Origin of the sequence: Paenibacillus ehimensis NBRC 15659 (genome assembly GCF_004000785.1) — a bacterium.
GTDB lineage: Bacteria > Bacillota > Bacilli > Paenibacillales > NBRC-103111 > Paenibacillus_G > Paenibacillus_G ehimensis.
This window is the reverse complement of sequence record NZ_BILX01000014.1, coordinates 1-57,671: the sequence shown is the minus strand read 5'-3', so window position 1 is coordinate 57,671 and position 57,671 is coordinate 1. Positions and strand designations below refer to the sequence as shown.

Here is a 57,671-nt window from a genome sequence, read left to right as displayed (position 1 = left end):
GAACACCTTGTCGAGCGCATTGTGACGGCCGATGTCCGTGCGGCAGACAAGCAGGCGATCCGGGGAGCAGAGGGCGGCATTGTGCACCCCGCCCGTTTCGCGAAAGATGTCAGAGCCGTCCTGCAGCTGCCGGATCAAGCCGATGCATTGAGCCGGAGTGATCGTCCGGCGCGACATGATGGTCTTGGCCGTACGGACATCGCTGCGAAAATAAAATTGGCGGCCTTTGCCACAGCATGAGCCGATGAATCGCTTGGAATGGTCCAAGCTGCGGCTGCGCTCCGGGTGGAGCAGGCGAATGTGGGCTAGGCCCCGGCGGGGATCGACGGCAAGCCCGGCCACCTCGTCCGCCGTTCGGATGACGCCTTCGGAGGCGAGAAAGCCGAACGTCAAATCTTCCAGGTCGGTCGGGGTGCAGACGATGGTGGCAAACTCCTCTCCGTCGAGCTCCAATGTAAAAGGCTTCTCCGAAGCGATCCGATCGTTCCGGGCTTGAAGCCTTTCCCCGTCATAATGCCAGATGGTCCGGCTTGCAACCGGATGCTCCTTATCCATGGACCTCACCCGCTTTCCGTCTCCAGCTCTTCAATGCGCCGTTCCACGTACTTCGTATCCTTGAAGGCGTGGTAGGTTTCCGCTTTTTCCACGATAACCGTCGTATTGTATTCCGGAATGCCTGCGAACGGCTCATATACCCCTTTGGGGATCAGCACGTTCCCTTCCGGCCAATGGACTTCGATGTTGCCTTCCTTCACGCGCTCCCATTTGACCCGGCCGTGAAACGCGCCGTACCGATTATAGACGACAATGGCGTCGCCTTCCCGAAGCTGCAGCGTCCTCCCGTCCAGCTCGTTCATCAGCACATCGTACCGGTCTGCGCCGTTGAACGGATCGGTCTCGCTGTAGACCATCGAATTGAACTGCTTGCCCCGGCGGGTCGTGACGTAAAAATGCCCTTCGGACTTGCGCAGCTCGGGCAGCTCAATCGGCAGCAGCGTTCCCCGGCCATCCTCTGTCGGGCAAATACCGCCCTCGCAAAGCCAGGCGCCGCCCCATTGAAACACGTCGCCGCGATGGCGCAAATGCTGAATGCCGTCGTAATTGGGCGCGGCCAGAGCGATTTCCTCCCGGATCGCGAAGGCGTCTTCGCAGCCGATCAAGTGCTTTGCTTCCGGCTTGACGCGGGCGGCGAGGTCAACGTAGATGGCCCATTCCGCCCGGGCCTCCGGCATCCGGGGCCCTTCGATTTCCGGCGAAAAATACACCATTCGCTCCGTTGAGGTGGACGTCCCTCCGCCAGGCTGCTCATAACGGGTCATGGCGGGGAGGACGATGACCGTTTCTTTCGCATCGACCAGCGTCGACGTGTTGAGAATGATATCCTGATGCACGCGGAGCTCGACATTGGCGAGGCAGCGCTCCACAAACTCCGGGTCCGGCATCGTTTCCAGAAAGTTGCCTCCCGACGTATAGAATACCTTCAGCTTCCGCTCGTGATCTTCCGGCAGCAGCGCATTTTCAAGCGACACGCCCACGATGTCCCCCTGCCATTTGGGCAGCGGGAAGCCCCACAGCCGCTCGATCCGCTCGATGTCGCCGCCTTTGAATTCGCCGCCTGGCAGGCTGAACGGATCGGCTCCCATCTCGCCCGAGCCCTGCACGCCGCTGTGACCGCGGATCGGCATCAGGCCGCAATGCTCGCGGCCCAGAAACCCGCGCAGCAAGGCCAGATTGGCTACCTGCGAAATATTGTCCGTGCCGAAGCGGTGCTGCGTGAGCCCCATGCTCCATACGAACACCGCCGACTTCGCGGCAGCAAGTAGGCGGGCGAATTCCCCCATTTGCTCGCGGGACAGACCCGACGATGATTCCAGCAGCGTCCAGTCCTGACGCATCACGTGGGCCCGCAGCTCTTCGTAGCCGTTCGTATGCGTCCGGACGAAATCATGGTCGACGGCGGAGCCGGGATCGGCTTCCTCCATCTCGAACCAATGCTTCATGACGCCGTTCATAAAAGCGATATCCCCGCCGATGTTGACTTGATAGAAGTCGTTGGCCAGCTTGGTGCCGAACAAAGCCGATTCCGCAATCGACGGAATCCAATATTGGTCCATGGACGGCTCATAGTACGGGTTAATGACGACGATTTTCGTTCCTTTCCGCTTGGCCGCATACATGTACTTTGTCGACACCGGCTGGTTGTTGGCCGCCACACTGCCCCAGAACACGAGCACATCCGTGCCGATCCAGTCTTTATAGCTGCAGCTCGAAGCTCCGATGCCGACGGACCGTTTCAAGGCCGTTTTGGACGGGGAATGGCAGATGCGCGACGCATTGTCGATATGATTCGTCCCAAGAAAACGCGCCACCTTGGCTGCGGTGTAATACGATTCGTTCGTGATGCCCCGCGCCGTCAAATAGAAGGCGAGCTGCTTGGGATCGATGCTGCGGATTTTGGCGGCAATTTCGTTAAGGGCTTCCTCCCACGTGACCCGGCTGAACCGGCGTTCGCCTTTGCGTCGGATGAGCGGGTACGGCAGCCGGCCGAGCTTGCGCAGCGTGGTGCTGTCCATTCGGCGCAGCTCGTCGATATCCGCATGCAGCACCGTTTCGCGAATCGCCGGCATCGTGTTCAGCCGCAGCACGTTGAGCCGAGTTGTGCACAGATGCGGTCCGTTCAGCGTCTGATCGTACAGCCCGGAGACGCCGAGCGCGCAGCCGTCGCAGACGCCCTGAGTCAAGATACGGGCCGCGTAGGGGAGTTGGCCGCGGTTGTCCCAGACCGCTTTGAACGTATCGCGGATATGGCGCGGCTTGATCCGGTTCAGGCCGAAAGGCACCTTGCTGACCCACAGCGACGGATCGGGACGGGAAGGGAGCGAGATGCGCCCGGTATGCTTCGTAGTACCCATAGAAAGAAGACCACCTTTTCGTGAAAATGGGATAAAAAAAGCCGCACAGATGCAGCTCCCAATTTCCGAACGGTTGCGGAAGACGAGAGCGGATCTGTTGCGGCGGTTAGTCTTGAGCAGGTTCGCTGCCAAGTGCCAACGGCACATTATGCAATTGGAAGTGCGGAGGAAATCCGTCCCGTCCGCTTGCTGCACAAATTTGCTACATACTGAATTTCTTCTCGATATTTTCATCAAAAACAAAAATGCTCATGCCGATATCTTTATCGAGGTCGATATCCACGAACAGATCGACGAAGTTCGCGCCGAGCAGCTCTTCCATTTCTACCGGCCGGTGCAAGCGGTACATTTCCTTGACCATCTCGGTACGTGCCGAACGCAGCGCCTGCTTGCCGTCGGCGGCGGAAGCGATGAATTTTTCGACGGGGGACAGATTGCCCTCCATCTCGCAGATGGCCCAATGCTTGCAGAACGTCGTGCGTATCTCCCGAGGGCCTTTGCCCATATGGCGTTTGCGAAACGCTTTCACCAAATTGCCGAATTCGGCCTCTACTTTGTTCATTCGGAACAACTCCGTTTACGGCGACGTTTTTGCTTCATAAATTTTATCATGGGGGAAGCTTCAGTTCAAGATGGTCCGGGATAGACATACGCTTGCCTGTCATACCGGGTAAGATACGTTGGGGGAGCAATGTCTCGCACGGATGCGATGAAAACGCTTGGTTGCAGCAAACTTTTCCTCGGGCGGACAGTGGGCTCGGGCGCTGCATCAGGGAAAAATTTCGTTGAATTATTATGCTTCCGAATGTATAATAATACATAGTTTGCAAGTGGAGGGACGGAATATGACTACGAAATTAAGAGCGGCGATCGTCGGGTCAACCGGCTACGGCGGCGTGGAGCTGATCCGGCTGTTGCTGGCGCATCCGAATGTGGAGATTACCTCGGTAATTTCCTCCTCAAGCGCCGGAGCGCCGATTGCGGACGGTTATCCGCATTTGAACCAAATTTTGACGGACCGGCTGGATGCTGTCGATGTCGAGCTGATCCGAGGCAAAGCGGATGTCGTCTTCCTGGCAACGCCGCATGGGGTCAGCACCGAGCTGTCGCCGAAGCTGCTGGATGCCGGGCTGAAGGTCATCGATATTTCGGGCGATTTCCGCCTTCAATCGGGCGACGTATACGAGACGTGGTATAAACATAAACCGGCCGATCCGGAATATTTGAAGAGAGCCGTTTACGGGCTGTGCGAGGTGTTCGGGGAAGAAGTGCGGGGCAAGGATTTCATTTCCAACCCGGGCTGCTATCCGACGGCCACGCTGCTTGGTCTGGCGCCGCTTGCCGCAAGCGGTTGGATCGATCCGAAGTCGATCATCGCGGACGCCAAGTCGGGCGTATCGGGCGCGGGACGCGGTCTCAGCCTGCTCGTGCACTACTCGGAGATCAACGAAAACTTCTTGGCTTATAAAGTGAACAAGCACCAGCATACGCCGGAGATCGAGCAGGCGCTCAGCCGGCTTGCCGGGGAAGAAGTCGTGATGACGTTCACAACGCATTTGGTGCCGATGACGCGCGGCATATTATCCACGATTTATGTGAATCTCAAAAGCCCGCGAAGCGAGGACGATATTCGCGAGCTGTACCGTCAATATTATGAGGGACGCAAGTTCGTGCGCCTTCGGGAGAAGGGGAAATACCCGGCGACGAAGGAAGTCTGGGGCTCGAACTACTGCGATATCGGGCTGTCGCTTGATTCGCGCACGGGGCGTCTGACGATTGTGTCGGTTATTGATAATGTAGTTAAAGGTGCGGCCGGGCAAGCCGTTCAAAACTTGAATTTGATGATGGGCTGGGATGAAGCGACGGGTCTCGCTTTCACTCCGGTATATCCATAACGTAAGGGAACGGGTGAAGAAAGCGATGGCGATAAAAGTTAACGATGCGTTTACGGTAGTGCCGGAGGGCTCCGTGACGACGCCCAAAGGGTTTCGTGCGGGAGGACTGCACTGCGGATTGAAAAAAACGGAGCGCCACGATCTCGGCGCCATTGTGTGCGAGGTTCCCGCAGAAGCGGCAGGCGTCTATACGCTGAACCAGTTCCAGGCGGCTCCCCTAAAGGTGACGCAAGAGAGCATTGCGCAGGGCGGCAAGCTGCAGGCGATGCTGGTGAACAGCGGCAACGCCAATGCCTGCACGGGCAAGCAGGGCGAAGATGATGCGCGCGCGATGCGTGCGGCGGGAGCCAAAGCGTTCGGCGTAGCCGAGCATCTGGTTGGCGTGACGTCCACGGGCGTGATCGGCGAGCTGCTGCCGATGCCGAAGGTGCTCGGGGGCATCGAGAAGCTTCCGGCCGCTGTAAGCGCGGACGGCGGGGACGATTTCTGCCAGGCGATTTTAACGACCGATCTGGTCAAAAAAGAAATTTGCGTTCGCGTGACGGTCGGCGGGCGTACCGTGCACATTGCCGGGGCGGCGAAGGGATCGGGCATGATCCATCCGAACATGGCGACGATGCTCGGGTTTATGACGACCGACGCGAACATCGAGAGCGCCGAGCTGCAAAAGCTGCTGAACGACGTCACCGATTCGACCTTCAACATGATTACCGTCGACGGCGATACGAGCACGAACGACATGGTCGTCGTCATGGCAAGCGGACTGGCGGAGAATGAGCGCTTGACGCCGGAGCATGCGGATTGGGCTGCGTTTAAGGCCGCGTTCAATCATGTGGGCGAGTATTTGGCCAAGGCGATCGCGCGGGACGGCGAAGGGGCGACGAAGCTGATCGAGGTCACGGTGGCGAACGCGGAGTCGCGTGAAGCGGCACGGGCCATTGCGAAGACGGTCATCGGCTCGAGCCTGGTGAAATCGGCTTGCTTCGGCGCAGACGCTAACTGGGGGCGCATCATTGCGGCGGTCGGCCGCGCAGGGTATCCGGTGAAGACGGAAACCGTCGATATCCGCCTCGGCGATATCGTCGTGCTGGAGCAATCGCGTCCGGTGAAGTTCGATGAGGAGCGGGCTGCGGAATACCTGAAAGGCGATTTCGTGCTTATTCATGTCGACCTGCATATGGGCGAAGCGTCGGCGACGGCTTGGGGCTGCGATTTGACCTATGATTACGTGCGAATCAACGCGGCGTACCGGACGTAGCTTGAAGCTCGGGAATATAAGGTGAAAACAAACCACCCGCAACCCCCGTGTTGCAGACCGGTGAAACGATAAAGGGGAACGGTTCGGATGAGCAATTGTTTTGTGATGAAATGCGGCGGCAGTACGCTTGCGGCGCTGCCAAAGCTTTTTTTCGACGATTTGAGGCGGCTGCAGGCGGAAGGCATCATTCCCGTCATCGTGCACGGCGGCGGTCCGGCGATCTCGGATACGCTCGGCAAGCTGGGCATTGAATCCGAATTCGTGAACGGCCTTCGCAAAACGAACGAAGCCGTCCTCGATGTGGTCGAAATGGTGCTGGCTGGACAAATTAACAAAGAAATTGTCCGCAAGATCCAGCTTTCCGGGGCGAAAGCGCTCGGCTTGTCCGGTGTCGACGGACACCTGATCGAGGCAGCGCCGGTGGCGAACGCGCACGAGATCGGGCTTGTCGGCGACGTAACGCAGGTGAATGCGGAGCTCGTGCAGGGCATCGTAGCGATGGGCTACATCCCCGTCATCGCGCCGGTCGGCATCGGAGCCGATGGCGGTCAACGCTACAACATCAACGCCGATACGGCGGCCGGTGCCGTCGCATCGCATCTGGGCGTGGAGCGGATGATCGTCGTGACGGACGTGCCCGGTATTATGAAGACAGTGGACGGCGAGAAGCGGGTTCTGCCTTCAGTCACCGTTCGCCAGATCGACGAAATGATCGCCAGCGGCGAAATTTACGGCGGCATGATTCCGAAAGTACGTGCGGCGGTACAGTGTATTCAAGGCAAGGTGCGCGAAGTTGTCATCGTTAACGGCGCCGAGCCGGAAGTGCTCAGCCGGGCGCTGAAGAACGGCGGCATCGGTACCCGCATTGTGAAGGAATAAATCGTATTCATTCTAAAATTGATCCGAGACAAAGGAGTGAACGACATGGGAGAGGCTCAAAGCGCATTGTTTCCGAACTACGCACGGTATCCTTTTACGTTTGTGAAGGGGGACGGCAGCCGTCTGTGGGATGAGCATGGCAAGGAGTATCTGGATTTGATGTGCGGGCTGGCGGTGACGAACCTCGGGCATGCGCCCAAGCAGGTGACCGAACGGCTGAAGGAGCAGGTCGACACGCTCTGGCATACGAGCAACCTGTTTCACATTCCGAACCAGGAGAAGCTGGCTCAGCTTCTCGTGGACAACAGCTGCGCCGATGCGGTGTTTTTCTGCAACAGCGGAGCGGAGGCGAACGAAGCGGCGATCAAGCTGGCGCGGCGCTATTACAACAAGGTGCTCGGCCAGCCGCAGCGCTACGAGATCATTACCTTCGACATGTCGTTCCACGGCCGGACGCTGGCTACGCTGACGGCAACGGGACAGGATAAAGTGAAAGAGGGCTTCGCGCCGCTGCCGGAAGGCTTCGTGTACGCGCCGTACAACGATGCGGACGCTTTAGAGAAGCTGATCGGCGACCGGACGTGCGCGATTATGCTCGAGCTGGTGCAGGGCGAAGGCGGCGTCAATCCGGCGGACCCTGCGTTCGTGAAACGGGTGGCGGAGCTGTGCAAGCAGCACGGGCTGCTGCTTATCCTGGACGAGATCCAGACCGGTATGGGGCGTACGGGCAAGCTGTTTGCGTATGAGCATTACGGCATCGAGCCGGATTTGTTTACACTGGCCAAAGGGCTGGGCAGCGGCATGCCGATCGGCGCGCTGCTCGGTAAAGCGAAGCTGCGCGAAGCGTTCACGGCCGGAAGCCACGGCTCCACGTTCGGCGGGAACTATTTGTCTACCGCCGCGGGCATTGCGACCGTGGAGACGATGCTGGCGGAGAAGCTTCCGGAGCGCGCGGCGGAGCTGGGCGGCTACATTATGAGCGAGCTGAAAACGAAGCTGGCGGACAATCCGCTGGTAGGACAAATCCGCGGGCTCGGGCTGCTGATCGGCATCGGTTTGACCGTGCCGTCGGCGGAGCTGATCGCGGAAATTCACGCGCAGGGCGTGCTAGTCGTGCCGGCTGGTCCGAACGTGATCCGCTTGGCGCCGAGCTTGCTGATCTCGAAGGACGATTTGGATCGCGGGCTGGAGACGATTTGCAGCGTGCTCGCAAAGAAGGCCGCAGCCGCCGTATAGGCTGACAAAGAAACGCATACCGAAAGGAGAGACATCCATGGCGGGAACGGCACAACAAGATTTGGCGGTTCAGCTCAGAGGGCGGGATTTTATCGGCTTGGTCGACTATGCGCCGGAAGAGATTCAATATTTGATCGAGCTCGCGGTCGAGCTCAAAAGAAAAAATAAAGCAGGTGAAGCGTACCAGCCGCTCAAAGGGAAGACGCTGGGTATGATTTTCGAAAAATCGTCGACGCGGACGCGGGTATCGTTTGAGGTAGGGATGTATCAGCTTGGGGGGCATGCGCTGTTCCTCAGCAAGAACGATCTGCAAATCGGCCGCGGCGAATCGATTCATGATACGGCGCAGACGCTGTCGCGTTATTTGGACGGCATCATGATCCGCACCTTCGCGCACCGCACGGTCATCGAGCTGGCGCGGGCGGCAACGGTACCGGTGATCAACGGGCTGACGGATTTGTCCCATCCGTGCCAGGCGCTGGCGGATTACCAGACGATTTATGAGAAAAAAGGCCGTCTGCAAGGGCTGAAAGTGGCCTATATCGGCGACGGGAATAATATGGTACACTCCTTATTGATGGGCGCGGCCAAGCTCGGCGTCAATTTCGCCGTCGCGACGCCGGAGGGCTACGAGCCGGACGGCGAAGTGCTGCGTCAATGCAGTGAAAGTGCTGCCAAAACGGGGGCGACCATTCATGTGGGAGCCGACCCGAAAGAAGCGGTGGCGGATGCGGACGTCATTTATACGGACGTGTGGGCCAGCATGGGCTTCGAGGCGGAGCAGAAGGAACGGGAAATCGCGTTCAAAAACTATCAGGTCAACGACGAGCTCGTGAAATATGCGAAAAAAGATTTCTTGTTCATGCACTGTCTGCCGGCGCACCGCGGAGAAGAAGTGTCCGAAGGGGTCATCGACGGTCCCAATTCCGTCATCTTCGATCAGGCGGAAAACCGGCTGCATGCGCAAAAGGCAGTTATGGCAGCGATCTTGTAATATTCGGAAAGCTTACAATTAAAGGAGAGCGGGAACCACATGGCAAAGCAAAAAATCGTATTGGCCTATTCGGGCGGCCTCGATACGTCGATCATTCTGAAATGGCTGAAAGAAACGTACGATGCCGAGATCATCGCTTTTACCGCGGACATCGGACAAAAGGAAGAGCTGGACGGCTTGGAGGAGAAAGCGCTGAACACCGGCGCCTCCAAAGTATACATCGACGACCTGCGTGAAGAATTCGCCCGCGATTTCATTTATCCGATGTTCCAAGCAGGCGCGCTCTATGAAGGGCAGTACCTGCTCGGCACCAGTATCGCGCGGCCGCTGATCGCGAAGCGCATGGTCGAAATCGCCCGCGCTGAAGGCGCTACGGCGATCGCTCACGGCGCAACAGGCAAAGGCAACGACCAAATCCGCTTCGAGCTGACGGCTGCGGCGCTGACGCCGGAGATCGAGGTTATCGCGCCTTGGCGTCTGGAGCAGTTCCGCGAGCAGTTCCCGGGCCGGGCCGAGATGATTGCTTACGCCGAGAAGCACGGCATTCCGGTCACCGCTTCGGCGGCCAAGCCGTACTCGATGGACCGCAACCTGCTGCACATCAGCTATGAGAGCGGCGTGCTCGAAGATCCGTGGTTCGACGCGAGCGCACCGGAGAACAAAGACATGTATCTGCTGAGCGTGGACCCGGAGGATGCCCCGGACCAAGCGGAATATGTCGAACTGGAGTTTGAGCAGGGGAACTGCGTGGCCGTGAACGGCGAGCGTATGATTCCGCTGCAGGTGATGGAGAAGCTGAACGAGCTGGGCGGCAAGCACGGCATCGGCCGCGTCGACATGGTCGAGAACCGCTTCGTCGGCATGAAGAGCCGCGGCGTGTACGAAACCCCGGGCGGCGCCATTCTGTTCTCCGCTCACCGCAAGATGGAATCGCTCACGATGGACCGCGAAGTCATGCATCTGCGCGACTCGTTTATCTCGCGTTACAGCTCGCTTGTGTACAACGGCTTCTGGTTCGCTCCGGAGCGGCTTGCGCTGCAGGCGCTCGTGTCCGAGAGCCAGAAGAACGTGAGCGGCACGGTGCGTCTCAAGCTGTACAAAGGCAACGTGATCGCCGCCGGCGTGAAGAGCCCGGTCAGCTTGTACAACCCGCACATTGCGACGATGGAAGCCGATCCGACGCAAGCGTACAACCAAGGCGATGCGACAGGCTTCATCCGTTTGAACGCGCTGCGGTTGCGCGTCGCTTCCGGCGTCGAGCAGAACGCGGCGAAATAAATGCGGCAGGCGGGAAGCCAGCCATCTGTCAGCCTGTAACACTTCGAGCCTTAGGGTTTTCCGTCAGCGGGAAGCCCTAAGGCTGTGTATACCGGGCAGCACTCATTCGGTGCATACGATATAAGAAAAGGGGGACGCTGATATGTCCAAGCTGTGGGGCGGACGGTTTACGAAAAAGACGGACCAACTGGTCGAAGAATATACGGCGTCAATCCTGTTCGACAAGGAACTGGCCGAGGAGGACATTCAGGGCAGCTTGGCGCATGTGACCATGCTGGGCAAATGCGGCATCCTTCCGGCAGACGACGTGGAGAAAATCAAGGACGGTTTGCTGAAGGTGCAGAATGTGATTCGCCGGGGCGAAATGGAATTTTCCATCAGCGACGAAGACATTCATATGAACATCGAGAAGGCGCTGATCGACGAGGTGGGCCCGGTCGGAGGCAAGCTGCATACCGGACGCAGCCGCAACGATCAGGTGGCCACGGATATGCATTTGTGGCTGCGCAAGCGGGTCGTGGAATTTGTCGGTCTGCTGAACAAGGTGCAGGAAGCGCTGATCGGACAAGCGAAGGCCAACCTCGACACGATCGTGCCGGGCTACACGCATTTGCAGCGGGCGCAGCCGATTTTGTTCGCCCATCATTTGATGGCGTACGTGTCGATGTTTCAACGCGACATCGAGCGTCTGCAGGACAGCTACAAGCGCGTGAACGTGCTGCCGCTGGGCGCCGGGGCGCTGGCCGGGACGACGTTCCCGATCGACCGTCATTTCGTGGCGCAGCAGCTCGGCTTCGAGGGCGTGTACGAGAACTCGCTCGACGCGGTGAGCGACCGCGATTTCATTCTGGAGTTTCTGTCGAACGCGTCAATGATCATGATGCACCTCTCGCGCCTCAGCGAGGAGTTCGTGCTGTGGTCCAGCACGGAGTTCCGGTTCATCGAGCTGGATGACGCCTTCTGTACCGGCAGCAGCATTATGCCGCAGAAGAAAAATCCGGATGTCGCCGAGCTTGTGCGCGGGAAGACGGGCCGTGTCTACGGCAATCTGTTCGGTCTCCTGACCGTGCTGAAGTCGCTGCCGCTCGCTTATAACAAGGACATGCAGGAAGACAAAGAAGGCATGTTCGATACGGTCCGTACGCTGCAGGGCGCGCTGCAATTGTTCGCGCCGATGATTAGCACGATGAAGGTGAATAAGGATCGGATGCGCCAGGCCGTCAATCAGGACTTCTCCAATGCGACGGATATCGCGGACTACTTGGTGAATAAGGGAATGCCATTCCGCCAAGCGCACGAAGTCATCGGCAAAACCGTACTTTACTGTATCCAAAACCAAAAATATTTGCTCGACCTAAAATTGGAGGAATTCCACCAATTTTCCAAGCAGTTCGATCAGGACATTTACGAGGTGCTGCAGCCGGAGAGTGTCGTCAACGCCCGCAACGTCTACGGCGGCACCGCCGCGGCCCAGGTAAGTCAAGCGATCGAACGGGCGGAAACCGTTCTGGCCGGCTCGTCGGCTTGGTTCGAGGAATATTTCGCGAAAAGCAGATAAGTCCAGAACCCCCTCCCGAAGAAGGGCGGCTGCATCAGCCGCACGCCTTCAGACGGGCTGGGGGTTTCTCATGTCCGGGCCCGCTCAACGGAAGGCCGGCCCCCGGACGCCGTCCTCGATCAGCGGCGCAGGGGACTCCCCGGGCGGCGGCGCCGTGCGGTCAAGGGTTCCGGAGCCGCCGCCGGATGCGATCACGGTCGGCTGGGCGTGGTAGGTGTCGCGCGATATTTTTTCCTGCGAAAGGACGACGCCGTTCTGCTTCTTATATCGGAATGTCTCGACGACATACCCGGGCTTTCCTTGCATGACGATCTCCTGTTTGCCGCTCGGCAGCGTCGAATTCAGCACGTACTTGACCGGCGGCGGCAGCGTTTCGAGCGTCTTCGACTCGATTTCGTAGCTGATGTCCGGGGGCGTCTGGCCGAACAGCTTTACGGTGACGCTGCGCTCGTCCGAGGCGGTACGGATCAACAAATAATGGTCCGTCGAGTTGCGGAATTTGAAATTGATGTGGCCGGTGGCGAACGTGGCGTCCTGCCCCAGCGCGACATAGCTCACAGGGAGCGAATGATTCCGCCGCTCGACGACGGTCAGACCGGCCCGCAGGACGGCGTTGTACAGCGTCGACGAAACCTGGCAGATGCCGCCGCCGATGCCGGGAACGAGCTTGCCGTTTACGATGACGGGCGCTTCCTTGAAGCCGAACTGTCTCTCCGTCCGCTCGATGAACGGAGCATAGTCGAATACCTCGCCCGGCTTCAGCAGCACATCCTGCAGGGAAGCGGCCGTCGAACGGACGTTGTGCACTCGTCCTTCGATGCTGACGGCGGCGGAAGGGGCGGGTGGCGATACGGTCGTGAACTCGCCGATTTTGCGTATAATGCCCTGCGCGCGCAGCGCTTGTTCCGTCATGGCCGGCTCTTGCGTCCGCATCGGAACGTCGAGCGGGAGGGCGGCAGGCGACGGTAGCTGGTGGTCCGCGGCCTCCGGGCCTGCGGATTCGGGCACTGCGGCAATGGCTCCCCAGTCCGGCAGCGCCGTCTGGAGCCGGCCCAACAATTGGCCTTCGTCGATTCGTTCGACACGGACCTCGGGCACGTAACGGATGGCATCGTTCGCGTCGATCAGCCGTTTCGCATCGGTCGGCTTGCGGGCGTAAACCTGCGGGAACGCTTCGCTCAGCGCGGCGCGCAGCTTGTCTGCGGACAGCGCAGGCGTCAGCGCAAGCGAGGCTCCCCGAAGCCGCCAGCGGGCGGCTGCCCGCCTATACGGCGGTCCTTCCCGCACGGGCTGAAGCTGAGTCAGCAGCTCCTGGCTGTTAATTTCAAGCCCGAGCTGCCGGAGCGTCCGCTCGGCGCTGCCGCTGCCCGTCACGGTCAGGCGGACCTTTTGCTCCAGCAGCGCCGATGTTTTCGCAGCGAGCTGACGTTCGAGCTCGGGCCAGGAGAGGCCTCCGATCGGCCAGCCCGCGACCCGGACGCCTGCAGGAACCCGGGCGAGCGATCCGTAAGCGGCAATCGACACGAAAATAGCCAGCATCAGCGCCAGCGTGCCGATCCAGATCCAGTGAAAACGCAGATTCCATCGTGACATGACGGGCTCTCCTTTTGTTCCTCGATACACTTGTACCTCTACAATCTATATGCGGCCAAGCCCCCAAACTTTCCATTCGCCGTCATTCGCCAAACGTCCGTATAAGGCCGTATGAGCTGTATGATCCGGTCGAAGAAAGGCGAAGCGGCGATCCGCACGCCCCTATCCCCCGACCCGAACCAATGTTCCGAATGTGAAGAAACTGTAGAAATTCACTGGCGGATAAAGGATTTTGCGATTTTATGTCGAACTTGTAAAGGCTGGCATCAAGTCCGCTTCTCGAAGCGGTCTACAGACTCGCAAATTTTTCAGGATGTGATATCGTGATCGAAATGCAGGACGTTTGGAAAACGTATCCTGACGGCAGCCATGCCTTGAAAGGCATCAGCGTCAAGGTCGACCAAAGCGATTTCCTTTATGTCGTTGGCCCTTCCGGCGCCGGCAAATCGACCTTTATGAAATTGATTTACAGAGAAGAGCGACCGACCAAAGGCACGATATTCGTCAACGGCTTCAATCTGGAAAAGCTCAAACAGCGCAAAATTCCGTTTGTCCGGCGCAATATCGGGGTCATTTTTCAAGACTTCCGGTTGCTCCCGAAGCTTACCGTATATGAGAACGTCGCCTTCGCCATGGAAGTGATCGAGGCGCCGAAGAAGCTGATCAAGAAGCGCACGCTCGAAGTGCTGGAGCTTGTGCGGCTCAAGGACAAAGTCAATTCCCTGCCGACCCAGCTTTCCGGGGGCGAGCAGCAGCGGGTCGCCATTGCCCGGGCGATCGTGAACAACCCCTCCGTCATCGTCGCGGACGAGCCGACGGGGAACCTCGATCCCGACACGTCCTGGGGCATCATGAAGCTGATGGAAGAAATCAACTTCCGCGGCACAACTATCATTATGGCAACGCACAACAAAGAAATCGTCAACACGATGCGCAAGCGGGTACTGGCCATCGAAGCGGGCAAGCTTGTCCGGGACGAGGTAAGGGGTGACTACGGCTATGAGGATTAACACGGCCGTGCGGCATCTTCGCGAAGGCGGTAAAAACGTCGTTCGAAACGGCTGGATGTCCTTTGCCTCCATTAGTGCGATTGCGATTTCTTTGTTTATTTTGGGCGTCTTTTTGCTGCTGACGCTGAATGTCAATTATTTGGCCCAGCAAATCGAGCAGCAGGTCGAGATCCGCGTGTATCTTGAGGTCAACACGCCGCAGGATCAGGTCACTTCATTGCAAAACGAAATTACGGCCATCCCTAACGTTTCGAAGGTCAAGTTCGTTTCCAAAGAGGAAGGGCTGGAATATTTGCGCGGAAAACTGGGAGACGGGAAGCAGCTGCTTGAAGGGTTCGAGGGCGAGAACAATCCGCTGAACGATTCCTTCACCGTCGAAGTGACCGAGCCTCGCGAGGTCGCGGCCGTGGCGAAGCAGATTGAGGGCTTGAACAACGGCAAGCCGACGAAGCCGATTTACCGGGTCAGTTACGGGCAAGGCACGGTGGAGACGATGTTCAAAGTGACGTCGATCGTCCGCAACGTCGGGCTGGTCATCGTGGCCGCTTTGGCGCTGACCGCCATGTTCCTGATTTCCAATACGATTAAAATTACGATCGTGGCGCGCCGCCGCGAGATTTCGATCATGAAGCTTGTCGGGGCGACCAATTCGTTTATCCGCTGGCCGTTTTTTATCGAAGGGGCGCTGCTCGGCATTATCGGTTCGGCGATTCCCGTCGGCGTGCTGCTGTACGGGTATTGGGAAATGATGCGGGCGATTCAGCTTGATCTGAACTTGCTGCTCGTTCAATTGCTGCCCTTTGAAGCGATCAGTCTTAAGACGGCGGGCCTTCTGCTCGGCATCGGCATTATGATCGGCATTTGGGGAAGCACGCTGTCGGTCCGCAAGTTTTTGAGAGTCTAGGAACCAACGATCAATCTCGGATGAATAGTCGGGGGAGGAACGGATGTTGAAGAAGTCTTGGGTGCCTCTTGTGGTCACGGCCGGTTTGGTAGGAACGCTTATCGCTCCGCAATACGGCTTTGCGCTGTCGGAGTCGCAGCGGATTCAGCAGGAAATCAATCAGCTTAAAAAAATGAAATCCGCAACGCAGCAAAAAGCGAACGATACGGAAAAGCAAATCAATCAGGTGCAGCAGGAAAAGCAGCAGACGGCGAACGATATTACCGCCATCCTCGGCCAAATCGACGCGACGAACCAGAAGCTCAACGTGCTGAACGAGCAGGTATCCAGCGTCACGACTTCTCTGAAGGAAAACGCTCAGCAGCTGGAGGAAGCGGAAGCGAGAATCGTCTCCCGCGACCAGATGCTTAGATCCAGACTGCGTCTGATGTATATGAACGGCGTCGTTTCTTACGCCGACGTGCTGCTCAGCTCCACCAGCTTCAGCGATTTTCTGGACCGGCTGCAGGCGCTCAAGTCGATTGTCGCGCAGGATAAGGAAATTTTGGAAGCGAACAAGCGGGACAAGGCCGTGATCGCCGACAAGCGCGTGGTGATTGAAAAGCAGCTGGCGGAGGTAAAAAATTTATATGCCCAAGCGGCAGCCGTCAAAGCCGATCTTGTCGTGAAGGAAAAAGAAAAGGAAGTCAAAATCGCAAGCCTTTCCCAAAAGGAAAAGGAATTGGAAGATATCAGCGAAGAAGTGCAGCAGCAGCTCGTTCAAGTGGCGAAGCAGGAAGCGGAGAAACAGCGCGCGCTCCAGCAGGCCAAAGCGGCAGAGAACGCCAAGAAGAGCAAAACTCCCGCTGCGCCTGCCTATACTTACGGCGGCGGCAAATTCGGTTATCCGCTGCCGCGCGTCGTGCAGATGTCATCGGACTTCGGTACACGGAGCGACCCGATTACCGGACGGAAAGCAACCCACTCCGGAATCGACCTGCCTTCCCCGAACGGAACGGACATTTTTGCGGCGGAGGACGGCGTCGTCATCGTTGCGTCCTGGTGGAGCGGATACGGCAACTGCGTGGTCATCGATCACGGCAAAGGCGTATGGACGCTGTACGGGCATATTCGCAACGACGGCATCGTCGTGGAGAAGGGGGACACCGTCAAGCGCGGTCAAAAGATTGCGGAAGTCGGTTCCACCGGCCGTTCGACCGGTAACCATCTGCATTTTGAAGTCCGCATCGACGGAGATCCGGTCGATCCGAAGCCGTATTTGAGATAATGCTGCTGTTCATATTTTTTCTTGGCTTGTCATAAACTAGAAAGACAAGTTAGTCAAGTAGCGGGAACAGCAAAGGCGGTGTGGGACCAAAAATGACATTTAAAGGACGTACCGTATTGGCGTTTGTCCTGTTGTCCATGTTTGCAAGCAGCATTATGACGCTGACGATCGTACATCCGTCGATTTTCGCCGCCGTCGGCTTGGAGGGCTCGGCATCCGCCGACGTGAAATCGGGGCTGACCAACAAGGACTACAAAAAATTGGCAACGACGTATCAATTGATCGAAGGCAAGTTTTTGAACGAGGTCGATCACGACAAGATTGTGAACGGCGCGATTAACGGGATGCTGTCCACGCTCGAAGATCCGTTTACGGTGTATATGGATCAGAAGGAGGCGCAGCAGTTCGACGAGAACATTTCATCGTCGTTCCAAGGCATCGGTGCGGAGGTGACCTCCGAAGACGGCAAAGTGACCATCGTCGCTCCGATCAAAGGATCGCCAGCCGAGAAGGCCGGACTTCACGCGCACGACATCATCGTCTCGATCAATGGCGAGAAGCTGGAAGGGCTATCGCTCAACCAGGCGATTATGAAGATCCGCGGTCCCAAGGGGACGCAAGCCAAGATCGAAGTGCTGCGGGCCGGGGCACCGGAGCCGATCCAGGTCATTGTCGTCCGGGACGACATCGATGTCGAGACCGTCTACAGCGAGATGCTGCCGGGACAGATCGGCAAGATCGAAATCCGGCAGTTCGCCAGCAATACCTCCAAACGGTTCAAGGAAGAGCTGAAGGTGTTGGAGGACCAAGGAATGAAGGGACTCATCATCGACGTGCGCAACGATCCGGGCGGTCTGCTTAGCGCGGTCGTGGAAATTGTCGAGCCGTTCATACCGAAAGGCAAGGGAATCGTTCAGATCGAGGATCGCAAAGGCAAGCGCGAGGAGACGACGTCGCAGGGAACCGGCAAGCCGTACCCCGTGTCGGTGTTGATTAATAAGGGGAGCGCGAGCGCTTCGGAGATATTGGCCGGCGCGCTGCACGACTCCGCAGGCAGCCAGCTGATCGGGGAGAACACATTCGGCAAAGGCACGGTTCAGGTGACATTCCAGAAAGAAATGGGCGACGGCAGCAACATCAAGATGACCGTTTACAAGTGGCTCACGCCGAACGGCACATGGATTCACAAGAAAGGAATCACACCGACGATGCCTGTTGAGCAGCCGGCCTACTTCAAAGTGGCGCCTCTGAGCAAAAAGGCGACGCTTAAGCCGGATATGAACAACGAGGACGTCAAAAATCTGCAGATTATGCTGCAGGGCCTGGGGCTCGGTCCGGACCGGCAGGACGGATACTACAGCGAGAAAACCGCGCTGGCCGTCAAGGCGTTCCAGCGGCTGAACGGTCTGCCGATCACCGGCGAGGTGGATACCGAGACGGCGAACAAGCTGGAGAAGGCGATCTTGGCCGAGATCCGCGACCCGAAGAATGACCTGCAGCTCAAGGCGGCTGTCGAGTATATGCAAGGTGCCGTTAAGAAGTAACGGCTTCCGGGTTTTAGGGAAATTCAGGCGACGGCAGGAAAACGAAGCCTCCGCGTCGAAATAACAACCTCTATCGGGGCCGCCCGACTTAACGGCCTCGACAGAGGTTTTCTTTTTTTATTTATAAACTTCGAAGTCTGATGAATAACGTGCGGAGCAGCCGAGAGCGTTCTGTAGAAACGAAGTGATCGCCTTTGTTTCCGGACTTCAACCTATAGAAGGTATAGAGAATCCAGAAGTCCGGGAACAACAGCGATCGGAAGAACGCGTTGACTGCACGGCAGCTTGTTATTCGCCGGACTTCAAAAAGGAGCCGGGCATGGACTTTGGTTTGGAACTGGCGCACCGGGGACTCCGGGCGCTGTTGCAGCTGTTGACGCATCCTTTTTACTATGTAGGCATTCTATTCATCGTGCTGCAGTACCGCCGGCAGATTACGTTCGAACGGAAGCTGTTTGCGACCAAGCTGCATTCGCTGCTGTCGGAAACATGGCGTACCGTGCTGTGGGGCTGGGTGGGCGGTCTTGCCGCTTCCGTTCTTATGGCGGGAATCGGGGCGTCCGTGCAGCCGGAGGCGGTTGTTCTGCTGTGGCTTGTTTCCCTGCTGCTCATTTTCGCGCGGGTGCGCTTTTTGTGCTGGGCTTATGCCGTCGGTGTCATCGGCTTGGTGCAAGCGGTCTTGCGGGCATTTCCGGGGTTATACGACGGGGAGGCTGCGGCTTCCTGGGCTTGGATGACGGGACCGCTGCTGTCGTTGAATATGCCGTCCATGCTTGCGCTTGTGGCGGTTTTACATCTGGCGGAAGCGCTGTTCGTGCGTTTTCAAGGCACGCGGCTCGGCACGCCGATGTTCTACGAGAGCAAGAGGGGCAAAATTGTGGGCGGATATCAGCTGCAAGGCTACTGGCCGATGACCTTATTTCTTCTGGTGCCGATGGCCGGAGGCACGGCACTGCCTTGGACCCCGCTGCTTGGCGGCGATATGTGGCAGCACGGCTGGACGATCGTCGGCTTTCCCGTGATGATCGGCTTTACCGAGATGACGATGTCGCGGCTGCCCCAGGAGAAGGTGAAGCTCAGCTCGAACCTGCTGCTGCTCTATGCAGGCGCCTTGCTGCTGTTTGCAGCCGTTGCCGCCTGGTGGCCGCCGTTTATGGCCGTGGCATCCGTGCTGTCCATCCTGATGCACGAAGCGATGATCGTTTACAGCCGGTGGGATGAAGCAAGGCGGAGTCCGTTGTATGTACACGGGAGTCGCGGGCTGAAAATTTTGGGCATTCTGCCCGGCAGTCCGGCGGATGAGCTTGGGCTTGCCGTCGGCGAGATCGTTTACAAAGTCAACGGGATCCCGGTCCGTACGAAGCAGGAGCTGCACCAGGCAATGCAGCAGAACTCGGCGTTCTGCAAACTGGAAATTTTGAATTTGGCGGGCGAAAGCAAATTTTTGAAGCGCGCGATTTTTTCGGGAGAGCACCATCAGCTTGGCATCGTGCTTGCGCCCGATCAAGAGGCGCTCCATTATGCAGAGGTAAGGCAGCGGCCGATCTGGGCGTACTTCAGCCGCAAGCCGGTCGGCTTGCTCAGCAATCGTTCGGACTCCAAATCGGTGTAAGCACAAAACAAGCCGCTGCGTGAACATGCTTCACGCCAGCGGCTTGTTTCAGATAAGCGGGAAGTGCGGTAAATAAGCAATAGTACGGCTTTAATTGCCGGAGGGTTGATGAGCGGACGCGGGCTTCTCCCGCAGCACGACAATTTCGACCCGGCGGTTTTTGGCGCGGTTCTCTGCGCTGTTGTTTTCCGCCACAGGTCTCGTATCCGCATAGGCCGTCGAAACGAGCTTTTTCGGATCGAGTTGGGTTTCGTAGAGGAAATACCGCAGCACCGAAAGGGAACGGGCCTGCGACAACCCCCAATTGTCTTTGTAGAAAGAACCTGTAGCGAGCGGCAGGTCATCCGTGTGCCCTTCGATGCTGACCGTTGCGTCGAGCGTCGGGAACAAGCTCGCCAGCTTGGTTAAGACCGGAATCGCGGGCGGCTTCAGATCCGCTTTGCCGAGATCGAACAGGAACAGATCGTTCAGCGTGACAGCTACCCCTCGCGGCGTATTGGCTGCGGACACCTGGGATTGCAAATTGTTTTCTTCGATATAGACCTGCACTTTTTGGAGCAGATCTTCGAGCTGGCGTTCTTTTTTCTCCCGCTCTTCCCGTTCTTTCATTTCCTTGAGCTGCTGCTCGGTTTTCGTGCTGTCATCTCCGCCCTTCGCCGGGTTGGCGGAACCGGTGATGCCCATGCCCTTCGGCATAATCGTATCGGCCTTCATGAATTCGAACTTCAGCGCTTGAGCCAGCACCTCATATTTTTGCACGTCCACCTTGCTCATCGCATACATGATGACAAAAAAGATGAGCAGCAGCGTAATCAGGTCCGCATAGGTAACCATCCATCGCTCGTGGTTTTCGGGGGCTTCCTGCTTTTTATTCTTCCTCGCCACCGGCCTCACCTGCGCCTTCGACTTTTTTATGTTCCTGATGGAGGAACGAATTCAGTTTCTTTTTGATGAGCTGCGGATTTTCCCCGGCTTGAAGCGCGAGGATGCCTTCCAGCATCAATTCCATCTCGGAGATTTGCTCTTTGCTGCGGATTTTGATTTTGCTTGCGATCGGCAGGTAAAGAACGTTGGCGGACGATACGCCGTACAGCGTTGCGGTAAACGCGACGGCAATGGCCGGCCCCAGACTTCCCGGATCGGACAAGTTACCAAGCACGTGAATAAGGCCCATAACGGTACCGATGATCCCCATGGTCGGAGCAAAGGCTCCTGCCGCGTCGAACATTTTGGCGTAGCCTTCGTGATGGTGCTCGATCGCATCCATCTCCAGCTCGAGAATTTGCCGGGTCAGCTCCGGATCGGTTCCGTCGACAACCATCATGAGGCCGTCCCGCAGGAACGGGTTGCTGTGCTCTTGCGCGCGCTGTTCCAAGGCAAGCACGCCTTCGCGTCTGGCGATCGTCGCCATATCGACCAGCTCGTCGATAATCGCGGCGTGGTCGCGCTTCGGTTCCTTGAAAGCCATTCCCAATGCTTTGCCGATTTGCTTAAGCTGGGACATCGGGAAGCTGATCATAACGGCTCCGATCGTACCGCCGAAAATAATGAGCATGGCACTGGGAACCACCAGCGCGGAAAGGTGGCCGCCGTCCATCAAATAGCCGCCTACCAGACCGCCAAGGCCTACGATAATACCTATTAATGTAGTCAAGTCCACTGTCGTTCCACCCCTAGATTTCTAAAATTGATGTAGTGCTGCATCCTTTTTCTTTGTCCTGCGCAAGCGTCTTTGGAAAAATAGGAAATGGGATTCGTTTGCAACAGAAAGAGAAAAAGGGTATAATATATGGGAACAAATATTCCTATCACAGGAAATCGTCGAACGGAGTCGAACGCGCGTCAACCGACGCTTAGTTATTTATCGGAATATGGTAGATAAAAGTTTAGAAGGAAAACAAAGTCTTTTTAATGAACGGGTGATCAGATGAGCAAAATGAACGAAGTCGTCTACAGCGACAGGAAATTCCAGCTCGTGGCGGACTTTCAGCCGCAAGGGGACCAGCCGGCCGCAATCGAGCAGCTGGTGAACGGCGTGCGGGAAGGGAAAAGACATCAGACGCTGCTTGGCGCAACGGGAACGGGGAAGACGTTTACGGCGGCCCATGTGATCGCCCAGTTGAACCGGCCGACGCTGCTGATTGCGCACAACAAGACGCTGGCCGCGCAGCTGTGCAGCGAGCTGCAGGAGTTTTTCCCGAACAACGCCGTTTCCTATTTCGTCAGCTATTACGATTATTACCAGCCGGAGGCGTATATTCCGTCGTCGGATACGTATATTGAGAAGGATTCCAGCATTAACGAAGAAATCGACAAGCTCCGGCACTCGGCGACCAGCTCGCTCTTCGAGCGGCGTGACGTCATCATCGTGGCGAGCGTATCGTGCATCTACGGCCTCGGTTCTCCGATGGAGTACCGGGATCTCGTGCTGTCGCTGCGGGTAGGTATGGAGCGTTCCCGCAACGAGATTTTGCATCGGCTTATCGATATTCAGTACCAGCGCAACGATATGAACTTCGTGCGGGGCACGTTCCGCGTGCGCGGCGACGTTATCGAGATTTTTCCGGCTTCACGCGGCGAGCAAGCGGTCCGCGTGGAGCTGTTTGGCGATGAAATCGAGCGGATCACGGAGATTAACGTGCTCACCGGCGAGATTATCGGCGAACGCGATCATATCGCCATCTTCCCGGCTTCCCACTTCGTGACGCACGAGGAGACGATGAAGCGGGCGCTCGTGAACATTGAGCGGGAGCTGGAAGAACGACTTGAGCAGCTGCGCGCAGAGGGCAAGCTGCTTGAGGCGCAGCGGCTGGAGCAGCGGACGCGCTACGACATCGAGATGATGCAGGAGATGGGCTTCTGCTCCGGCATCGAGAACTATTCCGGACCGCTGACGTTCCGCGAGCGCGGGGCGACGCCGTACACGCTGTTCGATTATTTTCCGGACGACATGCTCGTGATCGTGGACGAGTCGCACGTGACGCTGCCGCAGATCCGGGCGATGTACAACGGCGACCGGGCGCGGAAGGAAGTGCTCGTCGAGCACGGCTTCCGGCTGCCTTCGGCCCTGGATAACCGGCCGCTCCGGTTTGAGGAGTTCGAAGAGAAGGTGAAGCAGATCATCTACGTTTCGGCGACGCCGGGACCGTACGAGCTGGAGCATTGCCCCGAGATGGTGCAGCAGATTATTCGTCCGACCGGACTGGTCGACCCGGTGATCGAAGTGCGCCCGACCAAAGGTCAGATCGACGATCTGCTGGAAGAAATTCAAGACCGGATCAAGAAAGACGAACGGGTGCTTGTCACAACGCTGACGAAGAAAATGGCCGAGGATTTGACCGATTACTTCAAGGAAATCGGCATCAAGGTGCGGTATTTGCACTCGGACATCAAGACGCTCGAGCGGATGCAGATTTTGCGCGAATTGCGGCTCGGCACGTTCCACGTTCTCGTCGGCATCAACCTGCTGCGGGAAGGGCTGGACTTGCCCGAGGTATCGCTTGTCGCGATTCTCGACGCCGACAAGGAAGGCTTCCTCCGTGCGGAGCGTTCCTTGATCCAGACGATCGGGCGGGCGGCGCGCAACGCCAACGGACATGTGATCATGTACGGGGACAAGGTGACCGATTCGATGGAGAAGGCGATTCAGGAAACGAACCGCCGCCGGACAATTCAGCTCGCTTATAATGAGAAACACGGCATTACGCCGCAAACGATACAGAAGAAAGTGCGCGATGTGATCGAAGCCACCAAGGTGGCCGAACAGAAGGCCGACTATTTGTCGGAAGTGAAGCAGGCGAAGATGTCCAAGAAAGACCGCATTTCGCTAATCGAACGGTTGGAGCAGGAAATGAAGGAAGCAGCCAAAAACCTGCAGTTTGAGCGTGCCGCGGAGCTCCGCGATGCCGTGCTCGAATTGAAGGCCGAGCTGTAGTCAAGGGAGGCTTTCGAAACGTGGCCAGAGACAACATTGTAATTAAAGGCGCCAGGGCGCACAACCTGAAAAATATCGACGTCGTCATTCCGCGGGATAAATTTGTCGTCCTGACCGGCCTGAGCGGCTCCGGCAAATCGTCCTTGGCGTTCGATACGATCTATGCCGAAGGGCAAAGAAGATATGTCGAGTCGCTGTCCGCCTACGCGCGGCAGTTTCTCGGCCAGATGGACAAACCGGATGTCGACTCGATCGAGGGATTGTCTCCGGCCATCTCCATCGACCAGAAGACGACGAGCCGCAACCCGCGTTCCACCGTGGGTACGGTAACGGAAATTTACGACTATCTGCGTCTACTATTTGCCAGGATCGGGCGTCCGCACTGTCCGGAGCATAAAATCGAGATTACCTCGCAAACCGTCGAGCAGATGGTTGACCGGATCATGGAATATCCGGAGCGTACCAAGCTGCAAATTTTGGCGCCGATCGTCTCGGGACGCAAGGGCGAGCATTCGAAGCTGCTGGCGGATATCCAGAAGCAGGGCTTCGTCCGCGTACGCGTCAACGGCGAGCTTCGCGAGCTGTCCGAAACGATCGAGCTGGAGAAAAACAAAAAGCACACGATCGAGGTGGTCGTGGACCGGATCGTCGTGAAGGACGATGTCCAGACACGTCTGGCCGACTCGCTGGAAACGGCCTTGAAACTGGCCGAGGGGCGCGTCATCGTAGACGTGATCGATCAGGAAGAGCTCCTGTTCAGCCAAAATCTGGCCTGCCCCGAGTGCGGCTTCAGTATCGAAGAGCTGGCGCCGCGGATGTTTTCGTTCAACAGTCCGTTCGGCGCTTGTCCCGAGTGTGACGGCTTAGGTCAAAAGATGATCGTGGACCCGGACCTGCTCGTTCCGAATTCGAAGCTTTCCATCGAAGAGGGGGCGTTCGAGGCATGGGCCGGCAGCACGTCGAACTACTATCCGCAGTTCCTTTCGGCGGTGTGCGAGCACTACGGCATTCCGAAAAATGCGCCTGTCAGCGAGCTGACGAAAGAGCAGATGCAGAAGCTGTTGTACGGGACCGGCGGGGAGAAGGTGCGGTTCCGGTACGAGAACGATTTCGGCCATAAGAAGGAAGCAATGGTTGCCTTTGAAGGCATCGTGAACAATCTGGAGCGCCGTTACCGGGAGACGTTCTCCGACGGCATCCGTGAGCATATCGAAACGTACATGAGCGCCAAGCCTTGCGGCAAGTGCAAGGGCGCCCGCCTGAAGCCGGAAACGCTGGCGGTAACCGTAGCGGATAAAAATATCGCGCATGTCACCTCGCTGTCCATCGGGGAAGCGCAGCAATGGTTCGACTCGCTGAAGCTGACTGACCGCGAGACGCAGATTGCGCATCTGATCCTGAAGGAAATCAAGGAGCGTCTGGGCTTCCTCGTCAATGTCGGGCTCGACTACTTGACGATGCACCGCGCGGCGGGCACGCTCTCCGGCGGCGAGGCGCAGCGTATTCGTCTGGCGACACAGATCGGGTCGAGCCTGATGGGCGTGCTGTACATCTTGGACGAGCCAAGCATCGGCCTGCATCAGCGGGATAACGACCGGTTGATCCAGACGTTGGAGCATATGCGGGATCTGGGCAATACGCTGATTGTGGTCGAGCACGACGAAGATACGATGCTGGCGGCCGACTACATCATCGACATCGGGCCGGGAGCGGGCATTCATGGCGGCAAGGTGATCGCCCAAGGCACGCCTGAGGAGATTATGAAGGACGAGGAATCGCTGACCGGGCAATATCTCAGCGGCCGCAAGTTTATTCCCGTTCCTGCCGAGCGGCGGAAGCCGAATGGGAAGTGGCTGGAAATCCGCGGGGCGAAAGAAAACAACCTGCGCGGCGTCAATGTGAAATTTCCGCTGGGGGTATTCGGCTGTGTGACCGGCGTATCCGGCTCCGGCAAGAGTACGCTGATTAACGAAATTTTGTACAAAACGTTGGCGAAAGAGCTGAACGGCGCCAAGGTTCGCCCGGGCGAATACAAGGAGTTCAAGGGACTGGAGCATGTCGACAAAGTGATCGACATCGATCAATCGCCGATCGGCAGGACGCCCCGTTCGAACCCGGCTACGTATACCGGCGTATTTGACGATATCCGTGACGTCTTCTCTGCGACGAACGAAGCGAAAGTGCGCGGCTACAAAAAGGGCCGGTTCAGCTTTAACGTGAAGGGCGGACGCTGTGAGGCATGCAAGGGCGACGGCATCATCAAGATCGAGATGCACTTCCTGCCGGACGTTTACGTGCCGTGTGAGGTATGTAAAGGCAAACGGTACAACCGCGAAACGTTGGAAGTGAAATATAAAGGCAAGAACATTTCCGAAGTGTTGGAAATGACAATCGAGGATGCGTGCGAGTTTTTCAAAAACATTCCGCGCATTCACCGTAAAATGCAGACCTTGTTGGACGTCGGGCTCGGGTACATGAACCTGGGACAGCCGGCGACGACACTCTCCGGAGGAGAGGCGCAGCGCGTGAAGCTCGCAGCCGAGCTCTATCGGCGCAGCACGGGCAAGACGATCTACATTCTGGACGAGCCGACGACCGGATTGCATATTCATGATATCGACCGGCTGCTTAAGGTGCTGCACCGCTTGGTCGAGAACGGCGATTCCGTCCTCGTCATCGAGCACAATCTCGATGTGATCAAGACAGCCGATTACATCATCGATCTCGGACCGGAAGGCGGCAACCGGGGCGGTACGATCGTCGCTTCCGGTACGCCGGAGGAAGTGGTCAAGGTAAGCGGCTCGTACACAGGCAAATACCTGAAACCGATCTTGGAACGCGACAAAGTGCGCTCCGAAGATTACTATAAGCGGCTTAAAGAAATGGAAGATGCGGCCGTTTAACTTCGATGGCCCATAGGAATAGAGAAAACGCTGCTCCAAGCCGGGAACCCGCTTGAGAGCGGCGTTTTTACGAGCGCGGCGGACGAACGGATCGAGCTGCTTCGCGGGGGGCGGTTTCGCCAACAAGCCGCCGCCGACTTCATACGTGGGAAGTCGGGCACTTCCTCTTCGCGGATCATTTTCGTTGCGGGGGGAAGGCCAGACACTGAATTTCCGTGTGGCCGGAGTTATAAATATTAGAAGAAATGGACATTTTATATTTGCGCGGGAGATTGCAGAAATCACGGACGGTTCGGAGGCCATGGGTCTTGGCTCCTCCCTGATGTTGCACAATTCCGGTAAATCGTTTACAGCGTTCCATTTGATAACGATTTATTAGAAATAGGCGGAATGCGAGCTATAGATGAAAAGGCTCTCATATAAGCCTTTCACGTCTTGAGTGAAGTGCCTCACAAAGGGGGCAACGGCCAAAAAGTCAAGCCCTGCCGCTTCCCGGTGAAAATGTTGACAAACTTGTTACACTTGGATAAATCGCTTGCACTTCCAAGCTAGTCAAGATAAGATAGGATTAAGTATTTTCGCATATTGAAGGAGGTCCCTCCATGTTTTTGGCTGAAGAAGCGGCACAAGCCACGAGCACCTTTTCCGGGTTCGATATATTCGTGATCTTGTTCACGATCATTATTGCTATCGGCATCATCCGGTTGCTCGGCGCTAAAAAGAAAAATCCGTTCGCCATTGGCTTCGGTCTCGTTAGCTTGGCCGTATTCGTAACCCTGGACGTCATTATGGTTATGGGCTGGATGGGCAAGCTGTAAGCTGCCGCTGCTTGCAGAGGTGCGAATAAGATCATACATGCACGGACAAGGACAGGTCTCCTCTTAGGGACGCTGTCCTTTTGACGTTTCGAGAGGATATTCCTGAAAATAAAAAAGAGCGCTACCTCAGGCAGAGGGGCGCTCCATTGGATTAAACCCACCACATTTCGCCAAGCGGCTCTTTGATGAGAATTTGCTGCAGGTTTTGCACCGCTTTCGTAAAGCCTTCGTCCACCGACATCAAGCCGTCTTCATGCTCGATGCTGACGACATAGTCGTATCCGACCAAGCGAAGTGCGCTGATAATGTCCGCCCATGTCTTGAGATCGTGCCCGTAGCCGACGGTACGGAACTGCCAAGCGCGGTCCAGCATGTTCGCGTAGGACTGCATATCCGTGACGCCGTAACGGTTAACGTTGATCGGATCGATCGACGTATCTTTGGCATGGAAGTGGTGAATGGCGCCTGCGCGGCCGAGAATGTTCACCGCTTGCACCGGATCGATGCCCTGCCACCACATATGGCTCGGGTCCAGGTTAGCGCCGATGACGTCGCCAGCCGCTTCGCGCAGACGCAGGAGCGTAGCCGGAGTATGGACGGAGAAGCCGCCGTGAAGCTCGAGGCCGAATTTCACACCGCGGTCGGAAGCATATTTGCCGGTTTCCGTCCAGTAAGGAATCACTTTGTTGGCCCACTGCCAGTCGAGAATTTCTTGGAAATCGGGCGGCCAAGGAGCGACCGGCCAGTTCGGATATTTCGCGTTATCGGAATCGCCCGGGCAGCCGGAGAACGCATTGACGACAGGCACCTCGAGCTTCTGGGCAAGGTCGACCGTTTTGAGCAGCGCTTCGTGATCGGCTTGAGCAAGCGCTTTTTGCGGATGGAGCGGGTTGCCATGGCAGCTGAGCGCGCTGATCGTCAGTCCGCGGGATTCGATCGCTTGCTTGAACGCTTTCAGTTTGCCGTTATCGCTAAGCAGCACGTCCGGGTCGCAGTGCGCTTTGCCCGGGTAGCCACCGGTGCCGATTTCAACGGCATCGAGTCCTTTGGAAGCAATGTAGTCAAGTGCTTCTTCGAAAGGTTTTTGCTGGAATAATACCGTAAACACGCCTAATTTCATGGGACACCTCCGAAAATAATCGAAATGAACGCGCGTACAATAGAACGCTCATCCAAATTATATCATTAATTGCCGACAACTCAAAGTAAGAGTTTCGGACATTGGGAGCCCGGGAGGATGCCCCTGTCCACTCCGGCGGTTTTTCGACAAAAACGCTCGACAACGTTCCCGTTTCTTTTCCTTTTGATTGGTTTACAATGGAAATAATTCTCTTCGGACTGGAGGGGAGAAGGGGCAACTTTTTCAAGAAAGGGCGGATCGTACGATGAGCAAAGACACCCAAATTGTTGAAACCGTGTCAGGCACTTGGCTGCGTTTCCCAAACGGCTTTAAAAAGTTTCACTGCTTGGTGGAGCTGCCCGATCAGCTCTCGCTCAATATCAATACGAAATCGGGCTGCGTGCATGTACATAAGAAGGACAGCGATGATGTGTTTCAATATGTGGGGGAATTGTATATAACGGCAAACGGCAACCAGCTGCAATGCGCGGTTCAAGCTGCCCCGGCCAAAGAAGTCGTGGAGACGCCCACGAAGCAATCCGATGCCAGTTAAGTTATTTTCGCGAGATCGCGTAAAAAAACAAGCAGCGCCCGCAAAGGGACGCTGCTTTCATTATGCTCAGAACGGCCAGTTCAGGAGACCGCGGTAAATGTGGAGGACCGTTTCGCTTTTGCCGCTGTAAACGATGACTGCCGCTGTCACAAGCAGCTGGGTCAACGCGCAGCGGGCGTAGAAGTACGTCCGCGATACTTTTTTCTTGTTAACCGTCGTCTTCCCGAGCAGATTTTCCAGCGCGATCAGCACGCCGTGGTAGACACCCCATAGCAGGTAAAGCCAGCTAAAGCCGTGCCATAGCCCGATCAGCACCATAATAAGGATGGACAGGCCGGCTGCGGTCCATTTGGTCGGCGTTTGACGCGAGAAAAAGATAAAAATGTGATCGCGGAACCAGTCGCCGAGCGTAGCGTGCCAATTGCGCCAGTACTGCGTCAGCGTCGGCGACTGGAACGGCTTCTTGAAGTTTTCCGGTATGTTGTAGCCCATCAGCCGTCCGAAGCCGATCGCAATATCGGAGTAGCCGGAGAAATCGAAGTAGATCAAGGCATAAAACCAGACCATCAAAAATAACGACTGATGCGTATAAAGCTCCTGCCCCGATAAGTGGTCGAACACGTCGGTCATCCATGTGACCAGCACGATCTTCTTGAACAGACCGAGAATGATGCGTTTGATGCTGCTTTCCGTCTGTGCGGCATCCACCCGATACGGCTGCTTCGTATCCGCCATGAAATCGCGGAACTTGAGAATCGGGCCGGACGTGAACGTCGGGATGAACAAAATATAGTTGAAGTAGTCGACAACCTTTGCACGGGCGTCTTTGCCGAAGAAGTAGGCGAAATATAGCGCGTCGATCACCTTGAGCACGTTGTAGATCAAGCCGAGCACCATCGCAACGTCAAACAGCGGATGAGTAAATACCTCCATCCCGAACAGCCGCAGTGAGCAGACAGCCGCCACATTGGCCGCGATCAGCAGAATGAACCAACCCTTGCGAAAGCGTGACGTGTGGCTGAGAAATAAAAAGGCCAAGTAGTTCAGCGCCGTGTAGGCCAGGTAAAAAGCAAGCAGCTTTTGACTGAACAGCAGCAAAAAGCATAGGTTGAACGCGAGCAGCAGCAGCCGCTTGTTATCCGCCCACCGCCGGGTTAGGGCAAGCACGAGCACCATGCCGGCCATGGCCATAACCGCGTTCATATTTAAATACCACATCGAAGATTCCTCCAACATATGCATCCGCCGTACGGGTCGGAAACCGGCCCGGAGCGGGACGGAAGGACCGATCGGGGTTCGCACCGATCAAGACAAGATCAGAACCCTTCGTAGATGAACAATCCTTTGCCGGTAAAGTAGATCAGCACCATGACGAGCATGGCGAGATAAACGATCACTTCGACGATTTTGCGAGCGAAGCGAGCCATGCGTCCACCTCCTTCGTAAACACGGGAGCGCCTTCCTGACGGCTCAGATGAACGAGATCGTGAAAATATTTCGGATCGTATGCCGTCAGCAGATCGAGCATCGGCACGCCGGCCGCCTGCAGTCGGCGGTTGACTTCTTCCTGCAAAGCAGGCATGTAGCCCGGCAGCTTGTAGCCGCGGTTCCAAGGCATCCAGACGACGCGCAGCGGCAAGCCTTGCTGCTTGCTGTAAGCGATGATGAAGTCCAATGCGTCCAGATTGTTCTTGAAATCCCGGTTGGTCATCCAGCCGAACCGCTCCTCGTACTCGTCCCACTTTTTGCGGAGATCCTCATCGGATTTTCGGCCGAAATAAAGCTCCTTGTCGATCCAGCGCGGCTGGTAGGCCAGCGGATCGGACGCGCTCAGCTTCAGCGTCTCCGGGAAGCGGGCGCATGTTTTGAATTGGGCGGCGTCCTGCCTCAGAAGCCCTTGGTACAAGCCGCAGGCAATTTCCGTCCCCGTATCGCGGAAATAGTCGCGGTACGCGTAGACATAAGGCTGGTACCAAGGCTTGAACCACTGGTAGGTCGGGTCCGTTTCCAGACTGTCGATCATCGTATGAACGTCGATGCCGACGACAAGCTGTCCCTCCACCTGGAAGCGCTGCTGCTCCAAAATCGCTTTCAGATCGGTCAGCTTGCCGTAGGAAAGCCCGAGCTCCACCAGCTTGGCCGACGAATCCGCCTCGATATACGCTCCCGTCACCGCGGAGTTGCCGTAAAAGGCCGGCCCCCGATTCTGCCCATCGTGATGGAAGAGCGTCTTCGTAAAATCGTTCTTATAAAAACGCCGCGACGTCACCATCGGGTCCCACCAGGAGATGAGCACGTCCGACAGCACGAAAGCGGCCAACAGCAGCAGCACGAAGCTGTTTTTGCGAAGAAAAGCGATCATAACGGGAAAACCCACACTTTCTAATGAAGGCGATCATTAGTTATCAATCACAGAATCACGGGTTACGGTGCTAGAGCGATTTTTGCTGCCACGCGTGGTACTGCTCGCGGAACGCTGCAGGCCAGTTCGCTTCGTCCAAGCCGTATTGCGCGAGGAAGGCGAACGCCCAGCGTTCGATGCCGAACCCGACACAGCCGGTAACGGCGTTGCGCTTGCCCATTTTAATATTGAAAGCATTGCCGAATGTGTTGCTGTGGAAATTGACGGAGCTGCAGGCGATCGACTTTTTGATGTTCGGAATCGTCAGCCGGAGCTCGTACTTCATTTCTTGGTTCCGCTGGAACGATGCTTTGACTTGGAAGTCATTTGTGAAAAACGGATCGTTCGCGATTTCCAGGACGCTGTCCACATTCCATTCGACGGCCAGCTCCTTCAAATATTCGATGGCGCGCAGCCGGTTCTCCTTCACATAATCCGGTTTGCCGACGAAGATAATCTCCCGCATGCTGAAATCGAGCAGGCGTCCGAAGTCCGTATGATTGCGCGATTCGAAGCGGTGGCATTTGGAGATGGCCGTCACGGTCACGCCGTCGCCTTCGAGCGTCTCGTTCTGCAGCCCCTCATAGCAGTGGTAGCAGGTGGAAGGGTTCATCGTAAATTTCGGCTTCGCCAGGTTGGCGTTCAGATCGAGCGGCTGCTCCTGCTTCCAGCCACCGGCGTCACGGATCGATTGGGAGAACGCTTCGATAATGTCGAGGTCCTCGCGCAGGTGCGACAGGAAGTGAATATGCTCCGGAAACGAGGTAAAGTGATTGGTTTTGTTCAGCGTATCACAATGAATGACGGCCGGATACTGCTCCTCTGTAATTCCTGCAAAACGGTTCGCGATTTTCGTGACGAAGCTGTAGTCGAGAAAACGCATCAGGCTGGAGAACGGCTCGCGGAAAATAAACAGGCCCGGCTCCAGCACTTTGATGATTTTGCGCTCGACAAGCTCGGCGATGATATCGGCTTCGTAAGGAGTATCGGCCTTATGCTCGAACAGGATGTTTTCCTTGAAGCCGAAATCTCCTTGCGAGAAACGGTCGATCAGCTTGCGCACCCGCTCTTCGATGGCGGCGTTGCCTTTCGGGGAGTCGTGAACGATATGAATGTGTCCGGATTCAAGCCGGATGTCGCGGATCGTTTCGTCAATAAACGCCGCGGCGTATTTGAGCTGTCCGTGCTGGCTGGAGGCGAGCCCCTCCAAAGATACGACGCATTCCATGGGCTTACCTCTCTTTCTTGTTGTGGATGAACGTCGCGATTTCGCGGACGGTATTGAGCGGGTACAGCATTAAGTCCTGATTCGTCACTTGGATGCCGTACGTTTTCTCGATATGCGCGATCAGCGCCGTAGCTCCGATGGAATCAATGTATCCATAATCGAACAGGTGTACGTCTACGGAAAAATCGTCGTCATCGTCTTCGATTTCGTAACGGCTCTTGATGTGTGCCTCAAGCTGTTCCAGCAATTCCTGCATGGGGTAAGCCTCCTCGGATAAAGTAAGATCAAGCGATATGCGCCGGCCTTGCAACGAGTGCCGGCATACAAGCGGAACGGCCGATTGCGGGACCAGGAGGCCTGCCGCACCGGCCGTCCGCATGAAGAATGAATGCAAGCTAACGGGCCGGGGCCGTTTTGGCAACGGTTAGCGTCACCGGATCGCCGTAATGCGTGACCGTATAAGTCTTTTTCGCTTCGTCCCGGTCGACGGTCAGACCCGATCCTTCGATGGTCAGCGGCTCGGCGCTGTAAATCTGCACCTGCTGCATGCCGGGCGCGTTCAGCTTCAGCGTCCAGCGGTCCGCGGATTTTTGCAGCTCGTACGGCACGTTCGAGCGCGTCAGATGCGGCTCGCTGCCGAGCGCCTCCGCCCGTTCAGGCGAGGCGAACCGGATGGCGGCTGTCTGCGGTACGCCCAGGTACAGCTTGCCGCCGCGCGTATCGCGCACCTCGGCATCGGTGACCGCTTGCTTGGCCGCGTAAGGCTGACCACGGTCTACGACAAGGCCGAGCGTGCCGAGGTATTCGGCGGCCTGCGCAGGAACATCGGCGGTGATCGCCTTGACGCGGAAGCCGGGCTCGACGGTCATGCCGAGCATTTTCTTGACGCGGTCCGTGACGACCTCGTGCCATGGCCGGTACAGCTCGACGCGGGTCGTCATCGCATTCAGGAACGAGCGCGCCATTTGGGGCTCGGTCATAAAGTTGTAGCTATAGTCGTTCCGAAGCTTGTCCAAATACCGGACAAATTCCAGCAGCTCCGGCACTCGGGTCGGGAAATGGTACTCGATGTGCTCGAAATAATCGATCGGGAGGTCGAACGCCGCGTACGCTTCGAAAATATCTTTCGTCGAATAATGCGTGTCCGTGCGCAGCACCGGCGCCGGGGTATTCAGCATCATCGGCTTGTTTAAGTCGGGCTCTCCCGCCGCATCGGTCATGAGAAACGGCAGACCCCAGTTATATTCGACCCCGAGACGCGGATCGGCTTTGATATGCGACGGCTTGAAGCCGAAGTTGAACCAAATACCGGATTCCCGCTCGTTGCGCAGCGTCTGGCTGCGGTCCGGGTTGTTGATCCGCCACGTATGCTGGTTCGTGCCGGTCATGCCCCACGGGATGCCGAGCTTCTCGAACGCTTCTTGATGCAGCGCGATTTCCTGCTTCTCCTGCGCGTCGCTCGTAAAGTTATGGACAAAAATGTGCGGGTACAGTTCCAGACGGTTGTCTTTCGTGTACCGGATAAATTCGTTCAACTGGTCCGCATACGGGAACTTCGGATCGTCGACGGTCGACGGGATGCCGAATTCGAGCTGCCCGACGATCAGATCGTCCTTGCCGTCCCCGTTCAGGTCGTACCAGAGCGGGACCGCGTTATGCCCGCCGACGAGCGCATGGTTGCCGAGCTGGTTGACGGTCGCCGCTTCGATGACGCCTTTGTCGACCCAGGTGGCACGCTCGCTGCCCGAGTCCTCCTGGATGAAAACGCGCAGGTCGCCTTCGCCGGTGCCGACGACGAGATCGGCTTTGCCGTCCCCGTTCATGTCGCGGACGGATGGCGCCGCAAACCGCGCAGACAGCGTGAACAGCGCTTCGCCCGCGTGCCAGGCCACCGCGCCGTTCGCTCCGCGCGTGCCGCGGTACAGCGTCACCTGCCCGCCGGCATCCCCGATCACGAGATCGGGGACGCCGTCTCCGGTGACGTCGCCCACGGCCGGCGCGATCGGCGCCGCGCCGCGGATCAGCTTCCCGTCCGCCAGCAGCGGGACGGGCGCCTTGAACGCGCCGCCGGCTTCGCCATAGGCGACCGCGAGCGTGCCGTCCGGCTGGCCGATCAGCAGATCCGGCCGGCCGTCGCCGTTCAGATCAACCGCCGCCACGCTGGCGTACGATCCGACCTTCAGCGGCTCCCCGCTTGGGAGCCGCAAGGGCTCGCGCCGCGCGAACGCCGCCGGCGCCTTCAGTCCCGCCGGGAGCTGCTGCCCGGCGTAGGCTCCTTCCGTTTCACCGGCGTTCCGGTAAACGTATAATCCGCCGTCGGCCGACCCGACGATCAGGTCGGGCCGGCCGTCGCCGGCAAGGTCGGCCAACGCGGGGTACGCGCGGTAGGGCAGCGTAATCGGATCGCCGAGCGAGCGGTAATCCGGATAATTGGCCAGCCGGATCGACTGTCCGTCGGCCGACAGGCGCGTGCCGCTCGAATAGAACGAATTCGGCGTCTCGCCGGCGAAAGCGGGTGTGTCGTTCGTTCCGGTATTCAAGTGGACGACGACCGATTCCTGCCAACGCCCCCATGTGAACGACGAGCGGACCAGCGAGAATGACGGGATCTGCTTGTACTTCTTGAGCAGCTCCGCCCACTGGATGCCTTCGCCGTCGCGGATCGCTTCCAGCGCTTCAAAATGGTTCTGGTACGCCATCGCCGGCCGGCCGTAAGGCCCGTACGACTTTTTGACGCTGTAGCCAAGCTTCGTCTTGGAGACGAAGGCGGCGTATTCGCTGCGCAGCAGGGCGTTCCCGGCTGCGAACGTGAAATGAAAATAGGGTGCGAGCGGCAGCTGGCTGCGGTCGAAATACAGCGCGTCCGGAGTCGGCTTCTTGGCCGCATTCGTGTCCGCCGCGAGCTTCTCGAAGCCGAGCTTCGGGTCCATGCCGCTGCTTAGATCGTAGCCCGTCACAAAATACCGGTTCGGCAGCAGCGTGCCGCTAAAAAAAACCGTGCCTTCCCCGTACCGGTTCAACGTATAAAGCGAGATGCCGTTCATGGAAGCGAGCGTCTGCGCCGTGGAAGGGACAAGTCCTTTCCCCCAGTAGAACCGGCTCAAGCTGCCCTCGGTGTCGTGCCGGAAGAAGCTGTCCGCGAACGACCGCAGCAGCTGCTGGACGCTTTGCAGGTCGGCATCGACATCGGGATAAGACCAAAGGGACGGACTTCCGCCTCCGGCTCCGAGCGCGCTGCGGGCCGGCGCAGGGACGTCGACGACCTGTCCCCCTCCGAGAAAGCCGGGGTCAAAATCGTCCGCAAACGGGTTTTCAAGAAATAAATGCCCGCCTTCCCGGACGTAAGCTTGAAGAAGCTCGCGCTGGGCGTCTGTCATGCTCCCGTGCAGCAACGGGTCCAAATAAACCGAATCGTAAGACCGGAGCTCGCGTGCGCTCAGGCGGCTCAGCTCCTGCCGCTCCAGCTCCAGACCGACGACCGGCGACTGACGCAGCTGTGCGTAGGCGGTCGAATCGGAAGCGCCGCTTGCGGTAGCGTAGAGCAGGCGCACCTTCAGCTCCTTGTTCGCTGTCAGCAGGAAGACGAGAACGACGGCCGCAATTGCAACAATCGCAATCGCCGCCGCCTTGCGATAAGCTCGTTGTCGATTCAAAAAAATCTCCTCATTGCTCGTTAGGCTAGATTCCCTTGCCATTATAGCACGGATGGCGGGCTTTGTTAACTTTTGCGCGGTCCGGCCGGGGCCTCCGCGCCCCCGTAAATCGACCCATCCAATAGCGCCGAGAATGGAAAATTGGATGGGTAGAAAAGCGGCTGATTGGGGGGTTACGCCGTATTCGTTCTCATGTAAAGTAAGAGTAGGACGCATACTTTTCGAGAAGATTATCCTTTATTATAGAAGAAAGGACGGAAGCTCCTGATGAACGAATGGATGCTGTATCTGCTTATTTTCGTTATCGTTCTGTTCGCGCTGATTGCTACCATTGTGGTGGGCGTATCGGCCAAAAATAAAGAAGGCAACCCGACCTACGACCAGCGGACGGGAAAAAATCTGCTGCGGCTGACATGGATTTATGCCGTCGTTCTCTTCGGCGGCTATCTGGTTTTCGCGTTATACATGTACTATATGTAATCCAGACTGCGGCAGAAGAAAGGGACCGACCATGTGGAAACCGGACCGCTTGGGCCACGTGCCCATGTACCGACAAATCGCCGATTATTTCGAACGGCGCATCGTTCTCGGGGAGCTGCCGCCGGGCTCGATCCTGCCGCCGGAGCGCAAGCTGGCCGGGCAGTGGCAGCTCAACCGCAGCACGATTATCCAAGCCTACGAAGAGCTGCGTTCCCGGGGGTTGATCGACCGCAGGAAAGGGAGCGGGACCCGGGTCAGCCTGCAAAAGTGGGAGGAATCGCCGAAGCCTGCCGTCGATTGGCAGGCCTACGCCGAGCAAAGTCCCCCGCCGGGCTCTCCCCTGCTTCGCAAAGTCCGGGAGGAAGCCCGGAAAGGCGCGGAGGTCGTTGATCTGGCCGGCAGCGAGCTGTCGGAGGACCTGATTCCGATGGAGGCGTTCCGGCAGCTGATGCGCGAGCAGCCGCTCACGGAGCCGCTGGGGTATACGGACCCGCAAGGGTTTTACCCGCTTCGGGAAGCGCTCGCCGTTTACTTGCGCACCTACCGCCAGGTGGATGCGACCGCTTCGTCCATCTTCGTCACGTCGGGCATTCAGCAGGCGCTGTATCTTATTGCTCGCTGTCTGCTGCGTCCGGGGGATGCGGTGGGCATCGAGGTTCCGTCGTATCATTACTCGTCCCATGTCCTGCCAAGCGCCGGGCTGCGGACGGTCGCGCTGCCCGCGGATGAGGCGGGAATCCGGCCCGACGAGCTGGCGGCAGCGATCCGCAAGGACAAGCTGCGCATGCTGATTTTGAATCCCGCGTTTCAAAATCCGACGGGCCGCACCCTTCGTTCGGACCGCCGAAAACGGCTGCTTGAAATCGCAGCAGAGCTGGGCATTCCGATTGTGGAAGACGATCCGTACGGCTTGGCCGCATTTCGGGACGAGCCTCCGGTACCGCTGAAAGCGATGGATACGAGAGGCGTCGTGCTGTATGTCGGCTCGCTGTCCAAAATGGCGGCGCCAGGTCTGAGAACCGGGTGGCTGGTCGGCCCAGACACCGTCATTCGTCAGCTGTCGTCAGCCAGACAGCAGATGGATATGGGACCGAGCGTTCTCCCGGAATGGCTGTCCGCGCGTTTTTTGGCTTCCGACTTTTTTCACAGGCACCTGCTTCGGGTCCGGCGCGCGCTGAAGCTGAAGAGCGAGCTGCTGATGAAGGAGCTGGATGCGCATCTGCAAGGGGAAATGACGTTTGAGCGGCCGGACGGCGGACTTTACTTGTGGGGAAAGCTTGCAGGGGGAGTTTCGGCGGCGAGGCTGCTTGACGAGGGAATCAAACGCGGCGTGCTGTTCGTGCCGGGAAGCGTGTTCGGGCCGGACAGCGGCCATGTGCGGTTAACGTTCGCGCGTCCTTCCAAGAAGGACATCGCTGTCGGGGCGGCGCGCTTCGCCGAGGCCTTCCGGGCGGCTTCCAAGCGGTGACACTCCTAAAGGCAGACGTCCTGGCCTTATTGATCGGCCGTCTCGTCGGTGCTGCCATAGCATACCGTCCGGTTGCGGCCTTCGGCCTTGGCTTGGTACAGCGCTTTATCCGCCAGATCGATCAATTGCTCAGGGGGAGCGGATGCGTCAGGCACGAGAGTGGCAAGCCCCAGGCTGACCGTGACATACTGGCTTGCGTCCGACTGTTTGTACGGCAAGGCAAGCCGTTCTACGGCCATTCGGATCGACTCCGCCCATTCGTAAGCCTCCTCCGCCCCAACCTCCGTGAGAACACAGGCAAATTCCTCGCCCCCATACCTCGCGATGAAATGAGATTGTTGCAGCAGCACGGCGTTGGCCGTCGAGGCAATCGTGCGCAGCACCTCATCTCCGCCCAAATGTCCGTACGAATCGTTAAACGCCTTGAAATGATCGACGTCGAACATAATGACGGATAACGGCGTCCGGCTCGCCGCGCAGCCCGACCAGGCTTCGGCCAAATGCTCGTCCAGCTTTCGGCGGTTCGCGATGCCCGTCAGACCGTCGAGGTCCGAGAGCTTTTGCAGAAGGGTCAGCGCTTCCTGCAGCTGGCGCTCGGTCGTTTTGCGGCCCGTAATGTCCCTTAGCGTAACGAGCAGGGCAGCGCTGCCTTTGTATACCGTAGGCGATACGGACAGCTCGACGATGATTTCGGTGTCGTCCAGGCATACAAGCTTTTGCTCGATCAGCTCGGGCTGCGCTTTGCCGGACCGGATGTCCTGACAGTGCGTCCATGCCGTATTACGGTTATCCGGATGAAAGAAGTCATAGATCGACCGGCCGAGCAATTCTTTTCTTGCAGCGGCCCGGAGCAGCCGGATTCCTTTTTCGTTAATAAAGACAATAAGATCCTGGCTCAGCACCAAGGTGGCGTCCGGCGAAGCTGTAATGAGCCGCTTGTAGCGCGCTTCGCTTTCCTGCAATTGCCGGGTCGATTCATGGGCCCGGACGATGTAAAGAAAAGCATAAAGGGACAGCAGCCCGACAACGGTGGATATGAGCCAATGATAAGCGAGTATGCTCGCGAGCTGCTGCAGCAGAGCATTCATATGGAGGTTCAGGGAAACCGCAGCGGACACATAGATCATCGCGACGGTATTGAGCAGCAGAAACCGCCGCAAGGACAGGCCTTTGCGCCCCGCCAATGCGCCGCAGGTAATGCCGATCAACAGCATGAGGATCGAGGCGACTATCGAAGAATGGGATGGACCGAATAGGCCGATTCTTCCAAAAGTGATGATGATCGCGCTGACGACGGCGGAAACCGGCCCGCCCTGCATCGCTGCGACGACCGTCGGGATATGACGCAGATCGACGATGACGAACTCGTTCACGCGCACGCTGTAAATCATAAGCAGGATACCCTGCAGTCCGAAGCAAACGCCTAACGCCGTCTTCATCTTCCACGAAGAAGACGGCCTCAGCCGATAGTCTTTGAATAGTTGGCCGATGATAAAAAACGAGGTCACCAGCAGCGACGCATTCGTTATGAAATCTTTGAACATTGCGTCCTCCGAATCGGATCGTTTGGATAAACAAGTACTCTCAATATTCGTCATAATCTGACAAATTCCCTCTTTATTCGTCATTTCCATTTAATGAGTTTTAAGCGTGCGTTGGCAAGGGCTTGCCATGGTTTGTCGCCTCCGTTTCTGGTACACTAGGAGGAAAAGCGTTTTTTTCGGAGGAATGAATTCAACTATGCGTGAACTTCGCAAATCAGATATCGAGCTGTTGGCGCCTGCGGGAGACTGGGATTGCTTGCGGGCTGCCGTGGCGAACGGGGCGGACGCGGTTTTTTTCGGGGTCGAAAAATTCAATGCGCGGGCCCGGGCCAACAATTTTCATACGGACGAGCTGCCGGATATTATGTCGTTCCTGCACCGTTATGGGGTGAAGGGCTTTTTGACGTTTAATATTTTAGTATTCGAAGAAGAGCTGGAGGATGCGAAATCCTTGATCGAGGCCTGTATCGATGCGGGCGTCGACGCGGTGATCGTACAGGATCTGGGCTTGGTAAAAATGATCCGCGAGCTTTCGCCGGATTTTCCGATTCACGGCTCCACGCAGATGACGATTACGTCGCCGGAAGCCGTCGAGTTTACGAAGCCGTTCGATATCGAGCGGGTCGTGCTCGGACGGGAGAACAATCTGAAGCAAATCAAGCAGATCGGCGATCAGGCGAAGCTGCCGATGGAGGTGTTCGTGCACGGGGCGCTGTGCGTCTCGTATTCGGGGCAGTGCCTGACCTCGGAGATGTGGGGCGGCCGTTCGGCGAACCGCGGCGAGTGCGCGCAGGCGTGCCGGCTGCCGTACGATCTGATGGTCGACGGGGAGCAGAAGCCGATGGGCGACGTGGCCTATCTGCTGTCGCCCAAAGATTTGGCGGCGCTGGAGCTTGTCCCGGAGCTGATCGAAGCGGGCGTCACCTCCTTCAAGATCGAGGGCCGGCTGAAGAGCCCGGAGTACGTGGCGAACGTCGTGGCGAAGTACCGGCGGGCGATCGACCGTTATTTTGACGGCGATAATCCGAAGCCGACGAAGGAAGAGCTGCGGGAGCTGGAGCAGAGCTTCTCGCGCGGGTTTACGCACGGGTTTCTGAAGGGGACGAACAACAAGCAGCTGGTGGAGGGCACGTATCCCAAGAGCCGAGGCGTGTATGTAGGACGCGTGAAGCAGGTGCTGCGCGACGGCGTGCTGTGCGAGCTTGAGGCGCCGCTGAAGCGCGGCGACGGCATTTGCTTCGACGCGGGCGACCCGACGAAGAAGGAAGAAGGGGGCCGCGTCTACGATCTGCGCCGCAAAGGCGTGAAGCTGGAAGGCGAAGCGCCGGGCGGGCTGATCGAGATCGTGCCCGGGCGCAGCGACGTCGATTTGAGCCGGGTGCATGTCGGCGACCGGATCTGGAAAACGAACGATCCGCACCTGGACAAGCGGCTGCGCCAAACATTCGAGACGGACAAGCCGTACCGCGTCTTTCCGGTGAGAGTTAAGGTAACGGGCGCGGCCGGTCAACCGCTGAAGAGCGTTTGGACCGACGTGACGGCCGGCCATACCGTGACGGTCGAATCGGAGCTGCCGCTGGTGCCTGCGCAGAAGCGGCCGATGGATGCGGCGCTGTTCGAGGAGCAGTTCGGGCGGCTCGGCGGAACGATTTTTGCGCTCGAGGCTGTCGACGTGCATTTGAGCGGCGACTTGATCGTGCCGATGCGCGAGCTGAATCAGATGCGCCGTCAGGCGGCGGAGCTGCTGCTCGCGGAGCGGGAGCGTCCGCGCGCTTACATCAAGCGGCACGCGGACGTTTACGGCGACGCACCAGCGGCGCCCGCACCAGCTTCGAAGGCGCGGCCGTCTCTGACCGCGTTGTGCCGGAGCCTTGAGCAGGTGCAGGAGGCCTGTAAGCTGAACGTCGACCTCGTCTATGCCGATTTCGAGTTCATCAAGCAGTTTCCGGCCGCCGTGGAAGCCGCCCACGCCGCAGGGAAGCGCATCGCGCTGGCGACGCCGCGTATTCATATGCCCGGCGAAACGGGTTATTTCAAAAACATTTTGAACCTTGGCCCCGATGCCGTGCTTGTCCGCAATACGGGCGCCGTTTACTGGTTCATGCGGTACTTCGCGGAGCATCCGGCTGAAGCGCGCCCCGAGCTGATCGGCGATTTCTCGCTCAATATCGCCAACCACAAGGCGGCGGCGCTGTTCCTGGAAGCGGGCCTTCAGCGCGTGACGCCGTCCTACGACCTGAACATTCAACAAATGATCGATCTGCTGCGCCGGACCGATACGTCGAAGCTGGAGATCGTCATCCATCAGCATCTGCCGATGTTCCATACCGAGCACTGCGTTTACTGCACGTTCCTGAGTCCGGGTACGGACTATACGAACTGCGGCCGTCCGTGCGAGGAGCAGCGGGCGTCGCTGCGCGACCGGGTCGGCTTCTCGCATCCGGTGCGAGTCGACGAAGGCTGCCGCAACACGGTGTACAACGCCATCGATCAATCGGGGGCGGAGTATCTCGCCAACTTTATGGAGCTTGGCGTATCTTCGTACCGCGTCGAGTTTCTGGAGGAGACGGCGGAGAAGGTGCGCGAGGTGCTTGGCCTCTATGACCGCGCTTTGCGCGGGGAGATCGGCGGCACGCAGGTATGGAAGACGCTGAAAGCGACCAATCAGCTTGGCGTCACCCGCGGTCAGCTCGTGAAGTAAGCTTTTCATAGGGATATGGCATGGCAAGTAAGCCTCGTTGCCATCTCGGCGTGCAGTCGTTCCGGGATGGCGGCGCGGCTTTTTTGTTTGGATTTCACTGATCACGGGAGATCTTGTTCACAATTTAGACACAAATTTTTAATCCAATTTTCAGCTTCGGTTAAGCTCTTATTATTGTTTCGTTTGTATATTGTTGTTGGTCTGTAAGCAGGTTAAGCGGAATGTAATATGGAAATGGTTGTAAGTAAAGAAACCAGTTGTCAGATGGGAGGGTATGACGTGCTTGAGGTGAAACAGGTCAGTAAATTATACGAGAACCAAAGAGGGGTCCGGCACATCGACTTCTCGATGAGCCGCGGAGAAATCGTCGGTTTCCTCGGACCGAACGGCGCCGGGAAAACGACGACGATGCGGATGATCACGGGCTACTTGAACCCGACGCACGGCACGATCACGATTGACGGATTGTCCATGGCGGACCATCCGAAGAAGGCGCGGCAGAAGATCGGGTATTTGCCCGAGACGCCGCCCTTGTACCCCGAAATGAGCGTTAGAGCGTACTTGCAGTTTATTGCCGATCTGCGCGGCATTCCGGTCAGGGAGCAGAAGCAGCGCATCGGCGGGGTGATCGAGCGGCTCGGTCTGGAGGGGCGCGAACGGCAAATTATCCGCAGCCTGTCCAAGGGTTATAAGCAGCGGATCGGTCTCGCCCAGGCGATCCTGCATAACCCGGACCTGCTTGTGCTTGACGAGCCGACGTCCGGCCTCGACCCGAAGCAGATTATCGAGATTCGCCAGCTTATTCGCGAGCTGGGCGAGAACCATACCGTGCTGCTGAGCACGCATATTTTGCCGGAGATCAACACGTTGTGCAACCGGGTGCTGATCATCAACCAAGGCAGCATCGTGCTGGACGGCCAGCCGGACCAGCTTGCGAATACGATGGGCGAGACGTTCGAGGTCTCGCTTGAAATTAAGGGCCCGCGCGAAGCGGTGCTGGCGGAGCTGCGGGGCATCCCCGGCGTCGGCAGCGTGCGGGAGCTTGCGGGCGAACCGTCGGCAGCGCCCGCTCTTGCGGCGGGGCCATCCGACGCCGAAGCTGCGGCGCCGTCCACGGCCGTCTCTGCCGAAAGCGAAACGGTCAAGGTCATTGTCGCCTCGGCGGACAAGACGGACATCCGTGAAACGTTGTTTTACCGGATGGCCGATAAGCGCTATCCGATTGTGTCGATGAAGAAGGAAAGCCTCAGCCTGGAGGACATCTTCCTGAAGCTGACGACGAACGAGTCGCTGGATTCGACGGCCGCGGATGACGACCCAACACCGGAAGCAGAGGAGGCTGTTCCTCATGCGTAGAACGCTGGCTTTAGCCAAAAAAGAGCTGCAGATGTATTTTTACTCGCCGATCGCTTATGCGGCGTTTGCGTTCTTTTTCGTCATTGCCGGGTACTTCTTCAGCGCGAATTTTCTGTACCCGCCTTATGTTGTCGACGTTCGGCCGATTTTCGGCACGATTACGTTCATTTTCCTGTTCATCATCCCGCTGCTTACGATGCGTCTTGTATCCGACGAGCTGCGGATGGGCACGGACGAGCTGCTGTTAACGTCGCCTGCAAGCATCTCGGAGATCGTGATAGGCAAATATTTGGCTGCGCTCGTCGTCCAGCTGCTGCTGGTCGTCGGCAGCCTGATCTATCCGCTGATCCTGAGCGCTTACGGCACTTTGGACCAGCCTGTGCTGTGGATGTCTTATCTCGCCATGTTCCTGCTTGGAGCGGCGATGATGTCCGTCGGCCTTTTCGCTTCTTCGCTGTCCGCGCACCAGATGGTTTCGGGGATCGCGTGCTTTGCGCTTTTGTTCGTGTTCTGGACGATCGAATGGCTGGGCGATACCATCGGCGGCAAAGTCAAGGACTACCTCGGCACCTTCTCGATTGTCGGCCGGGCTGTGGATTTCCAGAAAGGCGTGCTTGATTTTGCCGACGTCCTTTTCTATGTGACGTTCATTGCGGTGTTCGTCGTGCTCAGCATTCAAGTGCTCGAAAGAAAACGGTGGAGATAAGCGCTAGTCCGAGATTCCGCGTACCCGCGGAAGAAGTCCAAGCAGAAGGGGGAAAGGCAAAGTGAACAAGTGGATTCGCGGCACGAATGCGACCGTGCTGTCGCTGGCGGTCATTGGCATTTTCATCGTGCTGACCATTTTTCTGAATTCGGTCAAGGGCCTTCAGGTCGACCTTACGCAAAATAAAAAATTTACGCTGTCCGATCAAACGACCCAGACGCTTCAGGCACTCGATAAAGACGTGCGCATCGTATCGCTGACAAGCGATCAAACCGATCCGTACATCAAGCGCCAAGTCGTCGATCTGGTACAGGAGTATAAGAAACGAAACGGTAAAATTACGTTCGACGAATACGATATGATCAAGCAGCCGGCGATCGCCAAGCAGTACGAGGTGGATCCGTCGGGGACACTCGTGGTAGAGAGCGGCACGCAGAAAAAAACGATCTATTATTACGATATGTTTCTGCCAGGCCAGCAGCAGGGGCAGTACAAGTTCAGCGGCGAGGAGAAGCTGACGCAGGCGCTGGTCAATCTGAACAGCAAGGAAAAGAGCAAAGTCTATTTCCTCTCCGGGCATAACGAAATTCCGCTCAGCCGGATGAGCCTGTGGCGGAGCGGCCTCGAAGGCGAGAACTACGAGGTGAAGGAACTCAACCTGCTGCGCGAGGGCAAAATTCCGGATGACGCCAGCATGCTGTTCATCATCGGCCCGGAAAACGATCTTAGCGACAAGGAAGCCGAGTTGATCAAGACCTATTTGAACGGCAAAGGCAAGCTGTATCTGGCCCTCGGCTTCAACAAAGATATGGCTGCAAATTGGAAAAATATCGACGCCATTATGGCAGCTTACGGCATTAAAGACCAGCACGCCGTGGCGATCGAGCCGAAGCAGAGCATCCTGTACGATCCGCTCACGATCGTTCCGGAATACGGCAGCCATACCATCACAAGCAAGCTGCAGCAGTACAATCTGCTGACGATGATGACCTTGGCCGTCTCGTTGAATGCGGATCAGCCTGTGGCGGATTTCCCGGTAACGTCGATTCTTAAGACGACCGCTCAAGCCTACGGCGAGACCGACCTGAAGACGCTCGCCAACAGCAGCCGCAGCACCAAGGACGCGAACGATGTGAAGGGCCCGCTGAACCTCGGCTACGTCGTGGAAGACAAGGACAAGAAGCCGAAGGCTGTCGTGCTCGGCGGATCGACGTTGTTCGACGACCGGGTGATTGCGCAGCAGGGCAACCGCGATTTTGCGCTGAATACGGTCGGTTGGCTGCAGGAGCAGCAAAATCAAGTAACGATTCGTCCGCGCGAAGGTGACGCCATTCAGACGGCGGTGCTGACCGCAGGGCAGGGGAATATGATTTTCTACGGTACGGTGCTGGTTTTCCCATTCCTCTTCCTGATCGCGGGCGGCGTGATTTGGTGGAGGAGGAGAAAAGGATGAAGCGGTTAATCCCGACGCTCGTTCTGGTTCTTGTCTGCATCGGAGGCTTCTGGTACGCATCGAGTCAGGACTTCTTCAAAGAGAAGAAGCCGGAAGCGCCGGCGCTGGTCACGGTGAAAAAGGAAGATGTAGCGAGCTACACCATTAAAAACGGCGATACCGTCATCGAAATGCAGCAAAAGGACGGCAAATGGGCAATGACGAAGCCTTCGCCGCTTCCGCTGAACGACTACGCGCCCGCAGCTTGGGTCGAATCGTTCAATGGAGCCAAAAAGGAGAAAACCGTGGACGCCAATCCGTCCGATCTGGCCCAATTCGGCCTCGACAAGCCGAAGCAGGAGTTTACGGTGAACCTTGCCGGCGGCACGGCGAGTACGCTGTCCGTAGGCGACAAGACGGCTGTCCAAGGATTTTATTATGCGAAGTTCAATTCTTCGCCGGAAGTGTTCCAGCTTAGCGAATCTACGGTGAATGCGCTGGCGAAGAACCAGACCGATTTTATGGAAAAGAGTCCGGTCAAGCTGAACTACGAGCAGGTCCGCTCGCTGACGGTCGATTGGAAAGGCCAGGCTTGGACGATCACCAAGACGGAGCCGGACAAGAAATCGTACGAGGCGGTCTGGAAGCTCGGCGACAAGGAGTTTAAGGGCGCCGATGCCAGCCAGTTTTTGGATAAACCGGCATTCCTGACATCGGATCAGCCGGCCAAGAAGGCCACTGAGATCAAGGGGCTGGAGAAGCCGGAGCTGCGCATGGAAATTAAGGAAGCCGATGCGTCCGCCGGGGGCAAGGAAATATCCAACGTTTACGTCGGCGCCGTCGAGGGTGATAACGTCTGGATCGCAAAGCAGGGCGGTGAATGGGCGTTCGCCGTTCCGTCTGCGAGCATTCAGGAGGTGGCCGACTTGAGCAAGAAGGAGCCGGTCAAGCCGGAGACTCCCCAAGGAGAGGCGCCGAAGCAAGAAGCGCCGAAGGAACAGAAATAAGCAAAAGGACGTCTGTCGGGACTCATCGGTCCCAGCATGGCGTCCTTTTTTTTCATTTTGCAGGAGGTACAGTAGCCTGATTCGTCATGCCTGAAAATAAATCGGAGCACCATACATATTTTCCCACCGATCGGGAAATCTAATGCCAACAAGGAAGGAGGATTTGTGATGATTTCAGGTCAACAGCAAGGAACGGTCAGCACGAAGGAGCTCGCCTATATTACGGACAGCCTCAAAAACGAGGAGCTGCTCGCCAAAATCGCAGCTCAAGGCGTAGCCGAAAGCCAGAATCCGCAGCTGAAGCAGAAGCTGGCGCAAATCGCGCAGGATCGTCTGCAAAATACGGACCAACTGCTCCGTACGCTGCAGCAGCAAACGCAAACAACCCACTAGGGCATACATAAGGAGGTGCGGTAAACATGTATCAGCAAAACTTCTCCAATCTCCAACCAACGCAGACCCAGCCGGTTCATTTTCATTTGAACGAACAGGATGTCGCCAACCTCGTCTTGTCCGAGCTTAAACGCACGGCCCGCGAATATACGACCGCCGCATTGGAAGCGACGCATCCGGCCATTCGCCAGACCTTTGTGTCGTTGACGCAGAAGACGCTGCAGGATCAGGCCGAGCTGTACAACGTCTTGTCTCAATCGGGTGGCTACGGCTCCATAAGCATGGCTTCCCAGCAAGAAGTGCAGCAGGAGCTCCAGCAGCAGCTTCGCAAGACCGAGCAGCTCCATTCGGTCGTTCAACAAGCGGTGCAGGCTGCCTATGTCGGCGCCGGCCTGTACGCGCAAAGCGCGCATCCGCATCCGCAGGCTTACCCGCAAGCCCAGCCGGTCTATCAAGCGCCGGTGTATCAGACGGGCTATCCGTCCGGCAATGCGACTACGACTTCCTCGACCGCATCGCCTTATGGCAGCAGCGGCTTCTCGGCATTTCCAAGCGGCACTTACAGCCAGCCGTCCGGCTCCGGCTTTAGTCCGACAACGAGCGGTTCGGGCTCGTACGGTTCAGGTGTCGGCTCAGCGGGCGGATCGAGTCTATCCGGCACGGGAATCGGCCAAGCGATCGGAACCAGCGCCTATAATCCGGGACTCAGCCAAGTCGTCGGTTCGAGCTTCGGGGGCGCGCTTTCCTCCTCCGCCGGAACGCACAACAACGAATATGGTGTAAAATCCTCCGCCAGCGGGACGGACAACCAGGACTATTTCTCGGCACGGTCGGTCCAAGATTTTAATAATAACAAATACAGCAGCGGGCAGGAGACCTACACGGGGACCACTTCCTCGGAAGACACAAGCCATGCCCCGTCGTCTTCCGTCCGCGGCGGCAGCTCAAGCTTCGGCAGCGCCTCCTCGGGAGCCGAAGCGTCAACGTCGGGTCAAGCTTCCGGATCCGGCTCGTACCGCAATAAAACGCAGCCGCATTCCCAACAGGGCACGGCCCATGGGAGCAAATATATGATGTAAGCGAGCTTCGACCCGGCCCGGCCGCACCTTCCAGGTTCTGCCGGGCTTTTTTCTGCGCATGGTTCTATTCCCGGTAACGGCGGCCCGGCCGCAGCTATGTCAGCCGCTGGACGAACTCAAGCCGGTTGCCGAACGGGTCCAGGCAGTGAAAGCGGTGCATGCCTTCCAGCGGCACGTCCTCCTGCATGACGACTCCCTTTTCCGATAACGCTTGCTTAAGCTTGGCAATATCCTTGACCTGAAAAGCCGGATGCGCTTTCGACGGAGCAAAGTCGGTCTGTACTCCGATGTGCACCTCATGGGTGCCGCAGGCGAACCATACGCCGCCGCGCGCCCGGAGCGGTTCGGGCTTCGGAATTTCCCGCATTCCCAGCAGTTCTCCGTAAAAAGCCCGCGCTTTTTCTTCACACCCCGCCGGCGCGGCCAATTGAACATGGTCGATTCCTGCATAGTCGTGAGCTTCCATGATTGATACCCCCCACCATTATAATTTCACTAAATGAAAATTAATTTCATCAAATGGTACAAATTTATCATATGCGATTTTGATTTTCATGTAAATAGAGCCGCATCCCCCACTAACCGAGCCTTGCCAAAAAAGGGTATAATATTTTCGTAGCGACATGGAGAGGGGCATGGATGATGTATCGTATTCTGATCGTGGAGGATGACGAAAAGATTGCCGGTATCCTTCAGGAATACTTGGAAAAGTACGGGTACGAGGCGGTTCGGACGACTGACTATAAACATATCAAGGATGCATTTCTTCAGCATAAGCCCGAGCTTGTGCTTCTGGATATCAATTTGCCTAGTTACGACGGCTTCTACTGGTGCCGTCAGATTCGTACCGTCTCCAGCGTGCCGATTTTGTTCATGTCCGCGCGGGTCGGGGAAATGGACCAGATCATGGCCATCGAAAATGGCGGTGACGATTACATCACGAAGCCGTTTCATTCGGAAGTCGTCATGGCGAAGATCAAAAGCGCTTTGCGCCGCGCTTACGGGGAATACGCGCAGGTGCAGTCCGGTCGCGAGCTGACGGAGCTGAACGGCCTGTTCGTCGACCGGACCCGAAACTCGGCCGAATGGCAGGGACGCAAAGTGGATCTCAGCCGCAACGAGCTGCTGCTGCTGGATCTCCTGCTGAAGCAGGCGGGAGAAGTCGTTTCCCGCGAACGGCTGCTTGAAGCCCTTTGGGACGACATCGATTTCGTCGACGACAACACGCTGACGGTGAATGTCACGAGAGTGCGTAAAAAATTGGAGGAGCTCGGCATCACGCGCGCCATCGAAACGGTCCGCGGCCAAGGCTACCGGCTGCAGTCTTCCTGGGAGGGCGAAGGATGAGCTTTCGCGACTTTTTGACGGACCGCATCGGATTTATCGTCATTTATGGGTTCAATGTGATCTTGATCGCAGCGGTTGTGCAGCTGGACCTGCTGGGTAAAAACGTATCGCTCGACGGAAGCAATATCGCTTACATGGCTTTATTATCGACGGCAGGACTCGCTTCGTTCCTGGTCTTGGACTATATGAGGCAGCGCGGGTATTTCCAAGGCCTTCAAATGCTACAACAAAGCGGGCTGAACGGCGGCAAGCCCGAGGCGATGGAGGGCGTCATAAGCCTGCCCGCGGGGATCACCCGGGAGCAGCGGATTGCCGTAGAGCTGCTGTTGGAATTATACGGCGCTTATACCGACCGGCTCGAGAAGCACCGGATTGCCCAAGATCAGCACCAAACGTTCGTTCGGCTGTGGGTGCATCAAATGAAAACGCCGGTTTCCGTCATCGGACTGCTGACCGAGCAGCCGCACGGCGCAGCGAACGAAGCGTCCCGGCGACCGGTTGGGGCTGTGCTCGAGAGCATCCAGGAGGAAAACGACAAGCTGCGTCAAGGACTCGACATGATGCTGCACACGGCACGGCTTGAGAAGTTCGAAGCGGATCTTCGCACGCAGAAGGTCGATCTGCTGCAAGCGGTCCGTCAGGTCATTAACGAGCATAAGAAGGCTTGCATCCGCTACCGGATTTATCCGAAGCTGATTGCCAGCCACGAAGCCTGCTACATCGATACCGATGATAAGTGGCTCGGCATCATTTTGCATCAAATCGTCTCGAATGCGATTAAATATTCCAAAAGCAAGCACGACGGCAGCAAATCGCTGATCATCACGGTCACGAAGGACGGCAGCGGGTGCCATGCCGTATTTCAGGACGAAGGGATCGGCATTGCCGAGCAGGATCTCCCGCGGGTATTCGATCCCTTTTTTACCGGCGAGAACGGTAGACTCGTCGCCGAATCGACCGGTATGGGGCTGTTTGTCGCCAAGGAGGCGTGCCGTAGGCTGGGACACCGGCTCGAGATCGAATCGAAGCTTGGGGAAGGAACGACCGTCCGCCTTCATTTTCCGCGCAGCGGAGCGCTGCACGAGGGGCTGCTGCCCCTTAAGTGACAGTGTTGTAAGAAAACGGGATTGTCATGTAAGGTGAATCGATGGCTTGGCCGGCGGAACCTTCGTATACTACAGGCAGAGTGAAATGATCAAAGGAGGACCCGCATCGTGACTACTGTACTGAAGACGGACGCCTTGTCCAAAATATACGGCAGCGCCGGCAAAGGAGTCGTCTATAAAGCGCTTGAACATATCTCGCTGGAAATCGAACGTGGAGAATTTACCGGCATTATGGGACCGTCGGGCAGCGGCAAGACGACGCTGCTCAATCTGCTCGCCACCATCGACAAACCGACCTCGGGGCATATTGAAATCAACGGCACCGACCCGGCGAGGCTGAACAACAAGCAGCTTGCTTTATTCCGCCGCCGCGAGCTCGGCTTCGTATTTCAAGATTTCAACCTGCTGGAGACGCTCTCGATCAAAGAAAACATCATTTTGCCGCTCGTGCTGGAAGGGACGAAGCCTTCCGAGATTGAGCGGCGTGTGGAGGAAATCGCCGAGGTTCTCGGCATCACCCCGATTTTATCCAAACGGACGTACGAGGTATCCGGGGGGCAGCAGCAGCGAACGGCCATTGCACGCGCCATCATTCACCGTCCGTCGATGCTGTTGGCCGACGAACTGACAGGCAATCTGGATTCGAAGGCGGCGAAAGACGTAATGGAGTCGCTGCGAAGCCTTAACGAGGAGCGGGAAGTGACCATACTGATGGTGACGCACGATCCGTTCGCCGCCAGCTACTGCAAGCGGGTCGTGTTCATCAAGGACGGCAAGCTGTTTTCGGAAATTCGCCGCGGCGCGAACCGCCAGGCCTTTTTTCAACAAATTTTGGACAGCTTAAGCGTGCTGGGAGGGAACTTCGATGAACTTCCGACAGCTCGCCCTTAAAAATATTCAAGGCAATTGGCACCGGTACGTCGCATTTTTCCTAAGCAGCGCTTTTTCCGTTATGGTCTTCTATATGTTCGGTTCGTTCATCTACCATCCCGATGTCGTAAACGGTCACATTATAGCGGCAAGTCTGGTGAAGCAAGGGCTCGCCGCCTGCCAGGTTCTGATCGTTGTGTTCTCGTTTTTTTTCGTACTGTACGCCAGCTTTGCTTTTCTCAAAACGCGCAAAAAAGAATTCGGACTGCTCACCTTGTTCGGAATGACCCGGTCGCAGATTTGCCGGCTGATGTTCTACGAGCAGATGATGATCGGCCTGCTGTCGATCGGTGTCGGGATCGGCGCCGGCATGCTGTTCTCGAAGCTGTTCTTTTTGGCTATTGGGCGTTTGCTCCAGACAGATAGTCCGATCCGTTTCGCCGTTCCGCCGCAGGCGCTGCTTCAGACGGTCGTCGGATTTCTGGCCTTGTTTCTCGCGATGACCCTGTTTGCGATGCTCAGCGTCGGCCGCAGCCAGATCATCGCGCTACTACGAGCGGCCAAGCAGCCGAAGAAGCCTCCCGTTGCTTCTCCGTGGCTGACTGCCTTGGCGGTATTCTGCCTTGGAAGCGGATATTACTTAGCTTTCACCACTTCGAAGCTCATCATGGTGCTCATGCTGCCGATCATTTTTTTAACCGTTCTCGGTACGTATTTTCTGTTCACGCAGGCGAGCGTGGCCATTATCCGCAGATTGCAGAGCATGACGGGCTTGTACTACAATCGGACGAATCTGATTGCCATCTCGCAGCTTGCGTTCAAAATAAAAGACAACGCGCGCACGCTGTTCGTCGTTTCCGTTTTGAGCGCGGTCATTTTGACGGCATCAGGTACGATTTACGTTTACTATAAAAACGCAGACAACCAGCTCGTAGAACAGTTTCCGAATACGATAAGCTTTACCGAGCAAGGGCTTGGTGCCTCTAAAGGGATCGACCCGGACAAGATCAAGGCTGCATTGGCCGCCGAGGGGGCGAGCTTGAAGAAAGAAGTGAAAATCACGGGCGTGCAGGTCCCGCTTAAGCTGCACGGCTCCCGGGTATCGGATACGACGGCGTTGCTGATATCGGAGGCCGATTACAATCGGGCGGCGGAAGGAATCGAATATGCGGCTCCGCTTCAGATCCGGCCGGGGCACGCCGTCTTCAGCTATCCTTACAGGATGGGCGACGTCGTGCTGATGGAAAAGGGTTCGCAGCGGACCGTTCAGTTAAACGGGCAAACGTGGCCGCTCGAGATGGACGGGCAGGTGACAGGAGGCGTGATCAACCTGCTGGACGAAGCGATCGGGCTGCTCGTGGTCAATGATGGAGAATATGCCTCGATGATGGGCAAGGTGCCCGACGACAGGAAGATCGTCTATTACGGCTTTGAGCTGGACCGCTGGCAGGACCATCTCGACACCGTGGCGAAGGTGAAAAAGTCCGTTCCCGAGGAGCAGAGAAAACAGTTGTTTACCCGCACCTCCGTCTACGCCTCGAGCAAACAAAGCTCGTCATTAACACTGCTTATCGGTTTGTTCGTCAGCTTTCTATTTTTTGTCGCCTCGGCGAGCATGCTGTATTTCAAGCTGTTCACCGAGCTGCAGGAAGACGACCATCAATATCGCGCGCTCATGCGGATCGGAATGTCCGTGCCGGAAATCCGGCGGATCATTAATGTGCAGATCGGTCTGCTGTTCCTGCTTCCGGTTGTCGTAGGCGCGGCTCACGCGGCTTTCGCTTACAAGACGCTGGCGAATTTGCTGTCCATCAACGTATGGTCCTACGGAACGCTGGTCATTTCCATTTTTGCCGTTTTGCAATTCGGTTACTTCCTGCTCACCCGCCGCGCTTATATGGGCCAGATGAAGAGCTTGTAAGCACCGCCATAACCTGCGCCTTCTCCGCAAGCTTGGTATATTTTTTCGTTTTTGAACCATAATACGAAAAAAAAGCCAACACGGAAGGGGCATCATCCGGGTGAAAATCATCGTCACACTGCTTCTGGCCGCGGCGCTTTTGTGCGGCTGTACAAGGGAGCCCGATCGCGACGCTTCCGATATGAAGACGCTGCAAAAAACGGTAGGCCGCGAGAGGCTGCTGCAGACATTCAGCCAAATCGAACAGCCGCCCATGGGAAAAGAAATCATGACCAAGTCCGATCAAGAGATCATCGCTTGGATTAAGCAAGTGGACGACTGGACGCATAAAGTGCTGTCTTCGCCGGTAACCGGGGAGATGGACGAATACGCCATGCGCGAGATGCGGACGCAGCTCGAAAAAGTATATACGCCTGACATGGCGCAGCGGATGATCGATTACTTTTACCGCCGGGATACCCGGATCGGAACATACCAGGCGAACAGCACCAAAGCGATGCTGGGGCTGCGCAGCGAATGGGGGCAGTACGAGCTGCGCAAATCGCAGCCGGCTGAGGGGCAGTACAAGCTGAGCCTGACCGGCAGGACGAAGCAGGATTACACCGAAACCGTGATGCAGCACGAGTCCGCCTACAGCGTGCAAGGCGACCGCTTGATCGTCAGCGAATTCAAGACCCGCTCTTGAACCGCCAGAATAGCTTATCTGGAGCAGACCGACGCTTCTTTCGCGCCGGTCTGTTTTTTTGTATGCTGCGCCATAAAAAAAGTCTGACCGAGCCGCGGGTGCAGACGAACAAGCATTCCTATTCCTTGCTTGTTTTATGGTATAATAGGAAGAAGAGCCGTCCCCGCCGGCTTCATTGACAGCGGGCTCGGGCTCGCATAGACTTGACTTGAGACAGGATGAACCAGCTCCGTGCGTTCCTTTTCCGGGGGCCGCGGGCTTGCCGCGTTTAACGGACAGGAGGCATTTTCTTTGCATTTGCGTATGGAAGAATGGAAGCATGTGTTTAAACTTGACCCGGACCGGGAGATCGGCGACGAAGCGCTTGAGCGCATCTGCCTCTCCGGCACCGATGCGGTAATGGTCGGAGGCTCGTCCGGCGTCACCTTTGACAACACCGTCGACCTGCTGGCGCGCATCCGCCGGTATGAAGTGCCGTGTGTCTTGGAAGTGTCGGACAGGGAGGCGATCGTACCGGGGTTTGACTTATTTATGATCCCAATGGTGCTGAACGCCGGGGACCCGCAGTGGATCGTCGGGCGTCATCAGCAGGCGCTGAAGGAATACGGCGCGATTCTGGATTGGGACCAGCTCGTTCCCGAAGGCTACATTATATTGAACGGCGATTCCACGGCGGCCAAGCTGACCGAAGCCGACGTACGGCTCGATGCGAAAGACGTGGAAGCCTATGCCCGCCTAGCCGACCGTTTGTTCCGCTGTCCGATCGTTTATTTGGAATACAGCGGCGTGTTCGGCGATATGGAGCTGGTCGGCCGGGTGAAGCGGCTGCTTTCCCAAGCGCGGCTGTTTTACGGCGGAGGCATCGACAGCCCGGAGAAGGCGCGCGAGGCGGCCAAAGCGGCGCATACCGTCGTCGTAGGCAATGCGGTGTACGATGATCTCGAGCGGGCGCTCGCTACGGTCCCGGCGGTAATGGAAATGCGTTAGAAAGGAAATAAGAATAATGATCAACGAACCTATCGATATACACAAAGCGATTCAAAAGCTCAACCCGCAGCAAAGACGCGCCGTCGAAACGACGGACGGGCCGCTGCTGATCATGGCCGGGGCAGGCAGCGGTAAAACCCGCGTGCTGACGCACCGGATCGCTTATTTGATTGCGACGCGCAAAGCGGCGCCATGGAGCATTCTTGCCATTACGTTCACGAACAAAGCGGCGAGGGAGATGCAGGAGCGCGTCAGCGCCCTTGTCGGCCCGCAGGGAGAAGACATTTGGGTGTCCACCTTCCACTCGATGTGCGTGCGTATTTTGCGCCGGGATATCTCAAGGATCGGCTTTACATCGAATTTTACGATTCTCGATTCGGGCGACCAGCTCTCCGTGATCAAAAATTGCATGAAAGAACTGAACATCGACTCGAAAAAGTTCGAGCCCAAAGCGGTGCAGGCCGCGATCAGCAACGCCAAGAACGAGCTGCTGACGCCGGAGAAATTCGAGCGCAAGATCGGCGATTACTTCGACGGCATCGTCGCCAAAGTGTACTCGTCTTACCAGCGCAAGCTGAAGGCTAACAACTCGCTTGATTTCGACGATCTGATCATGACCACGATCGATCTGTTCCAGCAAGTGCCCGAGGTGCTCGATTTTTATCAGAACAAGTTTCAATACCTTCACGTCGACGAATACCAGGATACGAACCGCGCCCAGTATATGCTGTGCCGGATGCTGGCGGACAAGTACAAGCGCATTTGCGTCGTCGGCGACAGCGACCAGTCGATTTACCGCTGGCGCGGGGCCGACATCAGCAATATTCTCGATTTCGAAAAAGATTACCCGAACGCCACCACCATTCTGCTCGAGCAAAATTACCGCTCGACCTCAAACATCTTGAACGCCGCGAACAAAGTGATCGCTAACAATACCGGCCGCAAGCCCAAGAATCTGTGGACCGACAAGGGCGAAGGGCAGAAAATCCGGCTTTACCAAGCCGATTCCGAGCATGAAGAAGGCTATTTCATCACCGGCGAGATCCGCAAAAACGTGGACAAAGGCCGCCGGTTCAGCGATCACGCCATATTGTACCGCACGAACGCGCAGTCCCGGGTTATCGAGGAAATTTTGATCAAATCCGACATTCCCTACCAGATCGTCGGCGGCATCAAGTTCTACGACCGCAAAGAGATCAAGGATATTCTTGCCTATCTGCGGCTCATTTCGAACCCGGACGACGATATCAGCTTTGCGCGGATCGTCAACGTGCCGAAGCGGGGCATCGGGGACACGACCGTCGAGCGGCTTGCCGCGGCGGCCGGACAATTCGGCGTATCGATGTTCGCGATGCTGGAGAACGTGGACAGCATGGAGATCGGCGCCAAAGCCCGGAACGCGCTGGCCGATTTCCGCGACATGATCGAGAACCTGTACCGGATGGTCGATTATTTGTCCGTTACCGAGCTGACGGAGAAAATGCTAGAGATGAGTGGTTACCGCGAAGAACTGAAGCGGGAAAACACGATCGAGTCGCAGGCGCGGCTGGAGAACATCGACGAGTTCCTGTCCGTGACGATGGACTTCGAGAAGCGCAACGAGGACAAATCCCTCGTCTCCTTCCTGACCGATCTGGCGCTGATCGCCGATATCGACTCGATGAATCAGGACCCGGAAGCGGGCAAGCAAGGCGTCGTGCTCATGACGATGCACAGCGCGAAAGGACTGGAGTTCCCCGTCGTCTTCATCATGGGCCTGGAGGAAGGCGTATTCCCGCACAGCCGGGCTTTGATGGATAACGAGGAGCTGGAGGAGGAGCGGCGCCTTGCCTATGTCGGCATTACCCGCGCCGAGGAGGAGCTTTTCCTCACGTGCGCCCGGATGCGCACGCTGTTCGGACGGACGACGGCGAATGCGCCGTCCCGGTTCCTTCAGGAGCTGCCGCAGGAGCTCCTGGAAACCGTGCGCGCCGGCGGCGGCTTCGGCCGCGGCGGAGCGGCAAACCCGGCGTGGGCCGGCGGCGAACGCCGCTTCGGCA

Annotated in this window: 47 protein-coding genes (1 of these 47 running past the window's edge); 33 read left to right on the top strand and 14 right to left on the bottom strand. The window is 57.2% G+C overall.

Annotated features, from left to right (window positions below):
• The 3 genes from fdhD to PEH01S_RS10770 all read right to left on the bottom strand — a co-directional run.
• A protein-coding gene (gene fdhD, locus PEH01S_RS10780) for a formate dehydrogenase accessory sulfurtransferase FdhD (protein ID WP_127485418.1) crosses the window boundary here: on the bottom strand, positions 1-555 show its 5' portion. It extends 249 nt beyond the left edge of the window; 555 of the gene's 804 nt are visible here — the first part of the coding sequence; its start codon is at positions 553-555; its stop codon lies off the left edge, out of view.
• Between the two features lie 5 nt (positions 556-560).
• Entirely contained in the window at positions 561-2,912 is a 2,352-nt protein-coding gene (locus PEH01S_RS10775) for an FdhF/YdeP family oxidoreductase (protein WP_127485356.1), read from the bottom strand.
• A 202-nt stretch (positions 2,913-3,114) separates the two neighbouring features.
• A complete protein-coding gene (locus tag PEH01S_RS10770; RefSeq protein WP_127485354.1) occupies positions 3,115-3,474 on the bottom strand; it encodes a DUF2294 domain-containing protein in 360 nt (119 codons plus the stop codon).
• A 283-nt stretch (positions 3,475-3,757) separates the two neighbouring features.
• On the opposite strand from PEH01S_RS10770, the gene argC reads away from it, so the two are divergent.
• The 7 genes from argC to argH all read left to right on the top strand — a co-directional run bounded on the left by argC (position 3,758) and on the right by argH (position 12,010).
• Entirely contained in the window at positions 3,758-4,807 is a 1,050-nt protein-coding gene (gene argC / locus PEH01S_RS10765) for an N-acetyl-gamma-glutamyl-phosphate reductase (protein WP_127485352.1), read from the top strand.
• A 25-nt stretch (positions 4,808-4,832) separates the two neighbouring features.
• On the top strand, positions 4,833-6,065 hold the full coding sequence (argJ, locus tag PEH01S_RS10760) for a bifunctional glutamate N-acetyltransferase/amino-acid acetyltransferase ArgJ (protein ID WP_025847788.1): 1,233 nt from the start codon (positions 4,833-4,835) through the stop codon (positions 6,063-6,065).
• A gap of 87 nt (positions 6,066-6,152) precedes the next feature.
• Entirely contained in the window at positions 6,153-6,944 is a 792-nt protein-coding gene (gene argB / locus PEH01S_RS10755) for an acetylglutamate kinase (RefSeq protein ID WP_127485350.1), read from the top strand.
• A 45-nt stretch (positions 6,945-6,989) separates the two neighbouring features.
• Positions 6,990-8,180, top strand: coding sequence for an acetylornithine transaminase (locus PEH01S_RS10750; protein ID WP_025847792.1), 1,191 nt, complete (start codon positions 6,990-6,992; stop codon positions 8,178-8,180).
• Positions 8,181-8,217: 37 nt separating this feature from the next.
• Positions 8,218-9,174, top strand: coding sequence for an ornithine carbamoyltransferase (gene argF, locus PEH01S_RS10745; protein ID WP_025847793.1), 957 nt, complete (start codon positions 8,218-8,220; stop codon positions 9,172-9,174).
• Positions 9,175-9,213: 39 nt separating this feature from the next.
• A complete protein-coding gene (locus PEH01S_RS10740) occupies positions 9,214-10,452 on the top strand; it encodes an argininosuccinate synthase (RefSeq protein WP_127485348.1) in 1,239 nt (412 codons plus the stop codon).
• A 142-nt stretch (positions 10,453-10,594) separates the two neighbouring features.
• Positions 10,595-12,010, top strand: coding sequence for an argininosuccinate lyase (argH, locus tag PEH01S_RS10735; RefSeq protein ID WP_127485346.1), 1,416 nt, complete (start codon positions 10,595-10,597; stop codon positions 12,008-12,010).
• An 84-nt stretch (positions 12,011-12,094) separates the two neighbouring features.
• Here the strand turns inward: argH and PEH01S_RS10730 are convergent, their stop codons facing one another.
• Positions 12,095-13,603 (bottom strand): VanW family protein, encoded by a 1,509-nt coding sequence (locus PEH01S_RS10730; RefSeq protein WP_127485344.1) that lies wholly within the window; start codon positions 13,601-13,603, stop codon positions 12,095-12,097.
• Between the two features lie 111 nt (positions 13,604-13,714).
• On the opposite strand from PEH01S_RS10730, the gene PEH01S_RS36295 reads away from it, so the two are divergent.
• The 6 genes from PEH01S_RS36295 (at position 13,715) to PEH01S_RS10705 (ending at position 19,940) form a co-directional block, all read left to right on the top strand.
• Entirely contained in the window at positions 13,715-13,930 is a 216-nt protein-coding gene (locus PEH01S_RS36295; RefSeq protein ID WP_430030126.1) for a DUF7573 domain-containing protein, read from the top strand.
• Entirely contained in the window at positions 13,927-14,613 is a 687-nt protein-coding gene (gene ftsE, locus PEH01S_RS10725; protein WP_025847800.1) for a cell division ATP-binding protein FtsE, read from the top strand. Before PEH01S_RS36295 ends, ftsE begins: the two co-directional genes overlap by 4 nt.
• Positions 14,603-15,517, top strand: a complete 915-nt coding sequence (gene ftsX, locus PEH01S_RS10720) for a permease-like cell division protein FtsX (RefSeq protein WP_025847802.1) — start codon at positions 14,603-14,605, stop codon at positions 15,515-15,517. Before ftsE ends, ftsX begins: the two co-directional genes overlap by 11 nt.
• A gap of 43 nt (positions 15,518-15,560) precedes the next feature.
• On the top strand, positions 15,561-16,784 hold the full coding sequence (locus tag PEH01S_RS10715) for a murein hydrolase activator EnvC family protein (protein WP_025847804.1): 1,224 nt from the start codon (positions 15,561-15,563) through the stop codon (positions 16,782-16,784).
• A gap of 92 nt (positions 16,785-16,876) precedes the next feature.
• Positions 16,877-18,328 (top strand): S41 family peptidase, encoded by a 1,452-nt coding sequence (locus PEH01S_RS10710; protein WP_127485342.1) that lies wholly within the window; start codon positions 16,877-16,879, stop codon positions 18,326-18,328.
• Between the two features lie 319 nt (positions 18,329-18,647).
• Positions 18,648-19,940 carry a PDZ domain-containing protein gene (locus PEH01S_RS10705; RefSeq protein WP_127485340.1) on the top strand — a complete coding sequence of 431 codons (1,293 nt, stop codon included), beginning with the start codon at positions 18,648-18,650 and terminating at the stop codon, positions 19,938-19,940.
• Positions 19,941-20,030: 90 nt separating this feature from the next.
• Here the strand turns inward: PEH01S_RS10705 and PEH01S_RS10700 are convergent, their stop codons facing one another.
• Together PEH01S_RS10700 and PEH01S_RS10695 are read right to left on the bottom strand one after the other, a co-directional pair.
• Entirely contained in the window at positions 20,031-20,825 is a 795-nt protein-coding gene (locus PEH01S_RS10700; protein WP_025847810.1) for a flagellar motor protein MotB, read from the bottom strand.
• Complete coding sequence (locus PEH01S_RS10695) at positions 20,809-21,600, bottom strand: flagellar motor protein (protein WP_025847812.1); 792 nt, start codon at positions 21,598-21,600, stop codon at positions 20,809-20,811. Before PEH01S_RS10695 ends, PEH01S_RS10700 begins: the two co-directional genes overlap by 17 nt.
• A 276-nt stretch (positions 21,601-21,876) precedes the next feature.
• Between PEH01S_RS10695 and uvrB the strand changes: the two genes are divergently transcribed.
• The 3 genes from uvrB to PEH01S_RS10680 all read left to right on the top strand — a co-directional run bounded on the left by uvrB (position 21,877) and on the right by PEH01S_RS10680 (position 27,595).
• The gene (gene uvrB, locus PEH01S_RS10690; RefSeq protein WP_025847814.1) at positions 21,877-23,874 is read left to right on the top strand and encodes an excinuclease ABC subunit UvrB; all 1,998 of its coding nucleotides are present in this window, start codon (positions 21,877-21,879) and stop codon (positions 23,872-23,874) included.
• Between the two features lie 20 nt (positions 23,875-23,894).
• A complete protein-coding gene (uvrA, locus tag PEH01S_RS10685; protein WP_127485338.1) occupies positions 23,895-26,777 on the top strand; it encodes an excinuclease ABC subunit UvrA in 2,883 nt (960 codons plus the stop codon).
• Positions 26,778-27,379: 602 nt separating this feature from the next.
• A complete protein-coding gene (locus tag PEH01S_RS10680; RefSeq protein WP_025847818.1) occupies positions 27,380-27,595 on the top strand; it encodes a hypothetical protein in 216 nt (71 codons plus the stop codon).
• A gap of 151 nt (positions 27,596-27,746) precedes the next feature.
• Here the strand turns inward: PEH01S_RS10680 and PEH01S_RS10675 are convergent, their stop codons facing one another.
• Positions 27,747-28,715, bottom strand: a complete 969-nt coding sequence (locus PEH01S_RS10675) for a sugar phosphate isomerase/epimerase family protein (RefSeq protein ID WP_127485336.1) — start codon at positions 28,713-28,715, stop codon at positions 27,747-27,749.
• 265 nt (positions 28,716-28,980) lie between these two features.
• Between PEH01S_RS10675 and PEH01S_RS10670 the strand changes: the two genes are divergently transcribed.
• Complete coding sequence (locus tag PEH01S_RS10670) at positions 28,981-29,268, top strand: hypothetical protein (protein ID WP_127485334.1); 288 nt, start codon at positions 28,981-28,983, stop codon at positions 29,266-29,268.
• Between the two features lie 66 nt (positions 29,269-29,334).
• Here the strand turns inward: PEH01S_RS10670 and PEH01S_RS10665 are convergent, their stop codons facing one another.
• The 5 genes from PEH01S_RS10665 to PEH01S_RS10645 form a co-directional block, all read right to left on the bottom strand.
• The gene (locus tag PEH01S_RS10665) at positions 29,335-30,486 is read right to left on the bottom strand and encodes an MBOAT family O-acyltransferase (RefSeq protein ID WP_127485332.1); all 1,152 of its coding nucleotides are present in this window, start codon (positions 30,484-30,486) and stop codon (positions 29,335-29,337) included.
• 175 nt (positions 30,487-30,661) lie between these two features.
• A complete protein-coding gene (locus tag PEH01S_RS10660; RefSeq protein WP_127485330.1) occupies positions 30,662-31,630 on the bottom strand; it encodes a hypothetical protein in 969 nt (322 codons plus the stop codon).
• 70 nt (positions 31,631-31,700) lie between these two features.
• Positions 31,701-32,897, bottom strand: a complete 1,197-nt coding sequence (locus PEH01S_RS10655; RefSeq protein ID WP_127485328.1) for a class-II aminoacyl-tRNA synthetase family protein — start codon at positions 32,895-32,897, stop codon at positions 31,701-31,703.
• 4 nt (positions 32,898-32,901) lie between these two features.
• On the bottom strand, positions 32,902-33,153 hold the full coding sequence (locus PEH01S_RS10650) for an acyl carrier protein (RefSeq protein WP_025847831.1): 252 nt from the start codon (positions 33,151-33,153) through the stop codon (positions 32,902-32,904).
• A gap of 139 nt (positions 33,154-33,292) precedes the next feature.
• Positions 33,293-36,550, bottom strand: coding sequence for an FG-GAP repeat domain-containing protein (locus tag PEH01S_RS10645; RefSeq protein ID WP_127485326.1), 3,258 nt, complete (start codon positions 36,548-36,550; stop codon positions 33,293-33,295).
• A gap of 267 nt (positions 36,551-36,817) precedes the next feature.
• Here PEH01S_RS10645 and PEH01S_RS10640 point away from each other — a divergent pair, with 267 nt between their 5' ends.
• Positions 36,818-37,030 (top strand): hypothetical protein, encoded by a 213-nt coding sequence (locus PEH01S_RS10640; protein ID WP_025847835.1) that lies wholly within the window; start codon positions 36,818-36,820, stop codon positions 37,028-37,030.
• Positions 37,031-37,061: 31 nt separating this feature from the next.
• The gene (gene pdxR / locus PEH01S_RS10635; RefSeq protein WP_127485324.1) at positions 37,062-38,498 is read left to right on the top strand and encodes a MocR-like pyridoxine biosynthesis transcription factor PdxR; all 1,437 of its coding nucleotides are present in this window, start codon (positions 37,062-37,064) and stop codon (positions 38,496-38,498) included.
• A gap of 26 nt (positions 38,499-38,524) precedes the next feature.
• Here pdxR and PEH01S_RS10630 read toward each other — a convergent pair whose 3' ends face one another.
• Positions 38,525-40,042, bottom strand: coding sequence for a sensor domain-containing diguanylate cyclase (locus PEH01S_RS10630; protein WP_164827780.1), 1,518 nt, complete (start codon positions 40,040-40,042; stop codon positions 38,525-38,527).
• Positions 40,043-40,238: 196 nt separating this feature from the next.
• Between PEH01S_RS10630 and PEH01S_RS10625 the strand changes: the two genes are divergently transcribed.
• The 7 genes from PEH01S_RS10625 (at position 40,239) to PEH01S_RS10595 (ending at position 48,716) form a co-directional block, all read left to right on the top strand.
• Positions 40,239-42,743 (top strand): U32 family peptidase, encoded by a 2,505-nt coding sequence (locus PEH01S_RS10625; protein ID WP_127485320.1) that lies wholly within the window; start codon positions 40,239-40,241, stop codon positions 42,741-42,743.
• A 279-nt stretch (positions 42,744-43,022) separates the two neighbouring features.
• Positions 43,023-44,099: an ABC transporter ATP-binding protein gene (locus PEH01S_RS10620; RefSeq protein ID WP_127485318.1), complete on the top strand. Its 1,077-nt coding sequence runs from the start codon at positions 43,023-43,025 to the stop codon at positions 44,097-44,099.
• Positions 44,092-44,805, top strand: a complete 714-nt coding sequence (locus tag PEH01S_RS10615) for an ABC transporter permease subunit (protein ID WP_025847842.1) — start codon at positions 44,092-44,094, stop codon at positions 44,803-44,805. Before PEH01S_RS10620 ends, PEH01S_RS10615 begins: the two co-directional genes overlap by 8 nt.
• A 61-nt stretch (positions 44,806-44,866) precedes the next feature.
• Positions 44,867-46,258, top strand: coding sequence for a GldG family protein (locus PEH01S_RS10610; protein ID WP_127485316.1), 1,392 nt, complete (start codon positions 44,867-44,869; stop codon positions 46,256-46,258).
• Complete coding sequence (locus PEH01S_RS10605; protein ID WP_127485314.1) at positions 46,255-47,244, top strand: DUF4340 domain-containing protein; 990 nt, start codon at positions 46,255-46,257, stop codon at positions 47,242-47,244. Before PEH01S_RS10610 ends, PEH01S_RS10605 begins: the two co-directional genes overlap by 4 nt.
• Positions 47,245-47,412: 168 nt before the next feature.
• On the top strand, positions 47,413-47,637 hold the full coding sequence (locus PEH01S_RS10600) for a hypothetical protein (RefSeq protein WP_025847847.1): 225 nt from the start codon (positions 47,413-47,415) through the stop codon (positions 47,635-47,637).
• Positions 47,638-47,663: 26 nt separating this feature from the next.
• Positions 47,664-48,716, top strand: a complete 1,053-nt coding sequence (locus tag PEH01S_RS10595) for a spore coat protein (RefSeq protein ID WP_127485312.1) — start codon at positions 47,664-47,666, stop codon at positions 48,714-48,716.
• Between the two features lie 94 nt (positions 48,717-48,810).
• On the opposite strand, the gene PEH01S_RS10590 is transcribed toward PEH01S_RS10595, so the two are convergent.
• On the bottom strand, positions 48,811-49,182 hold the full coding sequence (locus PEH01S_RS10590; RefSeq protein WP_025847851.1) for a VOC family protein: 372 nt from the start codon (positions 49,180-49,182) through the stop codon (positions 48,811-48,813).
• Positions 49,183-49,358: 176 nt separating this feature from the next.
• On the opposite strand from PEH01S_RS10590, the gene PEH01S_RS10585 reads away from it, so the two are divergent.
• From PEH01S_RS10585 to pcrA, 7 genes are all read left to right on the top strand, one after another.
• Positions 49,359-50,063 carry a response regulator transcription factor gene (locus PEH01S_RS10585; RefSeq protein ID WP_127485415.1) on the top strand — a complete coding sequence of 235 codons (705 nt, stop codon included), beginning with the start codon at positions 49,359-49,361 and terminating at the stop codon, positions 50,061-50,063.
• Complete coding sequence (locus PEH01S_RS10580; protein WP_127485310.1) at positions 50,060-51,169, top strand: sensor histidine kinase; 1,110 nt, start codon at positions 50,060-50,062, stop codon at positions 51,167-51,169. Before PEH01S_RS10585 ends, PEH01S_RS10580 begins: the two co-directional genes overlap by 4 nt.
• A 108-nt stretch (positions 51,170-51,277) precedes the next feature.
• Complete coding sequence (locus PEH01S_RS10575) at positions 51,278-52,060, top strand: ABC transporter ATP-binding protein (protein WP_025847856.1); 783 nt, start codon at positions 51,278-51,280, stop codon at positions 52,058-52,060.
• The gene (locus PEH01S_RS10570) at positions 52,035-53,960 is read left to right on the top strand and encodes an ABC transporter permease (protein ID WP_127485308.1); all 1,926 of its coding nucleotides are present in this window, start codon (positions 52,035-52,037) and stop codon (positions 53,958-53,960) included. Before PEH01S_RS10575 ends, PEH01S_RS10570 begins: the two co-directional genes overlap by 26 nt.
• Before the next feature lie 100 nt (positions 53,961-54,060).
• Entirely contained in the window at positions 54,061-54,645 is a 585-nt protein-coding gene (locus tag PEH01S_RS10565; protein ID WP_025847859.1) for a hypothetical protein, read from the top strand.
• Positions 54,646-54,948: 303 nt separating this feature from the next.
• Positions 54,949-55,632 (top strand): heptaprenylglyceryl phosphate synthase, encoded by a 684-nt coding sequence (gene pcrB, locus PEH01S_RS10560; RefSeq protein ID WP_084159494.1) that lies wholly within the window; start codon positions 54,949-54,951, stop codon positions 55,630-55,632.
• Positions 55,633-55,648: 16 nt separating this feature from the next.
• The coding region (gene pcrA / locus PEH01S_RS10555) for a DNA helicase PcrA (RefSeq protein ID WP_174807122.1) at positions 55,649-57,671 on the top strand (2,023 nt) is incomplete at its 3' end.

What these genes read in the sequence shown, in the direction of transcription:
- PEH01S_RS10775 (WP_127485356.1), bottom strand. Translation starts at nt 2,912, where the DNA reads ATGGGTACTACGAAGCATACCGGGCGCATCTCGCTCCCTTCCCGTCCC.
- PEH01S_RS10770 (WP_127485354.1), bottom strand. Translation starts at nt 3,474, where the DNA reads ATGAACAAAGTAGAGGCCGAATTCGGCAATTTGGTGAAAGCGTTTCGC.
- argC (WP_127485352.1), top strand. Translation starts at nt 3,758, where the DNA reads ATGACTACGAAATTAAGAGCGGCGATCGTCGGGTCAACCGGCTACGGC.
- argJ (WP_025847788.1), top strand. Translation starts at nt 4,833, where the DNA reads ATGGCGATAAAAGTTAACGATGCGTTTACGGTAGTGCCGGAGGGCTCC.
- argB (WP_127485350.1), top strand. Translation starts at nt 6,153, where the DNA reads ATGAGCAATTGTTTTGTGATGAAATGCGGCGGCAGTACGCTTGCGGCG.
- PEH01S_RS10750 (WP_025847792.1), top strand. Translation starts at nt 6,990, where the DNA reads ATGGGAGAGGCTCAAAGCGCATTGTTTCCGAACTACGCACGGTATCCT.
- argF (WP_025847793.1), top strand. Translation starts at nt 8,218, where the DNA reads ATGGCGGGAACGGCACAACAAGATTTGGCGGTTCAGCTCAGAGGGCGG.
- PEH01S_RS10740 (WP_127485348.1), top strand. Translation starts at nt 9,214, where the DNA reads ATGGCAAAGCAAAAAATCGTATTGGCCTATTCGGGCGGCCTCGATACG.
- argH (WP_127485346.1), top strand. Translation starts at nt 10,595, where the DNA reads ATGTCCAAGCTGTGGGGCGGACGGTTTACGAAAAAGACGGACCAACTG.
- PEH01S_RS10730 (WP_127485344.1), bottom strand. Translation starts at nt 13,603, where the DNA reads ATGTCACGATGGAATCTGCGTTTTCACTGGATCTGGATCGGCACGCTG.
- PEH01S_RS36295 (WP_430030126.1), top strand. Translation starts at nt 13,715, where the DNA reads ATGAGCTGTATGATCCGGTCGAAGAAAGGCGAAGCGGCGATCCGCACG.
- ftsX (WP_025847802.1), top strand. Translation starts at nt 14,603, where the DNA reads ATGAGGATTAACACGGCCGTGCGGCATCTTCGCGAAGGCGGTAAAAAC.
- PEH01S_RS10715 (WP_025847804.1), top strand. Translation starts at nt 15,561, where the DNA reads ATGTTGAAGAAGTCTTGGGTGCCTCTTGTGGTCACGGCCGGTTTGGTA.
- PEH01S_RS10710 (WP_127485342.1), top strand. Translation starts at nt 16,877, where the DNA reads ATGACATTTAAAGGACGTACCGTATTGGCGTTTGTCCTGTTGTCCATG.
- PEH01S_RS10705 (WP_127485340.1), top strand. Translation starts at nt 18,648, where the DNA reads ATGGACTTTGGTTTGGAACTGGCGCACCGGGGACTCCGGGCGCTGTTG.
- uvrB (WP_025847814.1), top strand. Translation starts at nt 21,877, where the DNA reads ATGAACGAAGTCGTCTACAGCGACAGGAAATTCCAGCTCGTGGCGGAC.
- PEH01S_RS10680 (WP_025847818.1), top strand. Translation starts at nt 27,380, where the DNA reads ATGTTTTTGGCTGAAGAAGCGGCACAAGCCACGAGCACCTTTTCCGGG.
- PEH01S_RS10675 (WP_127485336.1), bottom strand. Translation starts at nt 28,715, where the DNA reads ATGAAATTAGGCGTGTTTACGGTATTATTCCAGCAAAAACCTTTCGAA.
- PEH01S_RS10670 (WP_127485334.1), top strand. Translation starts at nt 28,981, where the DNA reads ATGAGCAAAGACACCCAAATTGTTGAAACCGTGTCAGGCACTTGGCTG.
- PEH01S_RS10665 (WP_127485332.1), bottom strand. Translation starts at nt 30,486, where the DNA reads ATGTGGTATTTAAATATGAACGCGGTTATGGCCATGGCCGGCATGGTG.
- PEH01S_RS10660 (WP_127485330.1), bottom strand. Translation starts at nt 31,630, where the DNA reads ATGATCGCTTTTCTTCGCAAAAACAGCTTCGTGCTGCTGCTGTTGGCC.
- PEH01S_RS10655 (WP_127485328.1), bottom strand. Translation starts at nt 32,897, where the DNA reads ATGGAATGCGTCGTATCTTTGGAGGGGCTCGCCTCCAGCCAGCACGGA.
- PEH01S_RS10650 (WP_025847831.1), bottom strand. Translation starts at nt 33,153, where the DNA reads ATGCAGGAATTGCTGGAACAGCTTGAGGCACACATCAAGAGCCGTTAC.
- PEH01S_RS10640 (WP_025847835.1), top strand. Translation starts at nt 36,818, where the DNA reads ATGAACGAATGGATGCTGTATCTGCTTATTTTCGTTATCGTTCTGTTC.
- pdxR (WP_127485324.1), top strand. Translation starts at nt 37,062, where the DNA reads ATGTGGAAACCGGACCGCTTGGGCCACGTGCCCATGTACCGACAAATC.
- PEH01S_RS10630 (WP_164827780.1), bottom strand. Translation starts at nt 40,042, where the DNA reads ATGTTCAAAGATTTCATAACGAATGCGTCGCTGCTGGTGACCTCGTTT.
- PEH01S_RS10625 (WP_127485320.1), top strand. Translation starts at nt 40,239, where the DNA reads ATGCGTGAACTTCGCAAATCAGATATCGAGCTGTTGGCGCCTGCGGGA.
- PEH01S_RS10615 (WP_025847842.1), top strand. Translation starts at nt 44,092, where the DNA reads ATGCGTAGAACGCTGGCTTTAGCCAAAAAAGAGCTGCAGATGTATTTT.
- PEH01S_RS10605 (WP_127485314.1), top strand. Translation starts at nt 46,255, where the DNA reads ATGAAGCGGTTAATCCCGACGCTCGTTCTGGTTCTTGTCTGCATCGGA.
- PEH01S_RS10600 (WP_025847847.1), top strand. Translation starts at nt 47,413, where the DNA reads ATGATTTCAGGTCAACAGCAAGGAACGGTCAGCACGAAGGAGCTCGCC.
- PEH01S_RS10595 (WP_127485312.1), top strand. Translation starts at nt 47,664, where the DNA reads ATGTATCAGCAAAACTTCTCCAATCTCCAACCAACGCAGACCCAGCCG.
- PEH01S_RS10590 (WP_025847851.1), bottom strand. Translation starts at nt 49,182, where the DNA reads ATGGAAGCTCACGACTATGCAGGAATCGACCATGTTCAATTGGCCGCG.
- PEH01S_RS10585 (WP_127485415.1), top strand. Translation starts at nt 49,359, where the DNA reads ATGTATCGTATTCTGATCGTGGAGGATGACGAAAAGATTGCCGGTATC.
- PEH01S_RS10580 (WP_127485310.1), top strand. Translation starts at nt 50,060, where the DNA reads ATGAGCTTTCGCGACTTTTTGACGGACCGCATCGGATTTATCGTCATT.
- PEH01S_RS10570 (WP_127485308.1), top strand. Translation starts at nt 52,035, where the DNA reads ATGAACTTCCGACAGCTCGCCCTTAAAAATATTCAAGGCAATTGGCAC.
- pcrB (WP_084159494.1), top strand. Translation starts at nt 54,949, where the DNA reads ATGGAAGAATGGAAGCATGTGTTTAAACTTGACCCGGACCGGGAGATC.